Source organism: Stenotrophomonas sp. PS02301 (assembly GCF_029959485.1).
In the GTDB taxonomy this organism is placed as follows: Bacteria; Pseudomonadota; Gammaproteobacteria; order Xanthomonadales; family Xanthomonadaceae; genus Stenotrophomonas; species Stenotrophomonas maltophilia_Z.
In genome coordinates this window covers 1-44,168 of record NZ_JASCOO010000028.1, presented here as the reverse complement: position 1 = coordinate 44,168, position 44,168 = coordinate 1, and the positions used below count along the sequence as shown (strand labels likewise).

36 protein-coding genes and 2 pseudogenes are annotated in these 44,168 nt (G+C 66.7%); 26 read left to right on the top strand and 12 right to left on the bottom strand.

Annotated elements, in window-relative coordinates; genetic code table 11:
- Window positions 1–412: 412 nt before the first annotated feature.
- Window positions 413–1,624 (bottom strand): tyrosine--tRNA ligase, encoded by a 1,212-nt coding sequence (gene tyrS, locus QMX81_RS09495; protein ID WP_121044059.1) that lies wholly within the window; start codon window positions 1,622–1,624, stop codon window positions 413–415.
- Window positions 1,625–1,792: 168 nt separating this feature from the next.
- Between tyrS and QMX81_RS09490 the strand changes: the two genes are divergently transcribed.
- Window positions 1,793–3,256 (top strand): peptidoglycan DD-metalloendopeptidase family protein, encoded by a 1,464-nt coding sequence (locus QMX81_RS09490; RefSeq protein ID WP_121044062.1) that lies wholly within the window; start codon window positions 1,793–1,795, stop codon window positions 3,254–3,256.
- 66 nt (window positions 3,257–3,322) lie between these two features.
- On the top strand, window positions 3,323–4,450 hold the full coding sequence (locus tag QMX81_RS09485) for an anhydro-N-acetylmuramic acid kinase (protein ID WP_121044502.1): 1,128 nt from the start codon (window positions 3,323–3,325) through the stop codon (window positions 4,448–4,450).
- Window positions 4,451–4,519: 69 nt separating this feature from the next.
- Here QMX81_RS09485 and QMX81_RS09480 read toward each other — a convergent pair whose 3' ends face one another.
- The 3 genes from QMX81_RS09480 to QMX81_RS09470 form a co-directional block, all read right to left on the bottom strand.
- On the bottom strand, window positions 4,520–4,747 hold the full coding sequence (locus QMX81_RS09480; protein WP_121044065.1) for a hypothetical protein: 228 nt from the start codon (window positions 4,745–4,747) through the stop codon (window positions 4,520–4,522).
- Between the two features lie 81 nt (window positions 4,748–4,828).
- Complete coding sequence (locus QMX81_RS09475) at window positions 4,829–6,124, bottom strand: MFS transporter (protein WP_121044068.1); 1,296 nt, start codon at window positions 6,122–6,124, stop codon at window positions 4,829–4,831.
- On the bottom strand, window positions 6,121–6,921 hold the full coding sequence (locus QMX81_RS09470) for an exodeoxyribonuclease III (protein WP_121044505.1): 801 nt from the start codon (window positions 6,919–6,921) through the stop codon (window positions 6,121–6,123). The genes QMX81_RS09475 and QMX81_RS09470 overlap by 4 nt, the downstream gene beginning before the upstream one ends.
- 207 nt (window positions 6,922–7,128) lie before the next feature.
- Between QMX81_RS09470 and pyrE the strand changes: the two genes are divergently transcribed.
- From pyrE to QMX81_RS09430, 8 genes are all read left to right on the top strand, one after another.
- Window positions 7,129–7,788 carry an orotate phosphoribosyltransferase gene (gene pyrE / locus QMX81_RS09465; protein ID WP_282260899.1) on the top strand — a complete coding sequence of 220 codons (660 nt, stop codon included), beginning with the start codon at window positions 7,129–7,131 and terminating at the stop codon, window positions 7,786–7,788.
- An 18-nt stretch (window positions 7,789–7,806) separates the two neighbouring features.
- The gene (locus QMX81_RS09460) at window positions 7,807–8,469 is read left to right on the top strand and encodes a hypothetical protein (protein WP_121044072.1); all 663 of its coding nucleotides are present in this window, start codon (window positions 7,807–7,809) and stop codon (window positions 8,467–8,469) included.
- Between the two features lie 602 nt (window positions 8,470–9,071).
- Complete coding sequence (locus tag QMX81_RS09455; RefSeq protein ID WP_019183961.1) at window positions 9,072–9,164, top strand: potassium-transporting ATPase subunit F; 93 nt, start codon at window positions 9,072–9,074, stop codon at window positions 9,162–9,164.
- Between the two features lie 12 nt (window positions 9,165–9,176).
- Entirely contained in the window at window positions 9,177–10,895 is a 1,719-nt protein-coding gene (gene kdpA / locus QMX81_RS09450; RefSeq protein WP_282260895.1) for a potassium-transporting ATPase subunit KdpA, read from the top strand.
- An 11-nt stretch (window positions 10,896–10,906) separates the two neighbouring features.
- The gene (kdpB, locus tag QMX81_RS09445; protein ID WP_282260893.1) at window positions 10,907–12,958 is read left to right on the top strand and encodes a potassium-transporting ATPase subunit KdpB; all 2,052 of its coding nucleotides are present in this window, start codon (window positions 10,907–10,909) and stop codon (window positions 12,956–12,958) included.
- Window positions 12,955–13,626, top strand: a complete 672-nt coding sequence (kdpC, locus tag QMX81_RS09440; RefSeq protein ID WP_282260891.1) for a potassium-transporting ATPase subunit KdpC — start codon at window positions 12,955–12,957, stop codon at window positions 13,624–13,626. Before kdpB ends, kdpC begins: the two co-directional genes overlap by 4 nt.
- A 37-nt stretch (window positions 13,627–13,663) precedes the next feature.
- On the top strand, window positions 13,664–16,324 hold the full coding sequence (locus QMX81_RS09435) for a sensor histidine kinase KdpD (RefSeq protein ID WP_282260889.1): 2,661 nt from the start codon (window positions 13,664–13,666) through the stop codon (window positions 16,322–16,324).
- A complete protein-coding gene (locus QMX81_RS09430; protein WP_121044087.1) occupies window positions 16,305–17,024 on the top strand; it encodes a response regulator transcription factor in 720 nt (239 codons plus the stop codon). Before QMX81_RS09435 ends, QMX81_RS09430 begins: the two co-directional genes overlap by 20 nt.
- 41 nt (window positions 17,025–17,065) lie before the next feature.
- Here QMX81_RS09430 and QMX81_RS09425 read toward each other — a convergent pair whose 3' ends face one another.
- The 3 genes from QMX81_RS09425 to coaBC are packed head-to-tail and all read right to left on the bottom strand — an operon-like array spanning window position 17,066 to window position 21,156.
- The gene (locus tag QMX81_RS09425; protein ID WP_121044090.1) at window positions 17,066–19,414 is read right to left on the bottom strand and encodes a phosphomannomutase/phosphoglucomutase; all 2,349 of its coding nucleotides are present in this window, start codon (window positions 19,412–19,414) and stop codon (window positions 17,066–17,068) included.
- A gap of 12 nt (window positions 19,415–19,426) precedes the next feature.
- Window positions 19,427–19,900 carry a dUTP diphosphatase gene (gene dut, locus QMX81_RS09420; RefSeq protein WP_046272982.1) on the bottom strand — a complete coding sequence of 158 codons (474 nt, stop codon included), beginning with the start codon at window positions 19,898–19,900 and terminating at the stop codon, window positions 19,427–19,429.
- Window positions 19,897–21,156, bottom strand: a complete 1,260-nt coding sequence (gene coaBC, locus QMX81_RS09415; RefSeq protein ID WP_282260885.1) for a bifunctional phosphopantothenoylcysteine decarboxylase/phosphopantothenate--cysteine ligase CoaBC — start codon at window positions 21,154–21,156, stop codon at window positions 19,897–19,899. The genes dut and coaBC overlap by 4 nt, the downstream gene beginning before the upstream one ends.
- 194 nt (window positions 21,157–21,350) lie before the next feature.
- On the opposite strand from coaBC, the pseudogene radC reads away from it, so the two are divergent.
- The 3 genes and pseudogenes from radC to QMX81_RS09400 all read left to right on the top strand — a co-directional run bounded on the left by radC (window position 21,351) and on the right by QMX81_RS09400 (window position 23,795).
- Window positions 21,351–22,000: pseudogene (radC, locus tag QMX81_RS09410) on the top strand (DNA repair protein RadC).
- 77 nt (window positions 22,001–22,077) lie between these two features.
- Entirely contained in the window at window positions 22,078–23,319 is a 1,242-nt protein-coding gene (locus QMX81_RS09405; protein WP_282260884.1) for a site-specific integrase, read from the top strand.
- Between the two features lie 38 nt (window positions 23,320–23,357).
- On the top strand, window positions 23,358–23,795 hold the full coding sequence (locus QMX81_RS09400; protein WP_282260882.1) for a hypothetical protein: 438 nt from the start codon (window positions 23,358–23,360) through the stop codon (window positions 23,793–23,795).
- Window positions 23,796–23,813: 18 nt separating this feature from the next.
- On the opposite strand, the gene QMX81_RS09395 is transcribed toward QMX81_RS09400, so the two are convergent.
- From QMX81_RS09395 to QMX81_RS09375, 5 genes are read right to left on the bottom strand one after another with little or no spacing between them, the layout of a single operon-like run.
- A complete protein-coding gene (locus tag QMX81_RS09395) occupies window positions 23,814–24,710 on the bottom strand; it encodes a 3'-5' exonuclease (protein WP_282260880.1) in 897 nt (298 codons plus the stop codon).
- Window positions 24,711–24,737: 27 nt separating this feature from the next.
- Entirely contained in the window at window positions 24,738–26,564 is a 1,827-nt protein-coding gene (locus QMX81_RS09390; RefSeq protein WP_282260878.1) for an ATP-dependent helicase, read from the bottom strand.
- A gap of 11 nt (window positions 26,565–26,575) precedes the next feature.
- On the bottom strand, window positions 26,576–28,372 hold the full coding sequence (locus QMX81_RS09385; RefSeq protein ID WP_282260875.1) for an AAA family ATPase: 1,797 nt from the start codon (window positions 28,370–28,372) through the stop codon (window positions 26,576–26,578).
- 14 nt (window positions 28,373–28,386) lie between these two features.
- Window positions 28,387–29,403 (bottom strand): nucleotidyl transferase AbiEii/AbiGii toxin family protein, encoded by a 1,017-nt coding sequence (locus tag QMX81_RS09380; protein ID WP_282260873.1) that lies wholly within the window; start codon window positions 29,401–29,403, stop codon window positions 28,387–28,389.
- Window positions 29,396–29,989: a type IV toxin-antitoxin system AbiEi family antitoxin domain-containing protein gene (locus QMX81_RS09375; protein WP_264623187.1), complete on the bottom strand. Its 594-nt coding sequence runs from the start codon at window positions 29,987–29,989 to the stop codon at window positions 29,396–29,398. The genes QMX81_RS09380 and QMX81_RS09375 overlap by 8 nt, the downstream gene beginning before the upstream one ends.
- A 235-nt stretch (window positions 29,990–30,224) precedes the next feature.
- Between QMX81_RS09375 and QMX81_RS09370 the strand changes: the two genes are divergently transcribed.
- From QMX81_RS09370 to QMX81_RS09310, 13 genes and pseudogenes are all read left to right on the top strand, one after another.
- Window positions 30,225–31,175: a zincin-like metallopeptidase domain-containing protein gene (locus QMX81_RS09370; RefSeq protein ID WP_282260869.1), complete on the top strand. Its 951-nt coding sequence runs from the start codon at window positions 30,225–30,227 to the stop codon at window positions 31,173–31,175.
- 159 nt (window positions 31,176–31,334) lie between these two features.
- Window positions 31,335–33,479, top strand: coding sequence for a ParB/RepB/Spo0J family partition protein (locus tag QMX81_RS09365; RefSeq protein ID WP_282260867.1), 2,145 nt, complete (start codon window positions 31,335–31,337; stop codon window positions 33,477–33,479).
- A 60-nt stretch (window positions 33,480–33,539) separates the two neighbouring features.
- Window positions 33,540–33,761 (top strand): hypothetical protein, encoded by a 222-nt coding sequence (locus QMX81_RS09360; RefSeq protein WP_282260865.1) that lies wholly within the window; start codon window positions 33,540–33,542, stop codon window positions 33,759–33,761.
- 66 nt (window positions 33,762–33,827) lie between these two features.
- On the top strand, window positions 33,828–34,244 hold the full coding sequence (locus QMX81_RS09355; protein ID WP_282260863.1) for a hypothetical protein: 417 nt from the start codon (window positions 33,828–33,830) through the stop codon (window positions 34,242–34,244).
- A complete protein-coding gene (locus QMX81_RS09350; protein WP_144342569.1) occupies window positions 34,241–34,504 on the top strand; it encodes a DUF6117 family protein in 264 nt (87 codons plus the stop codon). Before QMX81_RS09355 ends, QMX81_RS09350 begins: the two co-directional genes overlap by 4 nt.
- On the top strand, window positions 34,501–34,797 hold the full coding sequence (locus QMX81_RS09345) for a hypothetical protein (protein WP_282260858.1): 297 nt from the start codon (window positions 34,501–34,503) through the stop codon (window positions 34,795–34,797). Before QMX81_RS09350 ends, QMX81_RS09345 begins: the two co-directional genes overlap by 4 nt.
- 150 nt (window positions 34,798–34,947) lie before the next feature.
- Window positions 34,948–39,294, top strand: coding sequence for a strawberry notch family protein (locus QMX81_RS09340; RefSeq protein WP_282260856.1), 4,347 nt, complete (start codon window positions 34,948–34,950; stop codon window positions 39,292–39,294).
- Window positions 39,294–40,346: a toprim domain-containing protein gene (locus tag QMX81_RS09335; protein ID WP_282260854.1), complete on the top strand. Its 1,053-nt coding sequence runs from the start codon at window positions 39,294–39,296 to the stop codon at window positions 40,344–40,346. The genes QMX81_RS09340 and QMX81_RS09335 overlap by 1 nt, the downstream gene beginning before the upstream one ends.
- A 312-nt stretch (window positions 40,347–40,658) precedes the next feature.
- Window positions 40,659–41,576 (top strand): annotated as a pseudogene (locus QMX81_RS09330) (DUF2493 domain-containing protein); the annotation flags it as partial.
- 349 nt (window positions 41,577–41,925) lie between these two features.
- The gene (locus QMX81_RS09325; protein ID WP_165608585.1) at window positions 41,926–42,093 is read left to right on the top strand and encodes a hypothetical protein; all 168 of its coding nucleotides are present in this window, start codon (window positions 41,926–41,928) and stop codon (window positions 42,091–42,093) included.
- A 142-nt stretch (window positions 42,094–42,235) separates the two neighbouring features.
- The gene (locus tag QMX81_RS09320) at window positions 42,236–42,676 is read left to right on the top strand and encodes a hypothetical protein (RefSeq protein ID WP_282260850.1); all 441 of its coding nucleotides are present in this window, start codon (window positions 42,236–42,238) and stop codon (window positions 42,674–42,676) included.
- 569 nt (window positions 42,677–43,245) lie between these two features.
- A complete protein-coding gene (locus QMX81_RS09315; RefSeq protein WP_053553340.1) occupies window positions 43,246–43,566 on the top strand; it encodes a DUF736 domain-containing protein in 321 nt (106 codons plus the stop codon).
- A gap of 183 nt (window positions 43,567–43,749) precedes the next feature.
- Window positions 43,750–44,004 (top strand): XRE family transcriptional regulator, encoded by a 255-nt coding sequence (locus QMX81_RS09310; RefSeq protein ID WP_282260840.1) that lies wholly within the window; start codon window positions 43,750–43,752, stop codon window positions 44,002–44,004.
- Window positions 44,005–44,168 lie beyond the last annotated feature (164 nt).

The following is a 44,168-nucleotide window of genomic DNA, read 5'->3' as shown; positions in this document are numbered from 1 at the left end:
TCAAAGAACTTTGGAATCGGCCTCAGCGCCTTCTTCCGTGTGCCCCGACGTTTCCGTCGTTGCGAGCCGCCCATTATAGACCGGCTTATCTGCTTCGTCAACACCTTTTTTCAAGGCCGCTTCACCGTAGTGAACCGTTGTTGCCGATGCCGCTTCGTCGTTCGCCTCAGAGGCTTTCGTCGTTGCGAGCCGCCTATTATGTCAGGCTTTTCGTTTCCGTCAACACCTTCTTTCGAAGCAGTTGAAGTCCTGTTCCTTCGCGGTTGCCGCCTTGCGGTGGCCCCTGCGTCGGGGGAGGGAAAGTATGTCCCTATCCGGGTCGTTTGTGAAGGGGGTGGACGACATTTTTTCACGTGGTCTCGCCCACATTCATGCTGGAAGGGGTCCGGATCGCCCGAACCCCTTGTGCCACTTAGGCCGCGACCAGCAACACGCGTGCGAAGGTGCGCTTGCCAACCTGCAGCAGGCCTTCGAAACCGGGCACGAACACCTGCTGGGCATCCTCCACCACCTCGCCATCCACCTTCACCGCACGCTCTTTGAGCTTGCGGGAGGCTTCGGAGTTGCTTGGGGTGAGGCCGGCAGCCGTCAACAGGGCACCAATACGCAGGCCTTCGGCCGGAATGGTCACTTCCTGCAGCGGCAGCAGGGTCACATCGCCCTGCCCGGTCACCGCGGCATTCCAGCCGGCGATGGCCTGTTCGGCCGCCGCCGCATCATGGAAGCGGGTGGTCAGCTCACGGGCCAGGCGCAGCTTCACCTCGCGCGGGTTCAACCCGCCCGCCTGGACCTGTTCGCGCAGGGCCTTGGCCTCGGCCTGGCTGATATCAAAGGAGAGCAGCTCGATCCAGCGCCACATCAGGTCATCGCCGATCTTCATCGTCTTGGTGACGATGTCGATGGCCGGTTCGCTGATACCAATATAGTTGTTGAGCGACTTGGACATCTTGGCCACACCGTCCAAGCCTTCCAGCAACGGCATGGTCAACACGATCTGCGGCTTCTGCCCGTAGTGCTCCTGCAGGCCACGGCCCATCAGCAGGTTGAACTTCTGGTCGGTACCGCCCAGTTCAACGTCCGCTTCCAGCGCGACCGAGTCATAACCCTGCACCAGCGGGTACAGGAACTCATGCAGGGCAATGGACTGCTGGGCGGCATAGCGCTTGGCGAAGTCGTCGCGCTCGAGCATGCGCGCCACGGTGTGCTGGCCAGCCAGGCGGATCATGTCGGCGGCGGCCATCTTGCCGAACCACTCCGAATTGAAGCGCACTTCGGTCTTTTCGCGGTCCAGCACCTTGAAGACCTGGTCTTCATAGGTACGCGCGTTGGCCAGCACATCTTCCTTGGTGAGCGGCTTGCGGGTGACGTTCTTGCCCGAGGGGTCGCCGATCATCCCGGTGAAGTCGCCGATCAGGAAGATCACCTGGTGGCCGAGGTCCTGGAACTGGCGCAGCTTGTTCAACAGCACGGTGTGGCCCAGGTGCAGGTCCGGTGCGGTGGGGTCGAAGCCGGCCTTGACCCGCAGCGGACGGCCGCTTTCCAGACGCTGGCGCAGTTCGTCGGATTTGAGGATCTCATCGGCGCCTCGCCCGATCAGGGCAATGGCTTCTTCAATCGAGGACACGTGACAACTCCCGGCAATGCCTTATTTATATGAATGACGTTAAGTACAAGTTAACCGCAGGTGCTTCACAAAAGCCAATAGGCACAAGGGTTTGACGCGGTATTTATACCTGTCTATGTTACCGACGTTTGGGCCCGCGCTCCCGGGCCAGCCAGGAACAGACCGACGATGCTCAATTCCGATCAAGGCCGCGCGCGCAAGCAGCGCTTCAAGGAACGTCTCAACGTCCTCCACGACACCGCCCTCCATCGGAAGCTCAAACAGCATCTTCCCGCGGCCTTCAACCAGCGCTGGACCCGCCGCCACTGGATGCACGCCAGCCTGTTCGCCACCATCGGCGCCCTGGTGGCCACGATCGTCCCCGGCTTCTCGCACACCATCGATTCGCCCTACTCGGTCAGCCATTCGACCTTGGCGCTGCCGTTGCCGCCGCTGTCGCTGGAACGCCAGCAGCAGACCCCGGGCGACAGCTGGCAGGTGCTGCGCGTGCAGCGCGGCCAGACCCTGAGCAATCTGTTCGACCAGGCCGGCATCCCGGCCACGGTGATGCACCAGGTGCTGGAGCACCCCGGTGTGCGCGAATCGCTGACCAAGCTGCGCCCGGGTGCGGAGATCGCCTTCGACCTGCCGCTGTCCGGTGAGCTGCGCACGATCCGCTTCGACCGCGATGCCGACAACCGCGTGGAGCTGTCCCTGGCTGGCGACAAGATCACCGAAACGGTGAGTAAGCGCGAGAGCTCGACCCGCCGCGTGGTCGCCAGTGGCGAGATCACCAGCTCCCTGTATGCCGCCGCGCGCAAGGCGGGGTTGTCGCCCTCGGCGATTGCCACGATGACCGACGAAATCTTCAAGTACGACATCGACTTCTCCAAGGACCTGCAGCCGGGCGACCGCTTCAGCGTGGTGCTGGATGAAACCTGGCGCGAAGGCGAGAAGGTGGACACCAGCAAGATCCTCGCGGCGACCTTCAGCTCGGGCGGCAAGACCTACAGCGGCTTCCGCTTCGACCGCAACGGCAAATCGGAGTACTTCGATGCCAGCGGCCGCCCGCTGAAGAAGAGCTTCATCCGCATGCCGATCCAGTTCGCGCGCTTGAGCTCGAGCTTCGGCGCGCGCAAGCACCCGGTGCTGGGCAAGATGCGCATGCACAAGGGCGTGGACTACGCCGCGCGTACCGGCACCCCGATCATGGCCGCCGGCGATGCCCGCGTGCAGTTCGCCGGGACCCAGCGCGGTTACGGCAACGTGGTGATCCTGGATCATGGCCGCGGCCACACCACCCTGTACGGGCATATGTCGCGGTTCGGCAAGATCAAGACTGGCCAGCGCGTGGCCCAGGGCACCGTGATCGGCTACGTGGGCTCGACCGGCATGGCCACCGGCCCGCACCTTCACTACGAATTCCGCGTCAACGGCGTGCACCGCAATCCGCTGTCGGTGACGATGCCGCCGCCGGAGCCGCTGCAGGGCGCCGAGCTGGCTGCCTTCCGTGCCCAGACCGCCCCCGCGCTGGCGCGGATCCAGGGCATGGAGAAGCTGATCTACGCCGATGCCAGCCCGGCACCGGATGCCAAGGCCACCGATACGGCCACGGCGAAGGCCGGCAAGCCGGTCAAATCCAACCGCGGCTGATCGCTGCGATTGACGGCGGCAACGGGTTGCGCGGAAGCTGCACGCAACCCGTTGGACCGCCTGGCCATGACCTCTGCTGTTGATCCCACCACCCCGCTCTACCTGGGCCTGATGTCCGGCACCAGCGCCGACGGCATCGATGCCGCGCTGGTGCAGTTCCCCGCCGAGGGCGGCTGCCGCTTTGTCCAAGGCCTGACCCACGACTGGGATCCGGCCATCCGCGCCGAGCTGATCGCGCTGGGGGAAGGCGGCACCATCACCTCGCTTGATGCACTGGGCCGCCTTGATGCCCAGGTCGGGATCACCTTCGCCGCGGCCGCCAACCGCCTGTTGGACAGCGCGCGCATCGACCGCACCCAGGTGCAGGCGATCGGCTCGCATGGGCAGACGGTGCGCCATCGGCCGCTGGCTGATCCAGCCTTCACGATGCAGATCGGCGATGCCAACCGCATCGCCGAATTGACCGGCATCACCACCGTGGCCGATTTCCGCCGCCGCGATGTCGCCGCTGGCGGGCATGGCGCGCCGCTGATGCCGGCCTTCCACCTGGCGATGCTGGGCGACAGCGATGAAGACCGCGCCGTGCTCAACCTGGGCGGCATCGGCAATCTCACCCTGATCCCGCGCGACGGGACACCGCGCGGCTTCGATACCGGCCCGGCCAATGCGCTGATGGATGCCTGGTGCCAGCGCCATCGCGGCGAACCGTTCGATGCCGATGGCGCGTTCGCGGCCAGTGGCCAGGTCGATGCGGCGCTGCTGGCCCGCTGGCTGGCCGATCCCTGGTTTGCGTTGCCGCCGCCGAAGAGCACCGGGCGCGAGCAGTTCCACCTGGACTGGGCGCAGGCGCAGCTGGGCGAGGGGCAGGTCTCCGGCGCGGATGTGCAGGCAACCCTGCTGGAACTGACGGCCGCCACCGTGGCCGATGCGCTGCTGGCGCACCTTCCGGGCGCGAGGCGGGTGCTGGTCTGCGGCGGTGGCGTGCGCAATCCGCAGCTGCTGCGGCGCCTCGGCGCGCGCCTGCCGGGCGTGGTGATCGAGTCCAGCGCGGTGCACGGGCTGGATCCGGATTATCTGGAGGCGATGGGGTTTGCGTGGTTGGCACAGCGCACGCTGGCCGGGCTGCCGGGCAATCTGCCGAGCGTGAGTGGTGCGCGCGGACCCCGGATTCTGGGGGCGATCCATCCCGCCTGAGGTGGCGCGGTGCCGGGCGCCGCGGGGTGCACCGTGATCACGCCTGCGCCGGGCAGCAGTGGCGGGCCGTTACAGCCCTTGCGCGTCCGGCAACGCCTGCAGGGCGGCGATGGCATCGGCCAGCGCGTCGACCTCGGGATCGTGGAAGCCGCTGCGGACCTCCAGTTCGCTGGCGAACAGGCCTTGCTCCAGCAGCGCCACGCAGGCGTCCTCACGGGTCCAGCCGCGCGCAACCGCAATGCGGCGGATACGTTCCAGCAACAGCGGGTCCACCTCCCGCAGCAGTAGATCAGCCATCGTTCTCCCCGTTGGCGCGCCGCCATCCCCGCGGTCACTGTGCCGGCATGATCCATCAGGCCCTGCCGGCACGCAAACCCGTCAGGCCGTGCTGCGGTCCCGGATCCGTGGCCACAGCCAGATCAGCAGCAGCAGGGTCGGGATGACCGTGGTGGCGCTGAGGATGAAGAAGGTGCTGTAGGAGCTCGCCTCCACGATGTAACCGGAGACGCCGCCGACGAACTTGCCCGGCAGGTTGGCCAGCGAGACCAGCAGCGCGTACTGGGTGGCAGTGAAGTTGCGGTCGGTCAGCGAGGACATGAAGGCGACCAGCACGGTGCCGGCAAAGCCCTGGAACAGGTTGTCCGCACTCAGCGCCGCATAGAACGCCCACAGCTGGCCCGGGTTGTGCGCCATCAGCAGGAACGCCAGGTTGGACAGCGCCACGCCCAGCGCGGCGACCAGCAGCATGCGGCGGAAGCCGAACGCGGCCACCGCGATGCCACCGAGGAAGGCACCGCCGATGCCCATCCACACCCCGAACAGCTTGGAGACGGTAGCGATATCGGCCTTGGTGAAGCCCGAATCCAGATAGAACGGACCGGCCATCACCCCGATCACCTGATCCGGGAACTTGTAGAGCCCGACGAAGGCCAGCAGCACCAGCGCCAGCACCACACCGTTGGTGCTGAAGAAGCTGGCGATCGGCTGCCAGAACGCGCCGAAGAAATCGATCCGGCGCTGGATGCGCACTTCCGGCTGCTCCGGCTCGCGGCACAGCAGCGTGGTGATGATCGGCAGGATCATCAAGGCGGCCATGGCCAGGTACGCCACGATCCAGCTCTCGAACTGGGCCAGGTACAACGCGCCCGCGCCGGCCAGGATCAGGCCGATGCGATAGCCCAGCGTGTAGGTCGCGGCGAGTGCCGCCTGGGCGCTCTCCGGCGCGATCTCGATGCGGTAGGCGTCGACCACCGAATCCTGGGTGGCACCGGCGAACGAAGCCACCAGCACCCACAGGACCAGTGGCGTGACGCCGAGTTCGGGGCGGACGAACGCCAGCGCGAACAACCCGCCGGTGACCGCGATCTGCGAGGCGAGCAGCCAGGAACGGCGCCGGCCCAGGAAGCCGATCAGCGGAAATGCGTAGCGGTCGATCAGCGGCGCCCAGACGAACTTCATCAGATAGAAGAAGCTGGCCAGGCTGATCAGGCCGATGCTGCCCAGGTCCAGGCCGACATCACGCAGCCGGGTGGAGAGGGTCTGCGAGGCGATCAGCAGGAACGGCAGGCCGCTGCCGAAGCCGAGGAAGGCCATCGTCAGCGCCGAGGGCGTGCCGAAGGCACGCTTGATCCCCGCCCAGCCCTTGTAGGACAACGGCTCGACCGCCTCGGTCATGGGGCGTAGTCCACCGTGAACGGGGCATGGTCGGAGAAGCGCTCATCGCGGTAGACCGAGCAGCTGCTCAGACGGTCGCGCAGGCCCGGGCTGACGAACTGGTAATCGATGCGCCAGCCGACATTGTTGGCGCGCGCCTGGCCGCGGTTGCTCCACCATGTGTAGTCCTCACCCTGCGGGTGCAGCAGGCGGTAGGCATCCGTCCAGCCTTGGCCGGCGGCGATATCCAGCGCCTGGTCGGCGTCCACGCACTGGCCGTTGAGCCAGTCGCGCTCGGGCGGCAGGCAGCCGGAGTTCTTCTGGTTGGATTTCCAGTTCTTGATGTCCAGCGCGGAGCGCACGATGTTCCAGTCGCCGCACAGGACGTAGTCGCGGCCGCTGGCCAGCCACCCGGCCAGGATCGGGCGCAGCCACTCCATCACTTCGTACTTGAAGCCCTGGCGCAGATCGCCCGAGCTGCCCGAGGGGATATAGAAGGAGACCACACTGAGGTTGCCGTAGCGGGCCTCGATGTAGCGGCCTTCATCGTCGAACGGGGCCCAGCCCAGCGAGGTGATCACCTGGTCCGGCTCGCGCTTGCTGTAGATCGCCACGCCGCTGTAGCCCTTCTTGGTGATGGCATCGCGGTAGAAGCAGTGATGGCCGTCCGGGCGGAACATCGGGTCGGTCAGCTGGTCTTCCTGGGCCTTGGTTTCCTGGATGCACAGGACATCGGCGTCCTGGGCGCGGAACCACTCGAGAAAGCCCTTGGTGGCGGCGGAACGGATGCCATTGGCGTTGAAACTGATGATGCGCATGCTGACCCGGGTCTGGAACGATACCGGCAAGAGCATACCGTTTCGGCCCTTGCAGGGGCTGGCTGGAAACGGACGCGATTGCCGCCCGCGGGCACCTGACGATGCCGTCTCGCCAACCCGTGCGACACCGGGCCGCAGGTGCCGGCGAGCGGAAAAGTGCGGGCATGCATTAGGATTTGCGCTCCAAATGAATTGAATTGAGTCTTGATGAGCGACCATCGCCACCGTTTCCTGCAACTGGCCCTGACCGCCGATGCCCTGCGTTTCGGCCAGTTCACCCTGAAGTCCGGCCGTCTGAGCCCCTATTTCTTCAATGCCGGCCGGTTCGATTCCGGCGCGCGGATGTCCCAGCTGGCGGCGTGCTACGCCGATGCCGTGGAAGCGACCGGGCTGAAGTTCGACGTCGTGTTCGGCCCGGCCTACAAGGGCATTCCGCTGGCCACCGCGACCGCCTGTGAGTTCGCCCAACGCGGCCGCGACCTGCCGCTGTCGTTCAACCGCAAGGAAGCCAAGGACCACGGCGAAGGCGGCAACCTGATCGGCGCCGACATGAACGGTAAGCGCGTGCTGATCGTGGATGACGTGATCACCGCTGGCACCGCGATCCGCGAAGCGCTGGCGATCATCAAGGGCGCCGGTGGCACCCCGGCCGGCATCGTGGTCGCACTGGACCGCCAGGAGATCGCCTCGGAAACCGACCGCCGTTCGGCCGCGCAGGCCGTGGCCAAAGAAGCCGGCATTCCGGTGGTCGCCGTGGCCACGCTGGCCGACCTGCTTGATTTTGCCTCCGGAAATCCGGAACTTGTCGGCTACCGGCAGCCGCTGGAGGACTATCGTTCCCGCTACGGCAGCCGTCCTACGCGTTGAGAGCAGGGGGCTTTCACCATGTCCAGGTTTGCCACGTTCACCGTTGTCGGCCTGTTGCTGGCCGTGCCGCTGTTGCCTGCCCAGGCGCAGAAGCGCACGGCTGATGCGACGCCGAAGAAGCTGTACTGCTGGAACAAGGGCAGCGAGCGGATCTGCAGTGATGCCCTGCCCCAGGAGGCGGTGAACAGCGCGCGCGAGGAGTTCAACCTGCGCAGCGGCATGCGCAGTGGTGAAGTGCAGCGCGCGTTGACCGACGAAGAGCGCGCCGATGCCGCTGCGCAGGCCGCGCAGCAACGCCTGGACCTCGCCGCCGAGCAGACCCGCCAGCGCACCGAGCAGGCGATGCTGGCCACGTATGAAAACGAGGACGAGCTGCGCCGGGTGTTCGCCGAGCGCAGCGGGATCCTGGACAACAACATCCACACCGCCAGTTACAACGTGGCCAGCGTGCGTGATGCGCTGGTCACCCTGCTGGCCACTGCGGGCAACCGCGAGCTGGATGGCCAGCCGGTGCCGGACAAGCAGGCCGAGCGCATCCGTGAGCGGCATGCCGAGCTGGTGGCGCAGCGGCGCATGCAGGCCTCGTTCGAGCAGCAGCGCCGGGCGCTGGATGTGGAGATCGAGAGCACGCTGCAGCGCTATCGGTTGTTGAAGGGTGTGGGGAGCGATCCGCGCGGGTAAGGGTGGATGTGCGATTGCGTTGAAACGAAGGCGGCCTTTTGGGTCGCCTTTTTGGTTTTTGTCCTTGCGGCAGGCACGGAGCGCGCTCTGAACTTTTCCGGAAGCAGGAGCGGTGAGTTGGTCGGGCGCTGGAGCGCGACGCCCTTGCCGGCGAATGTCCCCCGGCGTCGGCCTGCGGCCGCCCCCTCCTCCTTTATTTCGCCCACAAGGGCATCGCGCCCCACGTGTACAGACCACTGGCGGCCAACAGCAAGTTCGCTGTCTCGCACGCGTACCGCACGCTGAGCTCCGTAGCGGCCGGTAGGTCCCTGGGCAAAATCAAGGAGGAGGCTGTCGCCGTCAGGCGGCGGCTGGGGGACATTTGCCGAGGGGCCTGCCGGTCGCTGCGGGACGTAACGTTCGCACCACAGACGCACCTTTTTATGCACTTTTTACGGGAGTCGCGGGTTTCGGGCGTGGAGCGTTTATGCCGGGCAGGCAGACCATGAGCGCCTGACGTGGAGTGGTTCCACCTGGACGTCCCATGAGCCCGTATATGCCTGTCTTCCCCGCCGGTGCCCCGTGCACCGCGCGCTCCCTTTCCCGCGTTTGAGGCCACGACCATGTCTGCCTGGCTTTCCCTGCTGTGCGGTGTGTTGGTGCTCGTTGCCGCCGCCTATCTGCTGTACGTCGTGCTTCGGCCCGAAACCTTCTGACCGGAGCCGACCATGACCGAGATCCTGTTGATCCTGCTGGCCAGCATCGTGCTGGCCTTTCCGCTGGGGCTGTACCTGGCCCGGGTGATGCGCGGTGGGCCGATGCGCGGCGACGCGCTGTTCGGGTGGATTGAAAAACCGCTGTACCGGCTGCTCGGGGTGAACCCGGCGCGCGGCATGTCCTGGCGTGGCTACGTGGGCGCCTTCCTGCTCAGCAACGTGGTGATCGCGGTGCTGGTACAGGCGGTCTTCATGACCCAGGCCTGGCTGCCGTTCAATCCCGACCAGATCCCCAACCTGCGCTGGGATACCGCGCTGCACACGATGGTGTCGTTCCTGACCAACACCAACCAGCAGCACTATTCCGGCCAGGCGCAGCTGTCCTACTTCTCGCAGATGACCGCGATCACCGGCCTGCAGGTGGTGACGCCGATGATGGGCCTGGCGCTGGTGGTGGCCACCCTGCGCGCGCTGTTCAGTGCGCGCCCCGAGGACGTGCCGGCCGACCAGGCCGCGCTGCTCAGTGCGGACCGCCGTGTCGATGTGGGCAACTACTACGCCGATGTGGTGCGCGCGTGCGTGCGCTTCATGCTACCGCTGTGCCTGCTGTGGGCGGTGCTGCTGACCAGCCAGGGCGTGCCCGCCACGCTCGCCGGTGGTCCGCAGGCCACGCCGATCGATGCCGCGGCCGGCATGGAGACGCAGAAGATTCCGCTCGGCCCGGTCGCGGCGATGGTCGCGGCCAAGCAGCTGGGCACCAACGGCGGTGGCTGGTACGGCCCGAACAGCGCGATGCCGCTGGAGAACCCGACCCCGCTGTCCAATGCGCTGGAACTGATCGGCATCCTGCTGATCCCGATCGCGGTGATCTTCATGCTCGGCGCATTTACCGGACGCAAGCGCCTGGCCGGGCTGGTGTTCGGCTGCATGCTGGCGATGTCCAGCGTGTCGATCGCCGCCACCGTGTGGCTGGAGGGTCACTCGGCCACCGCCGCCAGCCCGCTGCTGATGGAGGGCAAGGAAGTGCGCTTCGGTGCCGATGGCACGGGGTTGTGGGCCGCGATCACCACCCAGGTGTCGAACGGTTCGGTCAACGGCATGCATGACTCGCTCAGCCCGCTGGCCGGTGCCGTGCCGATGGTCAACATGCTGGTCAACGCGATCTGGGGCGGCATCGGCTGCGGCCTGCAGCAGTTCATCGTGTACCTGATGCTGGGCGTGTTCCTGGCCGGGCTGATGACCGGCCGCACGCCGGAACTGTTCGGCCGCAAACTGGAAACGCCGCAGGTGCGCCTGCTCGCGCTGCTGGTGCTGCTGCAGCCGATCACCATCCTGGGCTTCACCGCGCTGACCTTGGCGATCCCATCGATCACCGGCACCTCCAACCCTGGCTTCCACGGCATCAGCCAGGTGTTCTACGAGTACACCTCGGCGTTCGCCAACAACGGCTCGGGCTTTGAGGGCCTCGGCGATGCCACGGTGTGGTGGAACCTGAGCTGCACCCTGGTGCTGCTGCTGGGCCGCTACCCCGTGCTGGTGATCCCGTTGATCGTGGCCGCGCAGCTGGCGGCCAAGCGGCGGACGCCGGAATCGGCCGGCACGCTGCAGATCGAAACCCCGACCTTCGCGCTGACCCTGATCGCGCTGATCGTCATCCTCACCGTATTGCAGTTCATGCCGGCACTGGTCCTTGGCCCGGTGGCCGACCACCTGTCGCTGACGCTGCACTGAGACCGCCTCCCATGAGTACGTATCCGTTGAACGTTTCTTCCCACCGCCGCCAGCGCCTGCTGGATGGCGCCGGCTGGCGCCGTGCCCTGCGCGATGCCGTGATCAAGCTCTCGCCGCGGCACCTGCTGCACAGCCCGGTGATGGCGGTGGTCATGGTCGGCACGGTGGTGAGCGCGCTGGTGACGCTGACCGGCAATGCGCCGCTGGGCTTCGGCCTGGCGGTCACCGCGATCCTGCTGCTGACCGTGCTGTTCGGCAACTTCGCCGAGGCCGTCGCCGAAGCGCGTGGCCGCGGCCAGGCCGCCTCGCTGCGGCGGGCCCGCCAGGACCTCAGCGCGCGCCGGCTGGCCGCTGCGCATGCCGGTGCCAGCGAGACCCAGGTCCCGGCCGCCGAGCTGCGCCCGGGCGACCATGTGATCGTCAGTGCCGGCGAGTTGATCCCGGCCGATGGCGAGATCGTGCAGGGCCTGGCCACGATCAACGAAGCCGCCGTGACCGGTGAATCGGCGCCCGTGCTGCGCGAGGCCGGCACCGACCGCAGTGGCGTGATCGGTGGCACCAAGGTGCTTTCCGACCAGATCATCGTGCGCATCACGGCCGAGCCCGGGCACAGCTTCCTGGACCGGATGATCGCGCTGGTGGAAGGCGCGAACCGCCAGAAGACCCCGAACGAGGTCGCCCTGACCCTGCTGCTGGCGGCGATGACGCTGACCTTCCTGGTGGTGGTGGCGACGCTGCCGGCGATCGGGGCATTCGTTGGCGTGCGGGTTGATCCGCTGCTGCTGATCGCGCTGCTGGTGTGTTTGATCCCTACCACCATCGGCGGCCTGCTGCCGGCGATCGGCATCGCCGGCATGAACCGCGCACTGGCCGCCAACGTGCTGGCCAAATCCGGCAAGGCGGTGGAAGTGGCGGGCGATGTGGACGTGCTGCTGCTGGACAAGACCGGCACCATCACCTACGGCGACCGCCAGGCCACGCATTTCCATGCCCTTGCCGGTATCGATGCCAGCCAGCTGCGCGAGGCGACACTGCTGTCCTCGCTGGCCGACCCGACCCCGGAAGGCAAGTCGGTGGTGCGGCTGGCGCGTGAGCAGGGCTGCACCACGGCCGAGCCGGACCGCGCGGAGTATCTGGCCTTCAGCGCGCAGACCCGCATGTCCGGCGTCGATCTGGACGGCGGCCGCCGCATCCGCAAGGGCGCCTCCGATGCGATCACCGCGTACGTGCGTGAGCTGGGCGGCACGGTGCCGTCGGAGCTGCCAGGCCGCGTGGAGCAGGTGGCGCGCAACGGTGCCACCCCGCTGGTGGTGTGCGAAGGGCGCCATGTGCTGGGCGTGATCGAGTTGTCGGACGTGGTCAAGCACGGCATGCGCGAGAAGTTCGCGCAGCTGCGTGCGATGGGCATCCGCACGGTGATGATCACCGGCGACAACCCGCTGACCGCTGCGGCGATCGCGGCCGAGGCCGGCGTGGACGATTACATCGCCGAGGCCCGCCCGGAAGACAAGCTCGCCCGCATCCGCGCCGAGCAGGCCGGCGGCCGCCTGGTCGCGATGGTCGGCGACGGCACCAACGATGCACCGGCACTGGCCCAGGCCGACATCGGCCTGGCGATGAACTCCGGCACCCAGGCCGCCAAGGAAGCCGGCAACATGGTCGATCTGGATTCGGATCCGGCCAAGCTGCTGGCGGTGGTGGAAGTGGGCAAGCAGCAACTGATCACCCGCGGTGCGCTGACCACGTTCTCGCTGGCCAACGATGTCTCCAAGTACTTCGCGATCCTGCCGGCGCTGTTCGCCTCGACCCTGCCGGCGATGGCGGCGTTGAACGTGATGCACCTGTCCAGCCCGCGCAATGCGGTGCTGGCGGCGCTGATCTTCAACGCACTGGTGATCCCGGCGCTGATCCCGCTGGCGTTGCGCGGGGTGCGTTTCCGCCCGGCCACGGCGACCGCACTGCTGCGCCGGAACATGCTGGTGTACGGCCTGGGTGGCGTGCTGCTGCCGTTTGCGGCCATCAAATTGATCGACCTCTTCCTTGTCTCGGTGTTCGGCGCATGAACCGCTCGCTAGCTGCTTCTGTTCCCCGTTCGGCGCGCAGTCGCGCAGCCGCCTCCCTCCACCTGCAGCAGGACAGCGCCTGGCGCCCGGCCCTCGTGCTCGGCGTGAGCAGCCTGCTGCTGCTCGGCCTGGCCTATGCGGTGGCCACGACCAGTGTGAGCCGGCTGCTGTTCCCGGCGCAGGCCGATGGCAGCCTGCTGATCCGCGACGGGCAGGTGCGTGGCTCGCAGCTGATCGCCCAGCCGTTCGTCGGCGATGGCTACTTCCAGGCGCGGCCCTCGGCGGCCAACTACGACCCGATGGCCGCCGCCGGCAGCAACATGGCGCGCAGCAATCCTGCCCTGCGCGAGCGCGTGCAGGCCGCCATCGCCGCGGTGGCCGCACGCGAAGGCGTGGCCGCCGCGCAGGTGCCGGGCGATCTGGTGACCCAGTCCGGCGCGGGGATGGATCCGGAGCTGTCGCCGGCGGCGGCGCAGGTGCAGATCGCGCGCGTGGCGCGCAGTCGTGGGCTGCCGGTGGACCAGGTGGCGGCGCTGGTGAAGGCGCATACGCTGGGCCCGCAGTGGGGCGTGTTCGGGCAGCCACGGGTGAACGTGATGACATTGAACCTGGCGTTGGATACGCAGGGCGGACAGCTGGGCAGCGCTCGGCTCCACGGGATGCCTTGATGCGCTGCGCATTGTCCTGGGCGCACAATCCCCGCCCATGAGCGACTCCCGTACCCGCCAGGCCGATGCCCTGGTCGACAGCCTGCAGCGCGAAGCGGGCGGCAAACTCACCGTGTTCCTGGGTGCGGCCCCCGGCGTGGGCAAGACCTTCAGCATGCTCACCCGCGCACACGAGCAGCTGCGCCGCGGCGTGGACGTGGTGATCGGGCTGGTGGAAACCCACGGCCGCGCCGAGACCTCGGCGCTGCTGGCGGGCCTGCCGCAGGTGCCGTTGCTGCAGCGCGAGTATCAACAGCACGCACTGGACGAGATGGACCTGGATGCAGTGCTGGCGCGTCGCCCGGCGTTGGTGCTGGTGGACGAACTGGCGCATCGCAACGTGCCCGGCAGCCGCCACGAGCGGCGCTGGCAGGACGTGATGGAGCTGCTGGATGCCGGCATCGACGTGTGGACCACGGTCAACATCCAGCATCTGGAAAGCCTCAACGACGTGGTCATGCGGATCACCGGGGTGCGGGTCAGCGAGACCGTGCCCGATGCGGTGCTCGACCGCCTGCACGACATCGTGCTGGTGGACCTGCCGCCGCGCGAGCTGATCGAGCGCCTGCAGCAGGGCAAGGTCTATGTGCCGGAGCAGGCCGCGCAGGCGCTGCAGGCGTTCTTCTCGCCGGCCAACCTGACCGCGCTGCGCGAATTGGCGATGCAGGAAGCGGCCGACCGCGTGGACAGCAGCCTGCGCGAGACCCGTGCCGCGCGCGGCGAAGGCAACCTGCCGCTGCGCCGGCGGGTGCTGGTGGCGATCGATGGCGGCGGCCAGAGTGAGTACCTGGTGCGGGTCGGCCGGCGCATCGCCGAGCGGCGCGATGCGCCGTGGACGGTGGTGACGGTGCAGGCGCGCGCGCATGACGAGCAGACCCGACGCGAGATCGATGCGGCGTTCGCCCTCGCCCGCCGCCTCGGCGGTGAAGCGGAGCTGCTGCATGGCTCCAGCATCGCCGATGCACTGCTTGACCATGCCGCACACAACGGTGTCTCCACGCTGGTGCTCGGCCGCACGCGCGAGCGCCCGCTGGCGCGCATGCTCAACCGCACGCTGACCCAGCAGCTGATCCGGCGCGGTGCGCATTTCGAGATCACCATCATCGGTACGCCACAGGCGCGCGCGCGGGCGCGCCGGTCCGGGCTGTCGATACCCAGCCGCAGTGCCGGCAAGGATGCGCTGCTGGCGCTCGGCGCTACGGCCGTTGCCTGCCTGGTGGCGCTGATCGCCGAACGCTGGATCGGGCTGTACGACCTCTCGATGGTGTTCATCGTGGCGGTGGTGATGGTCGCTGCGCGCAGCCGCACCAGTGCGGCGGTGATCGCCGCGGCGCTGTGTTTCCTGGCCTACAACTTCTTCTTCATCACGCCGCGCTTCACCTTCGCGATCAGCGCGCGCCAGGGCGTGATCACAGTCTTCCTGTTCCTGGCCGCAGCCTTGGTGGCCGGGCGGCTGGCCTCGCGCCTGCGCATGCAGGTGGTGGCCTTGCGCGCCGCCAACCGGCACGCGCATGCGCGCCAAGCACTGGGCCGGCAGCTGGCCAGTGCGCCGAGCAACGAGCAGGTCGCCCAGGCCGGCCGCGAGGCGCTGGAGCAGGCGATGGATGCCCCGGCGTGGCTGCGCATCGGCCAGTACACCAGCGCCAGTGGCAGCGCCGCGCCGGGCGATACCGATCTGGCCGCGGCCGACTGGGCGCACCGGCATGGCCAGCCCAGCGGACGCTTCACCGATACGCTGGCCGGCGCGGGCTGGTGGTTCCTGCCGCTGCTGGACGGCGACGACCGGGCGATCGGCGTGGCCGGCATGCGCTTCCCGCGCGAGGCGCCGCGGCTGACGCCGGAGCAGCGCCAGCTGGCCGAGGCGATGGTGGACGACATCGCCCAGGCCGCGCTGCGCACCCAGCTGGTGGCGGATCTGGAGAAGGCGCACGTGAGCAACGAGACCGAGCGGCTGCGCTCGGCGTTGCTGTCCTCGGTGTCGCATGACCTGCGCTCGCCGCTGGCGGCGATGATCGGCTCGGCCGACAGCCTCTCCAGCTACGCCGATGCAATGGATGCCAGTGACCGGCGCGCCCTGCTGGACACCATCCTGGTCGAAGGCGAGCGCCTGGATCGCTACATCCAGAACCTGCTGGACATGACCCGGCTCGGCCATGACGGCCTGCAGATCAACCGCGACTGGATCGGTGTGGACGAACTGGTCGGTTCGGCTGCGCGGCGCCTGCAGCGCTATCAGCCCGACGTGCTGCTGAAGCTGGATATTCCCGCTGAACTGGCGCCGATCTGGGTGCATCCGGCGCTGGTCGAGCAGGCGGTGTTCAACGTGATGGAGAACGCGGCCAAGTTCTCTCCGCCCGGCGCGGCGGTGGAGGTACAGGCGCGGCTGGTCGACGGCGAACTGCGCATCGATGTGCTCGATGCCGGGCCGGGCATTCCCGACGACGAGCGGGCCCGCATTTTCGACATGTTCTACAGCGTGGAACGCGGCGACCGCGGCCGGCATGGTACCGGGCTGGGCCTGACCATCTGCCAGGGCATGATCGGCGCGCATGGCGGCAGCGTGCAGGCGCTGCCGGGGCGCGACGGACGCGGTACCCTGATCCGCATCACCCTGCCCTTGCTGCACCCCCAACCTGCCGATGACAACGACGATTCCTGAGGCTTCCCACGGCGTGCCCCCGGCGCGCGTGCTGGTGATCGACGATGAAGCGCAGATCCGGCGCTTCCTGGAGATCAGCCTGCGCGCGCAGGGCTACCGCGTGTCCCAGGCCGCGACCGGCCAGGCCGGGCTGGAAGCGCTGGTCGGCGAAGGGGCGGACCTGGTGATCCTGGATATCGGCCTGCCCGACATGGAAGGCCATGACGTGCTGGGCGAGCTGCGCCAGTGGAGCCAGGTGCCGGTGATCATGTTGACCGTGCGCGCCAGCGAGACCGAGAAGGTGCGGGCGCTGGATGCCGGCGCCAACGACTACGTGACCAAGCCATTCGGCACGCAGGAGCTGATGGCGCGCGTGCGTGCACTGCTGCGCTCGCGCACGGTCTCCAGCGAGGGCGTGCTGCCACAGTTCGATGATGGGCACCTGCATATCGACCTGGTGCGGCGCGAAGTACATCTGGACGGTGCGCCGGTGGCGCTGACGCGCAAGGAGTACGCGCTGTTGTCGCTGCTGCTGCGCAATGCCGGGCGGGTGGTGACCCAGCCGCAGATCCTGCAGGAGATCTGGGGGCCGACGCATCAGCACGACACGCATTACCTGCGGATCCTGGTCGGCAAGCTGCGCCACAAGCTGGGCGATTCGGCGCTGGATTCGCGCTATCTGTTCACCGAGCCGGGCGTGGGGCTTCGGTTCAAGGGGTGATCAACGGCATCCACGCCATGCGTGGATGCGCCCTCCCGGGGTCAGAAACCCAGTTCCACACCCGGCAGCAGCGGTTGCAGCTGCGCGCGGAACAGTGCCTTGATGCGCTCCAGCGCCGCCTCGTCATCGGCCTCGAAACGCAGCACCAGCACCGGCGTCGTGTTGGACGCGCGCACCAGGCCCCAGCCATCGGGGAAGTCGGCACGCAGGCCGTCGATGGTGGACAGGCGCGCGCCGGCGAACGGCGACTCCTCCACCTGCACCGAGGACACGAACAACGACACCAGCGCGTGCGGGGTACCCGCGTCCACCGGCACCTTCAGCTCCGGGGTGGAGACGCTGTCGGGCAGTTCGTCCAACACCTCCGAGGGGCTCTCTTCGCGCTGGGCAAGGATCTCCAGCAGGCGCGCGGCGGCGTACAGGCCATCGTCGAAGCCGAACCAGCGTTCCTTGAAGAAGAAGTGCCCGCTCATCTCGCCCGCCAGCTCGGCGTCGGTTTCGCGCATCTTCGCCTTCATCAGCGAATGGCCGGTCTTCCACATCAGCGGGCTGCCACCGTTGCGCAGCACGTAATCGGAGAGCTTGCCACTGCACTTCACGTCGTAGATCACCAGCGCGCCCGGGTTGCGCATCAGCACATCGGCGGCGAACAGCATCAGCAGGCGATCGGCGTAGATGATCCTGCCTTCGCGGGTGACCACGCCGAGACGGTCGCCGTCGCCATCGAAGGCCAGGCCGATATCCGCATCGAAGCGCTTCACCGTCTGGATCAGGTCTTCCAGATTGTGCGGGTCGCTCGGGTCCGGATGGTGGTTCGGGAAGGTGCCGTCCACATCGCAGTACAGCGGAATGACCTCGGCACCGATCGCTTCCAGCAGCGGCTGGGCAAGCTCGCCGGCGACACCATTGCCCGCGTCGGCGACCACCTTGAGCGGGCGATCCAGCTGCACGTCATCGGCGATGCGCTGGATGTAATCGGCATTCACGTCGCGGGTCTGGAAACTGCCCGGCTCGGGTGCCACGTGCAACTGGCCATCGCGGATGCGGTGGTACAGCTCGGTGATCGCATCGCCGGACAGCGTTTCGCCGCCGACCACGATCTTGAAGCCGTTGTAATCCGGCGGGTTGTGGCTGCCGGTCACCGCCACGCAGCTGCCGGCGCGCAGGTGGTAGCTGGCGAAGTACACCACCGGGGTCGGCGCCAGGCCGATATCGGTGACGTTGCAGCCGGCGCGGCGCAGGCCTTCGATCAGGCCGGCGGTGAGCTCGGGGCCGGACAGGCGACCATCGCGGCCCACCACGATGTCGCGCAGGCCCTGGACCTGCAGCACCGAGCCGACCGCCTGGCCGATCAGGGCGGCGACCTTGGGGGTCAGCTCGCGGCCGACGATGCCGCGGATGTCGTAGGCGCGGAAGATCTCGGCCGCGACGGTCTCGCCCGGCACGGACGGCGGCGGCGTTGCCGCTGCGGTTTCGTCAACGTTCTCGACGGCGGCCACCGCGAGCGGGGCCTGGGCCAGGCTTTCGCTCAAGGTCGGGCCGGTGTCGGCGGCGCTATCGGCGGCACCGCGGCGGCGCGGCAACGGCACCTTGCCTTTGCCCAGCACCAGCAGCACGGCGATCAACAGCAGCAACACGGCGACAACCGCACTGGAGATCGCGCCGAGGCCCAACGGGCCCGGTTCGATGTCCGGCACCGCGGCAGACAGACGCAGGCCACTGGTGCCGACCGGACGTGCCAGCGCTTCAGCGCCGCCGGACAGCCCGCGGCTGCCCTGTTCAATCACGTTGTGATTGCCTTGGCGCAGGGCGAGATAGCCGGCGCCCGGCACGGCAACCTGGTCGAATATGCCGGTCAGCCGCAGCAGCGGCTGGCGCACGTAGACCACGGCCGCCCCCTGCGGGCCAAGCTCCACCGCCGCGGCCAGGCCGAGGCGCTGTCCGCCGGCATCGCGCACCACGCGGCCGACGGGTTTGTCATCGGCGATGGCCGCCTCGAGCAGGGCCAGGCGCGAGTAGCCGAAGGCCTTCGGATCGGCGTAGGCCGCATCGAGATCGGCGGTGAGGATCTGGACGTCTTCCACACCGGGCCAGCCTTCGCGGATGGCGACGGCGGCACCGTGTGCGTTGCCGCTGGCCAGTGCGCTGGCAACGCGCTCGGTCTTGAGCACCTTGCCGAACGTGCCAAGCTGACCGGTCAGCGCCGTCTGCAGCCCCTCGACCACCTGATCGCGCGACTGTTCAAGCTCGGCGCCAACGGCCGCCTGACGCCATTGGCGCACACCGCTCCACCCGAACCAGACCGCCAACAACACCAGCAGCACGGCCAACAGCGGCACCGAGCGCCCTGTGGTCAACCGCGGCCGTCCTTCCGCCTTCGCCTTGCTCATGAAGCTCCCCTGTCAGCGCACCCCGGTATGGCCGAATCCACCCGTTCCCCTGGCGCTGTCGGTGAAAGTATCCACTACCTGAAGCGCCACGCGTGCAATCGGCAGCACCACCAGCTGGGCGATGCGATCGCCGGGCTGCAGCGTGAACGGCTCACGGCCGCGGTTCCAGGCGCTGATCAGCAGCGGGCCCTGGTAATCGGCGTCGATCAGGCCGGTGCCGTTGCCCAGCACGATGCCGTGGCGATGGCCAAGCCCGGAGCGCGGCAGCACCACGGCGGCCAGGTTCGGATCGGCGATATGGATGGCGATACCACTGGGAATCAGCGCGGTGTCGCCGGGCTGCAGGGTGAGTTCGGTCTCCAGCGCGGCGCGCAGATCCAGCCCGGCGCTGTGTTCGGTGGCGTAGGCCGGCAGCGGCCATTCGTCGCCGAAACGCGGGTCGAGCAGCTTGACCTGCAACGGCTGCAGGGAGGAATCGATGGTCATGCGTGCAACCTCTGGGCAATCAGGGACAACAGTTGTTCGGCCAACACAGCCTTGGAGGTGCCGGGGAACACCTGTTCGCCGCCCTGCCAGTAGGCCGTGGCCGCGTTTTCATCGCTCTCGAAACCGCCGGTGCTGATCCCGACCTGGTTGGCGATCACCAGGTCCAGGCGCTTGTCGACCAGCTTGCCGCGCGCGTACTTCTCCACATCGTGGGTCTCGGCGGCGAAGCCGACCACCAGCTTGAGCGCGTTGGTCTGCGTGGCCACTTCGGCCAGGATGTCCGGGGTGCGCACCAGTTCCAGGGTCAGGCTCTGGGTGTCGGCGGTCTTCTTGAGTTTCTGCGGGGCAACCTGGCGCGGGGTGTAATCGGACACCGCGGCCGCACCGATATAGATGTCGGCCGGCAACGCACCGAGCACCGCTTCGCGCATCTGCGCGGCCGAGCGCACATCAACGCGCTGCACACCGGCGGGCGTGGCCAGCTGGACCGGGCCACTGACCAGCACCACCTGCGCGCCCAGGCGGGCGGCGGCGGCGGCCAGGGCGTAGCCCATCTTGCCGCTGCTGCGGTTGCCGACGTAGCGCACCGGGTCGATATCTTCATAGGTGGGGCCGGCGCTGATCAGCACGCGCAGGCCCTTCAGTTCACTGCTCGGCGGTGGCTCGGCGGGGGCCGGCGCGTGCAGCGCGGCCAGCGCGGCCACGATCGCGTTCGGTTCGGTGAGCCGACCGGGGCCGGACTCGCCTTCGGCCAATGGACCGTCTTCCGGCCCGATCACCTGGGCACCGCGCTCGCGCAGCAGGCCGATATTGGCCTGGGTGGCCGGGTGCAGCCACATGCGGTGGTTCATCGCCGGGCACACGGTCAGCGGCGCGGTCGTGGCCAGGCACAGGGTGGTGACCAGATCGTCGGCGTGGCCGTTGGCCAGGCGCGCGAGCAGATCGGCCGTGGCCGGCGCGACCACGATGCGGTCGGCCCAGCGTGCCAGCTCGATATGGCCCATGGCCTGCTCGGCCGCGCTGTCCCACAGGGTGGTGCGGGTGGGCTGGCCGGACAGCGCCTGGAAGCTCAGTGGGGTGACGAACTGCTGGGCCCCGGCGGTCATCGCGACCTGCACCTGGGCTCCGGCATCGCGCAGGCGGCGCACCAGTTCCAGCGACTTGTAGGCAGCAATCCCGCCACCAACGCACAACAACAGCTTCTGGCCTTCCAACGGGCGCGCGGACGCCGGAGAAGCCTGGGGGGAGTCAGCCACCTTGGGTGTTCCTGTCGAACCGAGGCGATTAGCTTACCCGATGGTCCGTAAGCCGCCTGATGCGCCAGCGGCATAAGGAGGCAGGTTTTCGTCATAAGCAACCGCCTGACTTGGCACGATGCCCTGCATTTACCGACACGATGCCGCCCGGTTCACCGATGGTGGCCCGCTCCGCACCGAGGGAGACTGGGGCCATGTCGATCCGAGACTGGCCCAGTGCCGAGCGTCCCCGCGAAAAGCTGCTTGCCCAAGGCGCCGGCGCCCTGTCCGATGCCGAGCTGCTGGCGATCTTCCTGGGGTCCGGCCTGCGCGGCCGCGACGCGGTCGAAACCGCCCGCGACCTGCTGCAGGCCCACGGTCCCCTGCGCAACCTGCTCGACCTCCCGGCCGCCGCGTTGGCGGCCCTGCCCGGCCTTGGGCCGGCGCGCAGCTGCAAGCTGGTGGCCGGGCTGGAACTGGCGCATCGGCATCTGGCGGCCGAGCTGGCCCGCGGCGAGAGCCTGCGCGACCCGGCCGCCGCCGGGCGCTACTTCAAGCAGCGGCTGCGCGCCCGGCCCAACGAGGTGTTCGCCGCGCTGTTTCTCGACAACCAGCACCGCACACTGGCCTGCGAGGAGCTGTTCAGCGGCACGGTGGATGCCGCGGCGGTCTACCCGCGCGAAGTTGTCCGCCGCGCCCTGCTGCACAACGCGGCCGCGGTAATCGTCATCCACAACCACCCCACTCATTGATTTCAATCACGCAGGATCACGCTCAATCCCTTTGAAACACTAGAGAAATTGGCGTTTTTGAACATTGCGTAGTGGGGGCGGTTCTGGCAAATTGGGGGCGGTTGAAGGGATAGAAAACGGCTTTCCGCTCCCAGCAAACGATCCCCGTTTCTCCTCGACCGATCCCAGTTGCGGACAAGGAGGAAACGCCATGCCAGCCCTGACCGACACCGCGATCCGACATGCGCTGAAGCGCGTCGAGATCAGCCGCAAGCAGGAGAACCTTGCCGATGGCGAGGGGCGCGGCACTGGCCGGCTCGTCCTTGTTCTCAAGCCGATGCCGAAGCGCGTCACGGCCGACTGGATGGCGCAGCAATGGCGTGACGGCAAACGCACCAAGAAGAAGATCGGCGCCTACCCTTCGACGTCGCTCGCGCAGGCTCGTGAGGTTTTCAAGCGCGACTATGCCGACGTGATCCAGAAGGGCCGGAGCATCAAGATCGCGTCCGACACCCGCCCCGGCACTGTCGCTGACCTCTTCGAGGGGTACGTCGCTTCACTCAAGGCCGCCGATAAGCCCTCCTGGAAGGAGACCGAGAAGGGCCTCAACAAGATCGCCGACACCCTTGGGCGCAACCGCCTCGCCCGCGAGATCGAGGCCGAGGAAGTCGTCGAGCTGATCCGTCCGATCTATGAACGCGGCGCCAAGTCGATGGCCGACCATGTGCGCTCCTACCTCCATGCGGCCTTTGGCTGGGGCATGAAGTCCGACAATGACTATCGGCAGCAGTCGGCTCGCCGCTTTCGCATCCCCTTCAATCCGGCGACAGGCATTCCGACCGAACCGAAGGTCAAGGGCACCCGCTGGCTCGACGAGGACGAGTTCGTACAGCTCTATCGTTGGCTGGAATGTCCCGACACGCCGGTTCATCCGCCCTATACCCGTGCCGTCAGGATCATCATGCTGACCGGCCAGCGCGTCCAGGAGATCGCCAGCCTTCACATCGACCAGTGGGATGCCAAGGAAAAGATCATCGACTGGTCGAAGACCAAGAACGACCAGCCCCATGCCGTTCCGGTGCCAGGGCTGGCCGCAGAGCTACTCGCGTCCATCAACGTCAACGAATACGGCTGGTTCTTCCCATCGGCCACAGACCCGTCCAAGCCTGTCAGCCATGGCACGCTTTACTCGTTCATGTGGCGCCAGCGGGACCGCGGCGTGATTCCCTATGTGACAAACCGTGACCTGCGCCGGACCTTCAAGACGCTGGCCGGCAAGGCGGGGGTCTCGAAGGAAATCCGCGACCGCCTCCAGAACCACGCGTTGCAGGACGTCAGCTCCAAGCACTATGACCGCTGGCACTACATGGTGGAAAAGCGCGCCGGCATGGCGAAATGGGACAAGTTCGTTCGCGCGATGCTCGCCAAGAAGCGCCTGAAAGCGGCGGCATGAGCCATCGGCGCCCCATAAAGCGGAAGCGAGAAACGACTATGCGTATCGTAATCGGCCTGGCGTTTCTGGCGGCGCTGACCACGGCGACCGCGGCCAAGGCCGATCCCTGCAAGGCCATTCCCGACCGCGGCCCGATGCCGTCCTATCTCCACCGGGGCGCGCACTTCTCCGGTCCAGTGGTCTATGTCGGCGATGGCGACTCCCTGTGCGTGGCCGTGGGCCAAGGGCCAGCCAACTGGGTGGAGATCCGGCTGGAGGATTTCTACGCGCCCGAACTCCACTCCCCCACCGGCCCGGCTGCCAAGGCCGCGTTGGAAAGACTCGCCATGGGCCGGAACACAGAGTGCATTGCCAACCATAAGTCCTACGACCGCGTGGTGGCCACCTGCCGGATCGGCGGACGCTCCATCGGCGATTTATTGAAGGCGGGCGGAAACGTCGAGGGCGGCAACGGGTACGACCAGAGCAAGCGTTAGCCCGACCCTTGGTGGCGCTTAAATGCGATTTGAAAACCGATCATAGGCATCGATCCGCCGGACCGGGGGATCGACCTCATACCGATAGATCTCCGTTCTCAGGAACCGCAGCTCGGCCTCGCGTTGGGCTTCGGGAACGTCGATATACCAAGCGCGCGGCTGCGGGCCGGGATCGCCGTTCCAGCGGTATCCCCGCGCCTTGAGATCACCCTTGAGGTCGAAGGGCGAGTTCTCCGCCCAGATGCGCCAGGAAACGGTACGAGCGCCATCCAGAAGGCGACTAAGGCCCGTAGCGCCAGATCGGGGAAGCCGCATCGCCAACAGCTCGATCGTCGCAAGACAGTCGTGCATCGCGCGGTGGCGGTCATAGAAGAAGCCGGCCGCCTGAGCGAGATAGGCCAGCTTCGCGCCCTCGAATCCTTCCGCCACCCAGTCGATCTGGCTGAGCGAGCAGGCCCAGGGTTTCGTCGAGAACACGTCGCTGAAGCGTTCGAGGAAGCGGCGATCGAACGCCGCGTTGTGTGCAATGACGAGCGAGGCCGGCGCCGCGAATCTGGCGACCTCGGCGGGATCGATGACCTGGCCGGCCACCATTTCATTCGTGATGCCGGTGATCGCGGTGATTTCCGGCGCGATCGGCTCGCTCGGCTGACGCAGCCCTTGGAAGCTGTCACCCACACTGAAAACGGTGCCATCCAAGCCGTAATTGAATGGCGTCATGGCGAGTTCGATGATCTCGTCGCGCTGAGGATCGAGCCCCGTGGTCTCCACGTCGACCACCAAGCCAAGGCGCAGCGGCGCGCCTGGAGGCGGAACGATGTGAGGGCGCGGCTTGAGACGCCGGATGATCCGGTAATCTCCCGTGGCTTCCAGCGTCTGCGCCAGGGTCTCCAGATGCTCAGAAGATGTCGTCATCCTGCACTTCATACCCAGAGGCTTGGGTCATGCCGGTCCAGGCCTGAGCAAAACACAGACGTCATCCCTTGGTGTCATGATCGTCGTGCGCGCCCTTGCGCGCGTGACGCTGACCCGAAAATTCTGACGCGCCTGCGTCATCGCCCCATCGTGGACATTGCCGGAGACGATCCGATCAGGATTAGCCACGATCTCGCCCTTGAAGCGTTTTGGCCATCCTTCAAAGATCACAACCTCGTCGAATTGCTTTCCCTTCGCCTTGTGCATGTTCATCACCACGATGCCGGATTCCGGCTTGTGGGCTGTTGCAAAATGCTCCTGAACAAATGACTGGCGGGTGATCGCGAGGGCGTTGCTATAGCCGCCGACGTCACGCCAATCCTGCGCTAACCCCTGGCGAAGCTGCGTACCGCGCTCAAGCAGGCGCACATTGCGAACCTCCTTCGCGACATCATTCAGTCTCTGACAGGCCCCAGCGTCCAGCACGCCGCGCACCGCGACCCAATCTGCACCCGGATCGCCCGTGAGCGTCAGCGCAGCAGTTGCCTGATGTACGGCATAGGTTCCCTGTAAGACGCTGTTGCCGGGCGTCGGTCGTCCTTTCTCTAGACATTCGTTCCACTTGGACAGCGCCTTCTGGAACCGCGCAGCCTCGTCCATGTCGCCCTTGGTCGGCGTCGCGCCACCTCGACCGTGGAAATAGCTGCACATCAAATCGACAAATTCGTCGAAGCATTCCTCATGCCCGCGTTGCTGGAGCAGGAAGGCGATGATCTCCGCAGCCAGGATCGGGCCTTCCATATCGACGGCGGCCGTGTGGGAAATCGGCGGGACATTGCGGAACGGCTCGCGCAGAATATCCGACACCATCCGGGTCATTTTCTTGGTCGGCACGAGAATCGCCAATGACCAATCGCTCCGGCCAGTCTCGATCAACCGCTTCCGGGCTTGCAACACCTGACCGACCAACGAGGCATAAGCTTGGTTGGGATTCGACTCGAACAGCGCGCAATCGATCCCTTTGTAGTCGTTCTGACGAAATTTCCCCGTCAGGATGTCGTTCCCGAATAGGGCAATCTCAGTCCCCTTACTCCGATGGTTGTCACCGGCGAGATCGTGAACCGTTGGCGCGAAAGCTGCCGTGAAGTGGTTCAGCCTCTCAGGATCGGCGCCAATGAAATCGAAGATGCGCTGCTCCGGGTCGGCAAGAGCGATCAGCGTGCTGTTGGAGCCGAGGGCTTGGACCACTCGCCATTGATCGGCGCTGGTGTCCTGAAATTCATCCAGGATAATGTACGGATACATCGTCGAGATGAGCGCTCGGACCTTATCTGAGCCATGAAGCAGGGCTGCCACGCGGCCTGCGAATAGGTCGAAGCAGACCTTCCCTTCTTCGGTCGCCAGCCGGACACGTTCCGCTTCCTCCTTCGCGCGCTTCTCGGCCTTTTCCTCGTCCGACAGATTCTTGGCCGCCTTGTAGCCGCTTCGAACCGCCGACAATGCGATTGCCTCATTCGGAGGCGTGAGGATCGTCATCCTTCGCGGAAAGCCGACCAGGTAGCCGTGCGCTTTGAGGATGCGCCAGAAGAACGAATGGTAAGTGTCGACCTCGATGCGTCGCCTCTCCTCTCGCGTAATTGCGCTTTCTTCGTCGATCGCCTCCAACACGCGCGAAACGGTCGCACGCGCGAAGCTGAGGAAAAGAATGCGCTGTCCCGGCTTCAATTCCTCCCGCGCGATCTTAGCCGCTTTGAGGATGGAAACGGTAGTCTTCCCCGAACCGGGACCGCCGGTAACGAGTTGATGCCCGACGGCTTGTAAAATTTCCTTCTGCGCTTCTGTTAGGTTGACCACAGCACAATCGCCTATCCTAACAGATCAGCAAAATCGTCTTCGACTTCGGCCTCGGCTGGCTGTGGAGGCGGATCACACAGCGCTTTCAGGGTGACGCAGGCATCGCGTAGCCACTGCGGGATCTCAGCTTCGGAACACTGCGCCAAGAACTCAGCGATTCCCCAATTGCCTTTCGACCAGCTGAAATAGGCTCCGAGCGCGGCAACAGCCTGGGCTTTTGGATCGGGGTATTTCGCGAGAAGGTGTGGCGGCCAATCGAGTTGATCGGAAAATCGCTCAAGTGCAGCTTGGGTGGTGTTCTTGAGGATAAGATCCTCGACGCCCTTCTCGTCGTGCATGAACAGGCGTTCGACCTGCGCCTCAATGGCTGCTTTGGCAGCATCCGTCTGCTTGTCGCACAACGCAAAGGTCCGCTTCCCAAGGCTTTTGTATAGCGCCCCAAGGTCGGCGATCTGGGTCTCGCTTCCAGCGTCGATCACACAGACGCCCATAGCTTCCAAAGACGCATAGGTCGCGGGATTGAGCTCCGCCAATCGGCGCGCAACGACCGGAAAGGAGGTCGCCTCCGTAGCGCCTTCCGCGATGAGGACACGGCGCGAAAGGAGCCCCTCGCAAAACCGGGTTCGGAAATCCTGCCGATAACGCTTGTGCTTGATGCTCTCCGGCAACTCGATTTTGGATTGGCTCAGTTGGCCATTGTCCGATCGCGAGAGGATGACGGTTTCGTCGAGGCTGAACTCTTCGAGCACATACGGCGAGTGCGACGTGAAGAGCGACTGCGCCGACAGCTTGCGCAGCTCATGGACAATCCGCTTCTGCGCGTATGGCGGAATTGCCGTTTCGGCTTCCTCCATCGCAAAAATGACGTTCTGCTTGTCCTCGGCGATCTGTGACAGCATCGCGAGCACCAGCATGTTGATCGTCCCCGTTCCCTGCCGAAAGAAGGGAGCGGCATGATCGCCTGCACCCGTGGCGATGAACGCGGTGATGACCTTGCGCAAATGCTCGCGCGTCAGGTTCGACACCTTCAGGTGCGGCTTCACTCCCCATTCGCGTGGGACGTATTTCTTCAGCGACTTGTCGATGCTCTCGAGCACGCCCGAGATGCCAATGGCCGGGTCGCTCGCGACATCGAAGGCTGCAAGCGTTCCGATCGTCCCTTCCCACATCTGCGGCCGGATTTCCTTTAGCCGGAGGATGATGTCCAGCAGGCTGCCGTGTTCCAAGCTGAGCGCCCGAGATCCCGTCCTCAACGACCGCAGGAAAAGAAATCCGCAGTGCTGCTTGTCCTTCTTCGAGAACGATGCAGGTGTCTCATCCTCTGAAAGGCTGCGCGTGAAATAGCTGTTGCCGACGAAGTCATCCTCTTCAGGATCGTATTCGCCGACGAATGTGACGCGCAGTGCCGCCTTGATCTCGGCAGCATCGACCCCGGCCGGGTCGGCCTCCTGATAGAAGTCTCCGGTAGTAGTATTCAGCCACTCGACGTTGGCTCCAAATCGTGCCTCCTGCTCCGGCGACAGATTGGTGATCGTCACCTCGACCGTGATTTTCGGCGCGGGGCCTGGCTCCACGCCCTCGGGAGCATCGGGGTTTGGGCTGGGAAGATAGCGCCCCTGATAGAAGTCATGCTCATCTACGGGTGGTCGCCGGCTCAGCCGGTCCGGCCCCAAGGCGAGATCGATCGCCTCGAATACTGACGATTTTCCGGTATTGTTGTCGCCGATCAGTACGGCGTGATCAGGCAGCACCAGTTTGGCCGACTGGATGCCGCGAAAATTTTCGATCACTACCGAGAATATCTTCAACGCCCCGCCCCCCTTTAGGCCCCCATTCGGTTAGCCCGTGCAGCTATATCTGTACATCGCGCCATGAGCGCTTCGAACGGCTCAGCGTCATCGAAGAGCAGCCCGTCCTCGACCATGTGGGCATAGTCTTCCTTCAGCGCCTTCGCGCCATCGCCGACCGGCACGAGCTGCAAACCGCCGCTGACAGCCGCTGCATAGTCGATCGGCGTGCGGTCGGCGGCTTTCTCCGCGAAGAACATCGACTTGTGCCGGGCGACCGCGTTGGCCAGTTCGCGATCGGCGAAAGCAGCTTCCGCGAAGCCGGCTTCATCCAGCCGGACAACATCGTGCCAGTGTCGTGCGAAGCGGTCGCCGCGTAGCCGCTCCTGGAGGCAGAAGACGTGGATGGCGGTCGCCTTCTCCCAAAAGGTCCGCTCCGCGTGCATGACGCGCGGCCGCGCCGTCGGGAATATCAGGCCCTCGATCAGACCCGACGCATCGCAGACAACATCGCGCAGGCTCGCCGGCTCGCCCGTCGAGCGGGCGCCGAACTCCAGCATGACGCTGGGCGCGACATAGCCGGACCCGGCCGCGGTCGCCTCATAGTCGATGAAGAGCTTGTCATCCTCGACGCGGATGGCCGCCGCCAAACCTTCGGCGGCCAGTGCGTTCGCGATCACGGGTTGCACGGTTTCCGCGACCCATGCCGGCAACCGCCGACGGACCTCGCTGGACCAGCGCTTTTCCTCGCTCCGCGTTTTCGGCAGACCCTCGCCATTGTCCCCGACCAGATCGGGCGCAATCGCCCGAATGTCGTAGGTCAGATCCACGTCTTCGGAAAATCGGCGGATGACCTGATAGGCTTTCGACAGCGACGTGCCGCCCTTGAACACCAGATGTTCGCCAAGCGGCGCGGCGCAGAGGGTCGCCAGCGCCCACACCACCCACACATCCTTTTCGAGGAGATGGGTGGGACGGCCCGAACGGTCGGCCGCGACACCCAGCGCGTCGCGCCGGTCCTCGGCCGAAAGCTGGAGAAAGACGTCAGCCATACGCCGCCTTTCCGACGCTCTGCGCGAGCCATGTCGGAAGCTGCGGCGCGGCGGCGACCAGTTCGCCGAACACGCCGGGCGGCATCTTCCGCTTCAATGTCGTGAGCGCTGCCTCTGCCTTTTCCGGGCCGAGCCAGGCCAGCGCCCGCACGGCCTCCCCTGCCGGCCGGTTGGCCAGGGCCAGTTGCCAGCGCGGCGCGTGCCGCAATTCCACGACCTGCTTGCCGAGGTGCATCTTTCGGCTGCGCCCGGAGGTCAGATAGACCGAGCGGACGGGCACCTGCGTCGTCAAGCCAAGGGCGTTCGCCGCGGCGGCGCCGTTCGAGACGATGACCTCTCCCTTTTGGGTCGCAAGAGCCTCGACAGCCTGCTCGACCGAAGGCGTGCGCGTGCCGAATCGACTGGTGATGGGGCGCAGATAGACGCCACGACCGGCGCGGATGAGCTGCCCGCGCTCCGTCAGGCGCGACAATGCCTGATCCACGGCCGCCCGGTTTCCGAGGTGCAGCAGGCTCTTGGCGGACACAGGAGCGCCTTCGGGCAGGCCCGTCGCATGCGACAAAATCTGTTCGGTCAGCCGTGTCATCGTCTTTCTCCTGTCGGAAACATATGCGAGTTTCTGACAGTTTTCAAGGAAACCCATGAGGACAGGCCGGATAAGGGGGAAAGCCTTCCCCTGCGGCCGAGCCAGGGTCTCGGCCGACCCCTTCTGCGGGGAGAGCCCCGCAACGCCCCCAGTAGAGTGAGAGTGCGGACCGGGTTTTCCGTGACGGGTTGAGGGCTGGAGAAGAGGTCTCCGGCGCCCGTCGCGGAGAACCGCGATGTTCAGGAAAGACGCCAGCGCACGCCCCGGCTCGGATCGGGCGAGCCTTTACGACGACATCACCGGCAAGATCATCGCCGAGTTGGAGGCGGGCCGCTTCCCCTGGGTCCAGCCCTGGGGATCGGCCTCGGTCAAGGCGCCCCTCGCCATGCCGAGGAACGCCGCGACCGGGCGGCATTATTCGGGGATCAATGTGCTGATCCTCTGGGGTGCGGTGATCCAGCACGGCTTTCCCGGCCAGAGCTGGCTCACCTTCCGCCAGGCCCTGTCACTCGGCGGCAATGTCCGCCGGGGCGAACGCGGCACCACCGTCGTCTATGCCGACCGTTTCACGCCGGAGGACGAGAAGCGCCGCGCCCGCGAGGCCGGCGAGGAAGCTGCCGCGATCCCGTTCCTCAAACGATTCACGGTGTTCAACGCGGCGCAATGCGACGGCCTGCCGGAGGATGTCGCCATCGTGGCTCCACCGCCTCCGCCCGGCCTCATCGAGCCGCAGGTCGAGGCCCTGATCCGGGCCACCAGCATCGACTTCCGCATCGGCGGGGACCGCGCTTTCTATGTCCCAGCGCTCGATTATGTGCAGGTGCCGCCGCCCCAGGCGTATTTCGAGCCGATCAACTGGCACAGGACGGCCCTGCACGAGCTGGGACACGCCACAGGCCACCCCTCGCGCCTGAACCGCGATTTCTCGGGTTCCTTCGGCTCGAAGAAATACGCCTTCGAGGAGCTGGTCGCCGAGATCAACGCGGCCTTCTGCTGCGCCTCGCTTGGCATCACACCCACCGTCCGCCATGCCGACTATATCGGCTCCTGGCTCGAGGTGCTGCGCGAGGACAATCGCGCCATCGTGCGCGCCGCTTCCCAGGCCAGCAAGGCGGCCGACTGGCTGCTCGGGTTTCTGCCCGGCGCCGATGTCGATGCAGCCGACGACGAACGGCAGGCGGCGTGACGGTCCTGAAAACCGGAAAGGCGGAGAAGCGGGCTTCCGGCTTTACGCCTTTCCGCCCGCCTGGCGCTGCCCTCCGAGAGTGAGAGGGCGGCGCTTCGCTTCGTGACGGGTTGGAGGTCGAGAGAGAGGCTCCCGGCCGCCCGTCGCGGAGTAACGAACATGGCGACTGCCATTCAGAAAATCACCCTGTCGTCGGCGCGCGACATCCCCTTCAACAAGCTGGTGCTGAGCCAGTCCAATGTCCGGCGCGTCAAGGCCGGCGTCTCGATCGAGGAGCTGGCCGAGTCCATCGCCCGGCGCGGTCTCATCCAGAGCCTCCATGTCCGTCCCGTCCTCGACGCCGATGGCGCCGAGAGCGGCATGTTCGAGGTGCCCGCCGGCGGCCGCCGCTATCGCGCGCTCGAACTGCTCGCGAAGCAGAAGCGCCTGGCCAAGACCGCGCCGGTGCCCTGCGTCGTCGGCGACGCCAACAGCGACATCCTGGTCGACGAGGTCTCGCTGGTCGAGAACATGGAGCGCGCGCCGCTGCATCCACTCGACCAGTTCCGCGCCTTCCAGGCCATGCGCGACAAGGGCATGACCGAGGAAGCCATCGCCGCCGCCTTCTTCGTCGGCGTCAATGTCGTGAAGCAGCGCCTGCGCCTCGCCTCCGTCTCGCCGACTTTGCTCGAGATCTACGCGGAGGATGGCATGACGCTCGAACAGCTCATGGCCTTCACCGTCAGCTCCGACCATGCCCGTCAGGAACAGGTCTGGGAGGCAGTCAAGGATAGCTGGCAGAAGGAGCCCTATCAGATCCGCCGGATGCTGACCGAGACCTCGGTACGCGCCTCAGACAAAAGGGCCGTCTTCATCGGCGTCGAGGCTTATGAGGCGGCCGGCGGCATCGTGCTGCGCGACCTGTTCCAGTCGGACGATGGTGGCTGGCTGCAAGATCCGGCCCTGCTCGACAGCATGGTGGCCGACAAGCTGAAGACCACCGCCGACGAGATCGCGAGCGAAGGCTGGAAATGGGTCGAGGCCGCCTTGAGCTTTCCCTACGGCCACCAGCATGGGCTTCGCGAACTGGCTGGCGTCACGGTCGACCTGACCGAGGAGGAGAGCGCCACCCGCGAAGCGCTGCGCGACGAATACGACCGGCTCGAAGCCGAATATGCCGAAGCCGACGAGCTGCCGGACGAGATCGACGCACGTCTCGGCGAGATCGAACAGGCCCTCGACGCCTTCGAGCAGCGCCCGACGATCTACGATCCGGCCGACATCGCCGTCGCCGGCGTCTTCATCAGCCTCGACGCCGACGGCTCGCTGTCGGTGGATCGCGGCTATGTCCGTTCTGAGGATGAACGTCCCGTCGAGACCGAAGGCAGCGATGCGCCGGAGGTTGACGGTGAAGCTGGCCAGCAGGCCGCGCCCGCCGTTCAACGCGCCGTCATCACCATCGGCGGCCAGCCCGCGGAACCGGAGGACGATGAGGAGGACGGCATCAAGCCGTTGCCCGAGCGCCTCGTCATCGAGCTGACCGCGCATCGCACCCTCGCTCTGCGCAACGCGGTTGCGGAACATCCCGACGTCGCCATGACCATGCTGCTGCACAAGCTGGTCAGCGACACCTTCCGGCGCACCGCACCGGCCGGCTGCCTCGAGGCCCGCGTCAATCATATCTTCTTCTCGGCACAGTCCGAGGAGTTGAAGGACAGCACGCCCGCGCGCGAGGTCGCCGAGCGACACGAGCGCTGGGGCGATCACGTTCCCGACGACGACCAGGCCCTGTGGGACTGGCTCTCCCTGCTCGACCCCGGCACGCGCCTCGATCTGCTCGCCCATTGCGTCAGCTACGGCGTGAACGCCCTGTTCGAGCGGCCCAATCCCTACAGCGGATCGGGCGTCAGCCAGCATGGGCTGGACGTGCGCCTCTCGCAGGCCGACCGGCTGGCGCGAGCCACCGGCCTCGACATGGTGGCGGCGGGCTGGAGGCCGACGGTCGGCAACTATCTCGGCCGCGTCACCAAGCCCCGCATCCTCGAAGCCGTGCGCGAAGGCGCGGGCGAGCGGGCTGCCCAGCTCATCGACCATCTGAAGAAGGGTGACATGGCCAAGGAGGCCGAGCGCCTGCTGGCCGACACCGGCTGGCTGCCGGAGCCGCTGCGCCTGGTCGACCTCGATGACGGGCAGACCATCGAACCGGGCACGGAGGCAGACGCCGGAGACGAGGCCGCTTTGCCGGACTTCCTCAGCAAGGATGGCGACGACGAGGAAGCCGACGAGATCGAGGACGAAGACGCCCTCACGATCGCGGCCGAATGACCCTCACAGCGGGGGAGCGGCTTGGGGTCGCTTCCCCGCATCGTCGCAAGGAGACCCTCCATGATTGAACCCGACCCGTCCGCCACGCGCCGCGTCGTCTTCCAGTATCTCGTGCCCGTTCACGTCGAGGTCGAAGACGGTCTCGTTGTTTGCGTCACTGTCATCGACGAAACGCCGGTGCGCGATCCGTCCCTGGTCGAAGGCGATGCCGGCTACCTGCCGGAAGCCGTCGCCGCCGCCGACGATGGCCAGCCCTGGCCATCCTGGCGGTTCGGCTACTGACCGCCTTCGATCCCCCCCAACCCAGCCCGGCCATCGCGCCGGGCTTTCTCGTTTCAGGAGCCTGTCATGGCCGACTATTTCACCCATTTCTCGTGCCTGCTCGACGTCGGCACGCCCGAGAACGCTGCCCGAGCGCTCGATCTCTACAACCGCCTGTCCGAGGAAGGCGCATCGGAGGAACCGCCCTCCGAAGGCTTCCTCCTCTCGATCCAGCCGGAGCATGGCGGCAGCCAACTCTGGATGCGCGACGACGTGACCGGCGATCCCGAACGCCTCATCCAGTTCGTGAACCGCTGCGCTGCCGAGTTCGGCCTCAAAGGCAGATGGGGATTCCAATACGCCAATACCTGCTCGAAGCCCCGGCTCGATGGATTCGGCGGCGGCGCGCATGTCCTCGACCTCGCCTCCGGCGAGACCGTGGACTGGATCCATACCGATGGCTGGCTCGCCCAGACCATCTCCGGTGAGGGAGGCACGCTATGAGCATCCCCTCCTATGCGCGGAGCAACTTCCAGACCCTGCTGCGCGCGGCGGGCGACGGCAATCTCGCCCTCATGGAATGCCTCGACGCGGTGACGGGCAGCCCGCGCTATGTCATCTGCGCCGTGGGGCGGGACGATGGCGATTACGTCTTCACGCCCTTCGGCCATCTCGCCGACGGCAATCCCTATGACGCCTATCTGCCGCCCGATCCCGGCGATCCCGAAGGCTTCGTGCGCCCCGACGCGGGAGAGGCGCCATGACCGACATCGACGCCATCTTCGCGGCGGATCGCCAGCATCCGCCGCGCGAACGGTCTCTGCCCTGGCCGGAAACCAAGGACGGCATCACCGTGGTCATCGAGCCCAAGCCGCATTGGGCCAACGACATGCGGGCCTTCCGATCCAAGGCTCGCGAATATTGCGCCTATGCCGATTGGGCCGAGAACGGCGCCCGCGCCAGGTTCTTCGGCCACATCGACACCTGCGGCGATGACCTCATCCGCAAGGCCCGCGCGCTCGTCGCCTGCGAGATCGCGGACGGACACTGGAGCTGAGCCCCGGAAAAGCGCCCCACCTCACGGTCGGGCGCTTTTTCCATGCCGGCGTCCCGAGAGTGAGAGGGCGGCCGGAACTGGTTTGAGCCGGTGCGGTCGAGAGAGAGCGCCGCGCGGCTCGTCCGTTCCCGCTCTCCCGAGGCTCACATCATGACCCTGATTTCCGCATCCGCGGCGGCGTCCGCCGCCGCGCCGCTTCCACTCGGCCCCAATCCCGAACCTGCCGCGGCCATCTTCGCGGCCGCCGGTCTGCTGCTGCCCCATCTCGAACGTGGCGAGCGCGTCGATGCCGCCGCCCTGCGTGCGGCGATGGAGACCGCCTTCGGCGCATCGGACGCCACCGGCGCCTGGGACTGGAAGACGGCCTATGACGCCTGCGAGGCGGCGACCGTCCTGTTCCTCCGCAAATACGGACGTGCGCTTTTCCGCAAAGCCGGGTCTCCGGCAGCGCGCCTTTCCGCGCTGTCGAAAATCGCCAACCTTCTGCCGACGCATACGCGGCGGTCGACGGAGAGCCAGACCTTCCAGCAATTCTCGACGCCGATCCCGCTCGGCCTGGTCGCCGCCCACGCCGGGGCAATCACTCCGGCCGACCGGGTGCTGGAGCCGTCGGCCGGCACCGGCCTGCTGGCTATCCTCACCGAGATCACCGGCGGCGCGCTCGTCCTCAACGAGCTGGCCGACACCCGCGCCAGCCTGCTGTCGCTTCTCTTCCCGGCCATTCCCGTCACCCGCTTCGACGCGGCCCAAATCGACGATCATCTCGATCCCGCCGTCACGCCCAGCATCGTGCTGATGAATCCGCCGTTCTCCGCAATGGCCAATGTCGAAGGCCGCATAGCCGACACCACATATCGCCATGTCGCCTCGGCGCTGGCGCGTCTCGCTCCCGGCGGCCGGCTGGTGACGATCACCGGCGCCAGCTTCGCGCCCGACAATCTGGCCTGGCGGGACGCCTTCATTCGCCTGCAGGAGCGCGGGCGCATCGTCTTCTCCGCCGCCATCGACGGCGCGGTCTATGCCAAACACGGCACGACGTTTCCGACGCGGCTGACCGTCATCGACAAGCGGCCTGCTGACGATCCAGCCGCGTTCCCGGTCGCACCCGGCGTTGCCTCGGACGCCGCCACGCTGCTGGGCTGGCTCGACGATCATCTGCCGACTCGGCTCGCCGTCGATCCCTCCCTCACGGTCCCAACTGTCGCGGCTTCCGCCCCTCGCAGCGTGCGCGGCTATATCAACCGCACCGCCAAGGCCGTCCCTGCGGCCGTGCCGATGGCCGAGCCGGAGGGCCTGCCACTCGCCTACGAGACCCAAGACGGCCTAGCGGGCGAAGACGGCCGTTTGTCCGACGGCATCTATGAAGAATACGGATTGCAGGCGATCCGTATTGCCGGTTCTCAGGCGCACCCCACCAGGCTGGTGCAATCGGCGGCGATGGCTTCGGTCGCCCCGCCTAGACCGAGCTATCGGCCGCACCTCCCGGTCAATATCCACGAGCTGCTGTCCGACGCGCAGCTCGAGACCGTCATTTATGCCGGCGAGGCTCATTCCGATCATCTCGCCGGATCGTGGACGGTGGACGCCACCTTCGATGTCGTCACCGCCGCGCGCGAGGATGCGACGAACGCCGCGCGCTTCCGGCGCGGCTTCATGATCGGTGACGGCACCGGCGTCGGCAAAGGGCGCCAGTCCGCCGCGATCATTCTCGACAACTGGCTCCAGGGCCGCCGTAAGGCGGTGTGGATCAGCAAGTCCGACAAGCTGATCGAAGACGCGCAGCGCGACTGGTCGGCGCTCGGCATGGAGCGCCTGCTGGTCACGCCGCTGTCGCGCTTCCCGCAGGGGCGGCCGATCACGCTGCCAGAAGGCGTCCTGTTTACGACCTATGCCACGCTACGCTCCGACGACCGTGGCGAGAAGGTTTCGCGCGTCCGACAGATCGTCGAATGGTTGGGCTCCGACTTCGATGGAGTCCTGATTTTCGACGAGGCGCACGCGATGCAGAACGCCGGTGGCGGCAAGGGAGAGCGCGGTGACGTCGCCGCATCGCAGCAGGGCCGCGCGGGTCTGCGGCTCCAGCACGCGCTGCCGAACGCCCGCGTCGTCTATGTCTCGGCGACCGGCGCCACCACGGTCCACAACCTCGCTTACGCCCAGCGGCTCGGCCTGTGGGGCAGCGAGGATTTTCCGTTCAGCACCCGCGCCGAGTTCGTCGAGGCAATCGAGGCCGGCGGCGTCGCGGCGATGGAGGTGCTGGCCCGCGATCTGCGCGCGCTCGGCCTCTACACCGCCCGCTCGCTCTCCTTCGACGGCGTGGAATATGAACTGGTCGAGCACGCGCTGACCCTCGAGCAGACCCGCATCTACGATGCCTATGCCGGGGCCTTTGCCATCATCCATAACCACCTCGACGCGGCGATGGAGGCAGCCAATATCACCGGCGCCACCGGCACGCTGAACCGACAGGCCAAGTCCGCCGCGCGCTCGGCCTTCGAGAGCGCCAAGCAGCGCTTCTTCGGCCATCTGCTCACCAGCATGAAGACACCGACCCTGATCCGGTCGATCACCAGCGACCTGGAAGCCGGCCATGCCGCTGTCATCCAGATCGTCTCGACCGGCGAGGCGCTGATGGAACGCCGGCTGGCCGATCTGCCGACCGAGGAATGGAACGACGTCCGCGTCGACATCACGCCGAGGGAATATGTTCTCGACTACCTCGCCCATTCCTTCCCGGTGCAGCTCTACGAGCCGTTCACCGACAGCGAGGGCAATCTGTCGTCGCGGCCGGTCTATCGCGACGGCCAGCCCGTCGAAAGCCGCGAGGCCGTGGCGCGCCGCGACGAGCTGATCGCGCAGCTTGCCTCCCTGCCGCCGGTGCCCGGCGCGCTCGACCAGATCGTCCAGCATTTCGGCACCGAGCTGGTGGCGGAGGTCACGGGCCGCTCGAGGCGCATCGTCCGCAAGAGCACGTCTTCGGGCGGCGACCGTCTCGTCGTCGAGAACCGCGCCGCCGCCGCCAATCTCGCCGAAACCCAGGCGTTCATGGATGACAGCAAGCGCATCCTGATCTTCTCGGATGCCGGCGGCACCGGCCGCAGCTATCACGCCGAGCTTTCGGCACGGAACACGCGGCTGCGCGTCCACTATCTGCTCGAACCCGGCTGGAAAGCGGACGCCGCCATCCAGGGCCTCGGCCGCACGCACCGAACCAACCAGGCGCAGCCGCCGCTGTTCCGGCCCATCGCCACGGACGTCAAGGCGGAGAAACGCTTCCTCTCCACCATCGCTCGCCGGCTCGACACGCTGGGCGCCATCACCCGTGGTCAGCGCCAAACCGGCGGTCAGGGCCTGTTCCGCCCCGAAGACAATCTGGAAAGCGCCTATGCCCGCGATGCACTGCGGCAGCTCTATCTCGTTCTGGTGCGCGGCAAGGTCGATGGCTGCTCGCTCGAGCGCTTCGAGTCGGCCACCGGCCTGAAGTTGATGGACTCGAACGGCATCAAGGACGAGCTGCCGCCGATCACCACCTTCCTCAACCGGCTGCTGGCGCTGACCATCGAACTTCAGGGTGTGCTGTTCACCGCCTTCGAGCAGCTTCTCACCGCCAAGATCGAGGGGGCCATCGCCGCAGGCATCTACGATGTCGGGCTGGAGACGCTGACGGCGGAAGGCTTCACCGTCACCGACCGCCAGACGATCTATACCCATCCGGGCACGGGCGCCGAGACCCGGCTGCTCACAATCGCGCAGCGGACCCGCAACCGCCCGGTCACGCTGGACGAGGCGCTCGCCTATCTCGGCGAACCCGGCGCCAGGCTGCTGGTCAATGAGCGTTCGGGCCGCGCCGCCCTCCAGATTCCCGCCACCTCGATCATGCTCGACGATGGCGAAATCGAACGCCGCGTCCGGCTGATCCGGCCGATGGAATCGCACACCGTTCCGGTGAAAATGATGGGCGAGACCCATTGGACCGAGGCAGAGCGGAACGCCTTCGCTACGGCCTGGAGCGCCGAGGTCGCAGACGTGCCGGCGTTTTCCGACAGCACGATCCACATCGTCGCTGGCCTGTTGTTGCCGATCTGGAAGCGATTGCCCAACGAGTCCACCCGTGTCTATCGGCTCCAGACCGACGCGGGCGAGCGGATCGTCGGCCGCAAGGTCTCGCCTGCCTGGGCGGCCAACGCCGCCACGACCGGCGCAGCTACGCTCACGCCCGCCGACGCTTTCATGGCGCTGATGGATGGCCGCACCATCCTCGACCTCGCCGAGGGGCTTCAGCTTCGCCGCGTCCGCATCATGGGCGCCGAGCGCATCGAGCTGTCCGGCTTCACCGACACGATGCGCGAGCGGCTCACCGCCTACGGCCTGTTCCACGAGATCATCTCCTGGAAGCTCAGGATGTTCGTGCCGACAGATACCGCCGGCCCCGTGGTGCTGGAGCGCGTGCTGGGCCGCTATCCGGTCCAGCGCATCGGCGAACGCGAGGCGGCGTGATGACCCGTCTCGACGCTTCCGATCTGGCGAACCGTCTCGGCCGGGAGGCCGAGGCGGTATGCCGCCATTATCTCGGCGCCGGCCATCGCCTGGGCAATTACTGGCAGGTCGGCGATGCCCGCAACACGCCCGGCCGCTCGATGTTCGTCCGGCTCAAGGCGACGGCGAAGGGACCGGCGGGTAAATGGACCGACGCAGCCACCGGCGAGCATGGCGATCTGCTCGACATGATCCGGGAAAGCTGCGGCCTCATCGACTTCGCCGATGTCGTCGCGGAAGCCCGGACTTTCCTCAGCCTGCCGCGTCCCGAGCCCGCACCCGCACCCGCACCTGAGAAGAAGAAGCGACCAAGCACGCCAGCCCCGTCAGGCTCAGCCGAAGCGGCAAGGCGATTGTTCGCCATGTCGCAGCCGATCGGCGGCACCTCTGTCGAGGCGTATCTCCGCAATCGCGGCATTACGGCTTTGCACGGAACCGGAAACCTCCGCTTCCATCCGCGCTGCTACTACCGGCCCGACGATCATGGCCCGACCGAAACCTGGCCGGCGATGATCGCCGCCGTCACCGATCTCAAAGGCGGGATCACCGGCGCGCATCGCACCTGGCTCGCTCCCGACGGCTCCGACAAGGCGCCGATCGATACGCAGCGTAAGGCGATGGGCGACCTGCTCGGTCACGCCGTCCGTTTCGGGATCGCCAGCGAGGTGATGGCGGCGGGCGAAGGCATCGAAAGCGTCCTGTCGGCACGTCAGGCGATACCGCACATGGCGATGGCGGCGGCGCTCTCCGCTGCCCATCTGGCCGCCATCCTGTTCCCCGAGACTCTGCGCCGGCTCTACATCGTCCGCGACAATGACCCGGCGGGCGACAGCGCACGGGATAGCCTGGTCGAACGGGCGAACACGGCCGGGATCGAGGCCATTGTGCTCTCGCCGGTGCTCGAGGACTTCAACGAGGATCTCCGGCGCCTCGGCATCGACGCGCTCCGCGCCAATCTGCGGGTGCAGCTCGCACCGCCGGACGTCGCCCGTTTCTGGCTCGAAGCGGCATAGTCGCCGGCAAGGAGTGTCAGGGCCGCAATCATCATAGCCGCCCGGATGCGTTCAACCTTCGGAGAGGACCGCGCCTCGGCCTTCGAGAGGGCGATCGGCCGTCAGCCGGGCCGGATCGGCAATGGCTGCGGCCGACGATTTTCCGGCGCGGCCCTTCGGGCCGCTTTCCATCGCGAAGCAAAATCGCCGGCCTTCGCCATCCTTCGCTGCGCTTCGGCCCTCTCGCTTCGCTCCGGGTGCAGGTCCGTCCCGCCCGACGGCTTCGTCGCCATGAAGGCCGCGACGGTCGCGGTCCAACCGACGGAGCATCCCATGAGCGAGCACGACGACTACGAACCCGAACACGCCGCATCGCCGACCGACCAGATCGCGCAGGAGCTTCAGCTCTACGGATACCGACCTTCGGAAGACGAAGCCGATCCCAGGCCCGTGCCGGAGGACCGCATCATCGAAGGCGCCGTCGCCGACATCTTCGACGCCCTGATCTCCACCGTGGTCGATACGAGCCTCGATCCCGACCTCGACGATCTCCTCTGGTCCACCGTCAATATGTTCCACCGCGCCGTCGAGCGGGCCGACCGCAAACTCGACGACAACGAGCAGGCGCAGAAGCGGCTCCAGCGCGAACAGGATGGCTCGGAGGTCAAATCCGTCCAGCTCGAACGCCTGATCGACCTTGGGCAATCGCTGATCGAACGGCGCGACAGCCTGGAAGTCTTCCGCGACAGCGCCGCCGACCACTATCTTCGCGCCACCGGCTCACCCTGGTCTCAGCGCACCGGCTCGCGCGTCAACCATCGCCGCCTCACCGCCGCGATGATCGACAGCCGCGACTTCCTTGCCGCCAAGCGCCGCAGCGAAACCGAAGTGCTCGTGCCCGCAGGCCCGAAGATCGCCTTCTCCGGCGGCGACACCACCGATCACAAGCCGATCTGGGCCAAGCTCGATCAGGTCCACGCCAAGCACCCCGACATGGTGCTGATGCACGGCGGCTCACCGAAAGGCGCCGAGAAGATCGCCGCGCGTTGGGCGGAAACCCGCAAGGTGCCGCAGGTCGCCTTCAGACCCGACTGGACGAAACACGCCAAGGCCGCACCGTTCAAGCGCAACGACGCCATGCTGGCGGTCATGCCGATCGGCATCCTCATCTTCCCCGGCACCGGCATCCAGGACAATCTCGCCGACAAGGCCCGCAAGCTCGGCATCCCGGTCTATCGGTTCGGAACCGGGGGGGGGGGGGGGGCGCCCGGGCCCCCCGCCGGCCCCCCCCCCCGCCCCCCCGCCCCCCCCCCCGCCCCCCCGGGGGCCCCCCCGGGCGCGGGGGCGCCCCGGGGGGGGCCCCCCCCCCCCCCCGTCTCCACGGCAGGACACCGGCTCCTGCCGCAGAGCACCACCCCCGCTTCTTTGCGCTGATCCTTGGTCAGACTGATCGCCTGACGCCATCAACCCGTGAAGGGTCGGCTACGCCTTGCGTGCCGCCGCTCCGGCTCCGCCTGCGCGATGATTGCAGCTCTCAGTCCGACACGTCGGGCGCCTGTCAGCGGGGGGTGGTCCTCCGCTCGAAACAGGAGCCGGATCGATGTCCTTCAACGACGCCCACGCCTTCGCCTTCAGCCTCGCCACCAGCCTGATGGCGGTCATCGTCATCTTCCGCGCCGGCGACGGCACGCTCTCGGTCACGCCCGCCAGCGAATATGACGGCGACCTGTCCCAGATCGTCCGCGAAATCGACCCCTTCGCTCCATGAAGGGGCGAAGATCATCGCCCGCGGGGCTGAAACCTTGTCGGTTTCGGCTCCCGTTCGCGTCGATATTTTGCTATGATCCCCGACGCGCCGTGGTGGTGGTGGAAGGCGCGACCGTCAGAATCGTTCTTTCGGAGACACCGCCATGATTTTTCTCGGCATCATCCTTTCCATCGCGGCCATCGGCTTCTTCTGCTGGCTTCTGTTCACGCTCGCCGTCTTCGCGCTGCCCTTCTTCGCTGGCCTCACCACCGGCGGTTGGGCCTATCACACAGGCGCGGGCTGGATGGGCGCGATCCTGATCGGCGTGGTCGCGGCCGGGCTGACGCTCGGCCTCGGCCAACTCCTGCTTGGGATTGTTCGCCCGCTCTGGGCTCGGCTGCTGATCGCGCTCGCCTTTGTCGCGCCCGCCGCCCTCGCCGGCTACCACGCCACGCACGGCATCGTGAAGCACACCATGCCGTCGGAAACCTGGCAGTTGGTATTTTCCGTCATCGGTGCGGTCGCGGTCGGCGTCACCGCGTTCGCGCGCGTCACGGGCATGGCGGCCACTGGCCCGGTCGGCCGGAGCCCAGCCGGAGCCTGACCATTCCGCCGCAGGTATCGGCGGGACAATTAAGGCGACACCACGCCATCCACGTCGGCTTGAAGGGGTGGCGATGCGGGCACGAACCCGGATCACGCTGATGGCCGCAGTGCGCGGTCATCCCATCGGAAGCGCCCGAACCGCACGCCGGTCGCGGCGCAGCCGACCAACACGGAGCAGCGGAGGATTTCCGCCCGCGGCAGCCCGGACAACGCAGGGCCGCAAGGCCCGCCTATAAGAGGGGCGATGCGCCGGCGAACATCCGGCATTGGCGCCGTTTTCGAGAGGGCCGCCATCCTCTCCGCTTCTTCCCGTCACCAGCCCGCTCCAAACGGCCTCTTCAATGGCTTGATCTGGCCGAAGGCCGGCTGCGCCTCGATCGCCTATGGCGCAACAGCGGCGTTACAACTTTCTTCCCCTGCCGGCTTCGCCGTCATTCCTCGCGAGACAAGAAAGCTCCTCCTTTGCTGTCAGGCCCCTGCGGGGTGCGCCGTCGATCGCCTCCGGCCTGTCGATCGCCATCGAGGCCGCAATGGTGCGGGGCTCGATAACTGAAACGGAGATTTGAAATGGCGACCATCGGCACCTTCAAGAAGACCGGCAACGAGTTCACCGGCGAAATCGTCACCCTCAGCGTCCAGGCCAAGGGCGTGCGCATCGTCCCCGACCAGCGCGCCACCGGCGAAAACGCCCCCAGCCACCGGGTTCTGGTCGGCCGCGTCGAGATCGGCGCCGCCTGGTCCAAGCGCTCCAACGAGGGCCGCGACTATCTGGGCCTCAAGCTCGACGATCCGAGCTTCAACGCCCCCATCTACGCCAACCTCTTCGACGACGAGGACGGCGACGGCTACTCGCTGATCTGGTCCCGCCCGAACCGCCGGGCGGACTGACCCACCAGCAACGCCCCGGCCGACAGGCCGGGGCCTTTGCCTTGTCCACACGCGAATCAGTAACGCCGCCGACGACCGAGAGGAACGGGCGACCAGGTTTCCGGAAGTCCCCGCGACGCCAAGAACGACTAAAATAGTCGTAGTTCTGGCAAGTAGTTATTGGCCGGTGGGAGGTGGTCATTCATGATCACCGCCCGACAATCACGGGCCGCACGCGCGTTGCTGGGATGGAAACAGGAGACGCTCGCTGACGAGGCCCGGACATCGCTGACCGCGCTCAAGCGTCTCGAATCCGAGAACGACCTCGAGGTGTATGAGTCGACGCGCGATCTCGTTCGCCGGGCGCTGGAGGCCGCGGGGATCGTCCTGCTCTCGACCGACAAGGGCGAAGGCGTGCTGCTGCTTCACGACCGCAAAGACTTGCCGCCGAAGCGTTAAGCGCCCGCCATTTGTTCAGGCGGCGCACAGAATTTCCCGCGATGCTGTTAACGAACCTCGGATGAGCGATTATAGTCGCTCTATGGGACAGCCAACGCCCTCATTCCTAGACGAGCCGCCGGTCAGCCATGTGCTCACGGCCTACGACCGTGAGCACATGGCTC

Bases quoted from the DNA above. Each gene is read 5' to 3' on its own strand.
- QMX81_RS09490 (WP_121044062.1), top strand. From the start codon at position 1,793: ATGCTCAATTCCGATCAAGGCCGCGCGCGCAAGCAGCGCTTCAAGGAA.
- QMX81_RS09485 (WP_121044502.1), top strand. From the start codon at position 3,323: ATGACCTCTGCTGTTGATCCCACCACCCCGCTCTACCTGGGCCTGATG.
- QMX81_RS09480 (WP_121044065.1), bottom strand. From the start codon at position 4,747: ATGGCTGATCTACTGCTGCGGGAGGTGGACCCGCTGTTGCTGGAACGT.
- QMX81_RS09475 (WP_121044068.1), bottom strand. From the start codon at position 6,124: ATGACCGAGGCGGTCGAGCCGTTGTCCTACAAGGGCTGGGCGGGGATC.
- QMX81_RS09470 (WP_121044505.1), bottom strand. From the start codon at position 6,921: ATGCGCATCATCAGTTTCAACGCCAATGGCATCCGTTCCGCCGCCACC.
- pyrE (WP_282260899.1), top strand. From the start codon at position 7,129: ATGAGCGACCATCGCCACCGTTTCCTGCAACTGGCCCTGACCGCCGAT.
- QMX81_RS09460 (WP_121044072.1), top strand. From the start codon at position 7,807: ATGTCCAGGTTTGCCACGTTCACCGTTGTCGGCCTGTTGCTGGCCGTG.
- QMX81_RS09455 (WP_019183961.1), top strand. From the start codon at position 9,072: ATGTCTGCCTGGCTTTCCCTGCTGTGCGGTGTGTTGGTGCTCGTTGCC.
- kdpA (WP_282260895.1), top strand. From the start codon at position 9,177: ATGACCGAGATCCTGTTGATCCTGCTGGCCAGCATCGTGCTGGCCTTT.
- kdpB (WP_282260893.1), top strand. From the start codon at position 10,907: ATGAGTACGTATCCGTTGAACGTTTCTTCCCACCGCCGCCAGCGCCTG.
- kdpC (WP_282260891.1), top strand. From the start codon at position 12,955: ATGAACCGCTCGCTAGCTGCTTCTGTTCCCCGTTCGGCGCGCAGTCGC.
- QMX81_RS09435 (WP_282260889.1), top strand. From the start codon at position 13,664: ATGAGCGACTCCCGTACCCGCCAGGCCGATGCCCTGGTCGACAGCCTG.
- QMX81_RS09430 (WP_121044087.1), top strand. From the start codon at position 16,305: ATGACAACGACGATTCCTGAGGCTTCCCACGGCGTGCCCCCGGCGCGC.
- QMX81_RS09425 (WP_121044090.1), bottom strand. From the start codon at position 19,414: ATGAGCAAGGCGAAGGCGGAAGGACGGCCGCGGTTGACCACAGGGCGC.
- dut (WP_046272982.1), bottom strand. From the start codon at position 19,900: ATGACCATCGATTCCTCCCTGCAGCCGTTGCAGGTCAAGCTGCTCGAC.
- QMX81_RS09405 (WP_282260884.1), top strand. From the start codon at position 22,078: ATGCCAGCCCTGACCGACACCGCGATCCGACATGCGCTGAAGCGCGTC.
- QMX81_RS09400 (WP_282260882.1), top strand. From the start codon at position 23,358: ATGCGTATCGTAATCGGCCTGGCGTTTCTGGCGGCGCTGACCACGGCG.
- QMX81_RS09395 (WP_282260880.1), bottom strand. From the start codon at position 24,710: ATGACGACATCTTCTGAGCATCTGGAGACCCTGGCGCAGACGCTGGAA.
- QMX81_RS09380 (WP_282260873.1), bottom strand. From the start codon at position 29,403: ATGGCTGACGTCTTTCTCCAGCTTTCGGCCGAGGACCGGCGCGACGCG.
- QMX81_RS09375 (WP_264623187.1), bottom strand. From the start codon at position 29,989: ATGACACGGCTGACCGAACAGATTTTGTCGCATGCGACGGGCCTGCCC.
- QMX81_RS09370 (WP_282260869.1), top strand. From the start codon at position 30,225: ATGTTCAGGAAAGACGCCAGCGCACGCCCCGGCTCGGATCGGGCGAGC.
- QMX81_RS09365 (WP_282260867.1), top strand. From the start codon at position 31,335: ATGGCGACTGCCATTCAGAAAATCACCCTGTCGTCGGCGCGCGACATC.
- QMX81_RS09360 (WP_282260865.1), top strand. From the start codon at position 33,540: ATGATTGAACCCGACCCGTCCGCCACGCGCCGCGTCGTCTTCCAGTAT.
- QMX81_RS09355 (WP_282260863.1), top strand. From the start codon at position 33,828: ATGGCCGACTATTTCACCCATTTCTCGTGCCTGCTCGACGTCGGCACG.
- QMX81_RS09350 (WP_144342569.1), top strand. From the start codon at position 34,241: ATGAGCATCCCCTCCTATGCGCGGAGCAACTTCCAGACCCTGCTGCGC.
- QMX81_RS09345 (WP_282260858.1), top strand. From the start codon at position 34,501: ATGACCGACATCGACGCCATCTTCGCGGCGGATCGCCAGCATCCGCCG.
- QMX81_RS09340 (WP_282260856.1), top strand. From the start codon at position 34,948: ATGACCCTGATTTCCGCATCCGCGGCGGCGTCCGCCGCCGCGCCGCTT.
- QMX81_RS09335 (WP_282260854.1), top strand. From the start codon at position 39,294: ATGACCCGTCTCGACGCTTCCGATCTGGCGAACCGTCTCGGCCGGGAG.
- QMX81_RS09325 (WP_165608585.1), top strand. From the start codon at position 41,926: ATGTCCTTCAACGACGCCCACGCCTTCGCCTTCAGCCTCGCCACCAGC.
- QMX81_RS09320 (WP_282260850.1), top strand. From the start codon at position 42,236: ATGATTTTTCTCGGCATCATCCTTTCCATCGCGGCCATCGGCTTCTTC.
- QMX81_RS09315 (WP_053553340.1), top strand. From the start codon at position 43,246: ATGGCGACCATCGGCACCTTCAAGAAGACCGGCAACGAGTTCACCGGC.
- QMX81_RS09310 (WP_282260840.1), top strand. From the start codon at position 43,750: ATGATCACCGCCCGACAATCACGGGCCGCACGCGCGTTGCTGGGATGG.